At 64.1% G+C, this 57,671-nt stretch carries 47 protein-coding genes and 3 pseudogenes (2 of these 50 running past the window's edge); 19 read left to right on the plus strand and 31 right to left on the minus strand.

The features are described 5' to 3' along the window. Together J4G43_RS51060 and J4G43_RS51065 are read left to right on the plus strand one after the other, a co-directional pair. Positions 1–640: the 3' portion of an acetate--CoA ligase family protein gene (locus J4G43_RS51060; RefSeq protein ID WP_208083606.1), read on the plus strand. The gene continues 1,580 nt to the left of window position 1, outside the view; 640 of the gene's 2,220 nt are visible here — the last part of the coding sequence; its start codon lies beyond the left edge, outside the window; its stop codon occupies positions 638–640. A 144-nt stretch (positions 641–784) separates the two neighbouring features. Then, complete coding sequence (locus J4G43_RS51065) at positions 785–1,615, plus strand: MlaD family protein (protein ID WP_208083607.1); 831 nt, start codon at positions 785–787, stop codon at positions 1,613–1,615. 177 nt (positions 1,616–1,792) lie between these two features. Here the strand turns inward: J4G43_RS51065 and J4G43_RS51070 are convergent, their stop codons facing one another. The 9 genes from J4G43_RS51070 to urtA all read right to left on the minus strand — a co-directional run bounded on the left by J4G43_RS51070 (position 1,793) and on the right by urtA (position 12,995). Beyond that, positions 1,793–4,786 (minus strand): autotransporter outer membrane beta-barrel domain-containing protein, encoded by a 2,994-nt coding sequence (locus tag J4G43_RS51070; protein ID WP_208083608.1) that lies wholly within the window; start codon positions 4,784–4,786, stop codon positions 1,793–1,795. 393 nt (positions 4,787–5,179) lie between these two features. Then, positions 5,180–6,220 carry an aliphatic amidase gene (locus J4G43_RS51075; RefSeq protein ID WP_063979998.1) on the minus strand — a complete coding sequence of 347 codons (1,041 nt, stop codon included), beginning with the start codon at positions 6,218–6,220 and terminating at the stop codon, positions 5,180–5,182. Between the two features lie 45 nt (positions 6,221–6,265). Beyond that, entirely contained in the window at positions 6,266–6,643 is a 378-nt protein-coding gene (locus J4G43_RS51080; protein ID WP_208083609.1) for an FmdB family zinc ribbon protein, read from the minus strand. A 94-nt stretch (positions 6,644–6,737) separates the two neighbouring features. Next, a complete protein-coding gene (fmdA, locus tag J4G43_RS51085) occupies positions 6,738–7,967 on the minus strand; it encodes a formamidase (protein ID WP_028155258.1) in 1,230 nt (409 codons plus the stop codon). Between the two features lie 28 nt (positions 7,968–7,995). Then, positions 7,996–8,685: an urea ABC transporter ATP-binding subunit UrtE gene (urtE, locus tag J4G43_RS51090; RefSeq protein ID WP_071909047.1), complete on the minus strand. Its 690-nt coding sequence runs from the start codon at positions 8,683–8,685 to the stop codon at positions 7,996–7,998. Between the two features lie 12 nt (positions 8,686–8,697). Then, positions 8,698–9,453 (minus strand): urea ABC transporter ATP-binding protein UrtD, encoded by a 756-nt coding sequence (urtD, locus tag J4G43_RS51095; RefSeq protein WP_208083610.1) that lies wholly within the window; start codon positions 9,451–9,453, stop codon positions 8,698–8,700. A 64-nt stretch (positions 9,454–9,517) separates the two neighbouring features. Further along, positions 9,518–10,660, minus strand: a complete 1,143-nt coding sequence (gene urtC, locus J4G43_RS51100; protein ID WP_208083611.1) for an urea ABC transporter permease subunit UrtC — start codon at positions 10,658–10,660, stop codon at positions 9,518–9,520. A gap of 18 nt (positions 10,661–10,678) precedes the next feature. Continuing rightward, positions 10,679–11,605 (minus strand): urea ABC transporter permease subunit UrtB, encoded by a 927-nt coding sequence (gene urtB / locus J4G43_RS51105; RefSeq protein WP_085404025.1) that lies wholly within the window; start codon positions 11,603–11,605, stop codon positions 10,679–10,681. Between the two features lie 130 nt (positions 11,606–11,735). Continuing rightward, on the minus strand, positions 11,736–12,995 hold the full coding sequence (gene urtA, locus J4G43_RS51110) for an urea ABC transporter substrate-binding protein (RefSeq protein ID WP_028149118.1): 1,260 nt from the start codon (positions 12,993–12,995) through the stop codon (positions 11,736–11,738). 169 nt (positions 12,996–13,164) lie between these two features. Between urtA and J4G43_RS51115 the strand changes: the two genes are divergently transcribed. Both J4G43_RS51115 and J4G43_RS51120 read left to right on the plus strand, forming a co-directional pair. Next, positions 13,165–16,521, plus strand: a complete 3,357-nt coding sequence (locus J4G43_RS51115) for a hybrid sensor histidine kinase/response regulator (protein WP_208083612.1) — start codon at positions 13,165–13,167, stop codon at positions 16,519–16,521. Beyond that, positions 16,505–17,431, plus strand: coding sequence for a response regulator (locus tag J4G43_RS51120; RefSeq protein WP_014491159.1), 927 nt, complete (start codon positions 16,505–16,507; stop codon positions 17,429–17,431). Before J4G43_RS51115 ends, J4G43_RS51120 begins: the two co-directional genes overlap by 17 nt. Before the next feature lie 230 nt (positions 17,432–17,661). Here the strand turns inward: J4G43_RS51120 and J4G43_RS51125 are convergent. Continuing rightward, positions 17,662–19,158 (minus strand): annotated as a pseudogene (locus J4G43_RS51125) (flavin-containing monooxygenase). A gap of 125 nt (positions 19,159–19,283) precedes the next feature. Beyond that, on the minus strand, positions 19,284–20,042 hold the full coding sequence (locus J4G43_RS51130) for a S1 family peptidase (RefSeq protein WP_208083613.1): 759 nt from the start codon (positions 20,040–20,042) through the stop codon (positions 19,284–19,286). A 108-nt stretch (positions 20,043–20,150) separates the two neighbouring features. Here J4G43_RS51130 and J4G43_RS51135 point away from each other — a divergent pair, with 108 nt between their 5' ends. Beyond that, entirely contained in the window at positions 20,151–20,786 is a 636-nt protein-coding gene (locus tag J4G43_RS51135; protein ID WP_208083614.1) for an HAD-IA family hydrolase, read from the plus strand. 122 nt (positions 20,787–20,908) lie between these two features. On the opposite strand, the gene mtnA is transcribed toward J4G43_RS51135, so the two are convergent. The 3 genes from mtnA to J4G43_RS51150 all read right to left on the minus strand — a co-directional run bounded on the left by mtnA (position 20,909) and on the right by J4G43_RS51150 (position 23,463). Beyond that, entirely contained in the window at positions 20,909–22,018 is a 1,110-nt protein-coding gene (mtnA, locus tag J4G43_RS51140) for an S-methyl-5-thioribose-1-phosphate isomerase (protein WP_208083615.1), read from the minus strand. 18 nt (positions 22,019–22,036) lie between these two features. Continuing rightward, positions 22,037–22,912: an S-methyl-5'-thioadenosine phosphorylase gene (locus tag J4G43_RS51145; protein WP_208083616.1), complete on the minus strand. Its 876-nt coding sequence runs from the start codon at positions 22,910–22,912 to the stop codon at positions 22,037–22,039. A gap of 278 nt (positions 22,913–23,190) precedes the next feature. Then, a complete protein-coding gene (locus tag J4G43_RS51150) occupies positions 23,191–23,463 on the minus strand; it encodes a phosphopantetheine-binding protein (protein ID WP_208083617.1) in 273 nt (90 codons plus the stop codon). 358 nt (positions 23,464–23,821) lie between these two features. Here J4G43_RS51150 and J4G43_RS51155 point away from each other — a divergent pair, with 358 nt between their 5' ends. From J4G43_RS51155 to J4G43_RS51170, 4 genes are all read left to right on the plus strand, one after another. Then, positions 23,822–25,039, plus strand: coding sequence for an acyl-CoA dehydrogenase family protein (locus J4G43_RS51155; RefSeq protein ID WP_208083618.1), 1,218 nt, complete (start codon positions 23,822–23,824; stop codon positions 25,037–25,039). A 65-nt stretch (positions 25,040–25,104) separates the two neighbouring features. Next, entirely contained in the window at positions 25,105–26,085 is a 981-nt protein-coding gene (locus J4G43_RS51160; protein ID WP_208083619.1) for an amino acid--[acyl-carrier-protein] ligase, read from the plus strand. 95 nt (positions 26,086–26,180) lie between these two features. Next, positions 26,181–27,056 (plus strand): GNAT family N-acetyltransferase, encoded by an 876-nt coding sequence (locus J4G43_RS51165; protein WP_166347832.1) that lies wholly within the window; start codon positions 26,181–26,183, stop codon positions 27,054–27,056. 247 nt (positions 27,057–27,303) lie between these two features. Continuing rightward, positions 27,304–30,171, plus strand: a complete 2,868-nt coding sequence (locus tag J4G43_RS51170) for a PAS-domain containing protein (protein ID WP_208083620.1) — start codon at positions 27,304–27,306, stop codon at positions 30,169–30,171. 32 nt (positions 30,172–30,203) lie between these two features. On the opposite strand, the gene J4G43_RS51175 is transcribed toward J4G43_RS51170, so the two are convergent. Further along, a complete protein-coding gene (locus tag J4G43_RS51175) occupies positions 30,204–30,503 on the minus strand; it encodes a hypothetical protein (protein WP_208083621.1) in 300 nt (99 codons plus the stop codon). Between the two features lie 126 nt (positions 30,504–30,629). After that, entirely contained in the window at positions 30,630–31,100 is a 471-nt protein-coding gene (locus J4G43_RS51180) for a MarR family winged helix-turn-helix transcriptional regulator (RefSeq protein WP_208083622.1), read from the minus strand. Positions 31,101–31,197: 97 nt separating this feature from the next. Here J4G43_RS51180 and J4G43_RS51185 point away from each other — a divergent pair, with 97 nt between their 5' ends. Beyond that, the gene (locus J4G43_RS51185; RefSeq protein WP_208083623.1) at positions 31,198–31,566 is read left to right on the plus strand and encodes an antibiotic biosynthesis monooxygenase family protein; all 369 of its coding nucleotides are present in this window, start codon (positions 31,198–31,200) and stop codon (positions 31,564–31,566) included. 176 nt (positions 31,567–31,742) lie between these two features. Here J4G43_RS51185 and J4G43_RS51190 read toward each other — a convergent pair whose 3' ends face one another. Continuing rightward, positions 31,743–33,437 carry a bifunctional diguanylate cyclase/phosphodiesterase gene (locus J4G43_RS51190; protein ID WP_208083624.1) on the minus strand — a complete coding sequence of 565 codons (1,695 nt, stop codon included), beginning with the start codon at positions 33,435–33,437 and terminating at the stop codon, positions 31,743–31,745. 221 nt (positions 33,438–33,658) lie between these two features. Here J4G43_RS51190 and J4G43_RS51195 point away from each other — a divergent pair, with 221 nt between their 5' ends. Next, a complete protein-coding gene (locus J4G43_RS51195; protein ID WP_208083625.1) occupies positions 33,659–33,919 on the plus strand; it encodes a hypothetical protein in 261 nt (86 codons plus the stop codon). Positions 33,920–34,011: 92 nt separating this feature from the next. On the opposite strand, the gene J4G43_RS51200 is transcribed toward J4G43_RS51195, so the two are convergent. From J4G43_RS51200 to mtgA, 3 genes are all read right to left on the minus strand, one after another. Further along, positions 34,012–34,647 carry a hypothetical protein gene (locus J4G43_RS51200; protein ID WP_208083626.1) on the minus strand — a complete coding sequence of 212 codons (636 nt, stop codon included), beginning with the start codon at positions 34,645–34,647 and terminating at the stop codon, positions 34,012–34,014. A gap of 143 nt (positions 34,648–34,790) precedes the next feature. Continuing rightward, positions 34,791–34,973: a 50S ribosomal protein L32 gene (gene rpmF, locus J4G43_RS51205; protein WP_028149139.1), complete on the minus strand. Its 183-nt coding sequence runs from the start codon at positions 34,971–34,973 to the stop codon at positions 34,791–34,793. 169 nt (positions 34,974–35,142) lie between these two features. After that, complete coding sequence (mtgA, locus tag J4G43_RS51210) at positions 35,143–35,817, minus strand: monofunctional biosynthetic peptidoglycan transglycosylase (protein WP_208083627.1); 675 nt, start codon at positions 35,815–35,817, stop codon at positions 35,143–35,145. A gap of 161 nt (positions 35,818–35,978) precedes the next feature. Between mtgA and J4G43_RS51215 the strand changes: the two genes are divergently transcribed. Together J4G43_RS51215 and J4G43_RS51220 are read left to right on the plus strand one after the other, a co-directional pair. Then, positions 35,979–36,902, plus strand: a complete 924-nt coding sequence (locus J4G43_RS51215) for a polyprenyl synthetase family protein (protein WP_028149141.1) — start codon at positions 35,979–35,981, stop codon at positions 36,900–36,902. 214 nt (positions 36,903–37,116) lie between these two features. After that, positions 37,117–37,803 carry a DUF1345 domain-containing protein gene (locus tag J4G43_RS51220; protein WP_063980020.1) on the plus strand — a complete coding sequence of 229 codons (687 nt, stop codon included), beginning with the start codon at positions 37,117–37,119 and terminating at the stop codon, positions 37,801–37,803. 45 nt (positions 37,804–37,848) lie between these two features. On the opposite strand, the gene J4G43_RS51225 is transcribed toward J4G43_RS51220, so the two are convergent. Together J4G43_RS51225 and J4G43_RS51230 are read right to left on the minus strand one after the other, a co-directional pair. Further along, the gene (locus J4G43_RS51225; RefSeq protein WP_208083628.1) at positions 37,849–39,666 is read right to left on the minus strand and encodes a caspase family protein; all 1,818 of its coding nucleotides are present in this window, start codon (positions 39,664–39,666) and stop codon (positions 37,849–37,851) included. 172 nt (positions 39,667–39,838) lie between these two features. Next, positions 39,839–40,267, minus strand: coding sequence for a GFA family protein (locus J4G43_RS51230; RefSeq protein ID WP_208083629.1), 429 nt, complete (start codon positions 40,265–40,267; stop codon positions 39,839–39,841). 94 nt (positions 40,268–40,361) lie between these two features. Here J4G43_RS51230 and J4G43_RS51235 point away from each other — a divergent pair. The 3 genes and pseudogenes from J4G43_RS51235 (at position 40,362) to J4G43_RS51245 (ending at position 43,412) form a co-directional block, all read left to right on the plus strand. Then, a pseudogene (locus tag J4G43_RS51235) lies at positions 40,362–40,735 on the plus strand (nuclear transport factor 2 family protein). Positions 40,736–40,885: 150 nt separating this feature from the next. After that, the gene (gene bla / locus J4G43_RS51240) at positions 40,886–41,755 is read left to right on the plus strand and encodes a class A beta-lactamase (protein WP_208083630.1); all 870 of its coding nucleotides are present in this window, start codon (positions 40,886–40,888) and stop codon (positions 41,753–41,755) included. A 46-nt stretch (positions 41,756–41,801) separates the two neighbouring features. Next, positions 41,802–43,412 (plus strand): Na+/H+ antiporter, encoded by a 1,611-nt coding sequence (locus J4G43_RS51245; protein WP_210387287.1) that lies wholly within the window; start codon positions 41,802–41,804, stop codon positions 43,410–43,412. A gap of 96 nt (positions 43,413–43,508) precedes the next feature. Here the strand turns inward: J4G43_RS51245 and J4G43_RS51250 are convergent, their stop codons facing one another. The 8 genes and pseudogenes from J4G43_RS51250 to J4G43_RS51285 form a co-directional block, all read right to left on the minus strand. Further along, a complete protein-coding gene (locus J4G43_RS51250; protein ID WP_225005882.1) occupies positions 43,509–44,282 on the minus strand; it encodes an N-acetylmuramoyl-L-alanine amidase in 774 nt (257 codons plus the stop codon). Between the two features lie 173 nt (positions 44,283–44,455). Next, positions 44,456–45,724, minus strand: coding sequence for an IS256 family transposase (locus J4G43_RS51255; protein ID WP_208083632.1), 1,269 nt, complete (start codon positions 45,722–45,724; stop codon positions 44,456–44,458). Positions 45,725–46,035: 311 nt separating this feature from the next. Next, positions 46,036–46,467: a hypothetical protein gene (locus J4G43_RS51260; protein ID WP_208083633.1), complete on the minus strand. Its 432-nt coding sequence runs from the start codon at positions 46,465–46,467 to the stop codon at positions 46,036–46,038. Positions 46,468–46,548: 81 nt separating this feature from the next. After that, positions 46,549–49,179, minus strand: coding sequence for an SUMF1/EgtB/PvdO family nonheme iron enzyme (locus J4G43_RS51265; protein ID WP_208083634.1), 2,631 nt, complete (start codon positions 49,177–49,179; stop codon positions 46,549–46,551). A 137-nt stretch (positions 49,180–49,316) separates the two neighbouring features. After that, positions 49,317–50,213, minus strand: a pseudogene (locus tag J4G43_RS51270) (TauD/TfdA dioxygenase family protein). A 175-nt stretch (positions 50,214–50,388) separates the two neighbouring features. Beyond that, positions 50,389–51,672: a flavodoxin-dependent (E)-4-hydroxy-3-methylbut-2-enyl-diphosphate synthase gene (gene ispG / locus J4G43_RS51275; RefSeq protein ID WP_085404046.1), complete on the minus strand. Its 1,284-nt coding sequence runs from the start codon at positions 51,670–51,672 to the stop codon at positions 50,389–50,391. Between the two features lie 12 nt (positions 51,673–51,684). Beyond that, positions 51,685–52,638 carry a DMT family transporter gene (locus J4G43_RS51280; protein WP_208089211.1) on the minus strand — a complete coding sequence of 318 codons (954 nt, stop codon included), beginning with the start codon at positions 52,636–52,638 and terminating at the stop codon, positions 51,685–51,687. Positions 52,639–52,672: 34 nt separating this feature from the next. Continuing rightward, the gene (locus J4G43_RS51285) at positions 52,673–53,167 is read right to left on the minus strand and encodes a Fur family transcriptional regulator (protein WP_038943833.1); all 495 of its coding nucleotides are present in this window, start codon (positions 53,165–53,167) and stop codon (positions 52,673–52,675) included. 155 nt (positions 53,168–53,322) lie between these two features. Here J4G43_RS51285 and J4G43_RS51290 point away from each other — a divergent pair, with 155 nt between their 5' ends. The 3 genes from J4G43_RS51290 to J4G43_RS51300 are packed head-to-tail and all read left to right on the plus strand — an operon-like array spanning position 53,323 to position 56,522. Beyond that, positions 53,323–53,805 (plus strand): MarR family winged helix-turn-helix transcriptional regulator, encoded by a 483-nt coding sequence (locus J4G43_RS51290; protein WP_208083635.1) that lies wholly within the window; start codon positions 53,323–53,325, stop codon positions 53,803–53,805. After that, positions 53,798–54,961 carry an HlyD family secretion protein gene (locus J4G43_RS51295; RefSeq protein WP_208083636.1) on the plus strand — a complete coding sequence of 388 codons (1,164 nt, stop codon included), beginning with the start codon at positions 53,798–53,800 and terminating at the stop codon, positions 54,959–54,961. Before J4G43_RS51290 ends, J4G43_RS51295 begins: the two co-directional genes overlap by 8 nt. 4 nt (positions 54,962–54,965) lie before the next feature. Next, entirely contained in the window at positions 54,966–56,522 is a 1,557-nt protein-coding gene (locus J4G43_RS51300; RefSeq protein WP_208083637.1) for an MDR family MFS transporter, read from the plus strand. A gap of 132 nt (positions 56,523–56,654) precedes the next feature. On the opposite strand, the gene J4G43_RS51305 is transcribed toward J4G43_RS51300, so the two are convergent. Next, on the minus strand, positions 56,655–57,671 hold the 3' portion of the coding sequence (locus J4G43_RS51305; protein WP_208083638.1) for a phosphotransferase. The gene runs 72 nt beyond the window's last position; only the last 1,017 of its 1,089 coding nucleotides appear in the window; its start codon lies off the right edge, out of view; it ends in the stop codon at positions 56,655–56,657.

The raw sequence follows: 57,671 nt of genomic DNA on the forward strand, positions 1-57,671 counted from the left end.
CTATGGCATTCCGGCCTCGAAGGAGGCGATTGCGCAGACGGCGGCGGACGCCGCGAAGATCGCGAAGCAGATCGGTTTCCCGGTCGTGGCAAAAGTCGTCAGCGCCGAGATCCTGCACAAATCCGACATCGGCGGCGTGGTGCTGAATCTCAACAGCGCCGCCGAGGTGAAGAAAGCATTCACCGACATCACCGCGCGGGTGGCGAAGCTGAAGGGCAAGCCGAAGCTCGACGGCATCCTGATCGCGCAGCAGGTCAAGGCCGATCTCGAGCTCGTGGTCGGCGCCTCGCTCGATGCCGAGATGGGTCCGGTCGTGCTGTTCGGCACCGGCGGCATCGACATCGAGCTGATGAAGGACGTCGCGCTCGCCGGCGCACCGCTGGACGAGGCCGAGGCCCGGCTCCTGATCGGCCGCACCAAGGCCGGTATCAAGATGCGCGGCTATCGCGGCAAGCCGGCCTTGCACGAGGCCTCCGCGGTGAAAGCGCTCGTCGGCCTGTCCAATTTGATCGCAGATGCCGGCGACCGGATCGCCTCGATCGACGTCAACCCGTTCCTGATCAACACCAAGACGGGCGTCGCCGTCGACGCCCTGATCGTGCTGAACAATGCTGCGGCAAAACGCGCGGCCGGGCATTGATGTCGCGTAAGGCGGATTGGCGGGTTACGCTTCCGCCTTCGCTCTTCGAGCTACGGCGGACAAGTCGTTAACCCGCCCGCTCTAGTATTGCGGCCGCAGCATCGTCCTTCCAACCATCCCGCTTTGGCCGTAAAATCGCCCTGCATGGCACGCGCGAGCAACCTCGTAATCGGAACGGCGACGCTGGCGGTCATCGCCGTGGCGTTCGGCGGCGTGCTCGGCGTGCAGAAATGGCGCACCGCCCAGAGCCGGAGCCAGTTGCGCGTGGTGTTCGAGGGCGGCTCCGCTAGCGGCCTGCGCCGCGGCGGGCCGGTCAATTTCGACGGCGTTCCCGCGGGTCAGATCCTGTCGATCAAGCTGGATAATCCGCGCAAGATCGTGGCGCTGGTGATGCTCGACAACACCGCGCCGATCCGCAAGGACACGGTTGCGGGCATCGAGTTCCAGGGTCTCACCGGCGTTGCCGCGATCTCGTTGATCGGCGGCGCGCCCTCCGCGCCGCCGGTGCCGCTGGATACGGACGGCGTCCCCACGCTGATCGCCGATCTCAGCGACGCCGAATCCATCGTCGACACCCTGCACAGCGTCGATCGCACGATCGTCAGCAATGCCCCTGCGATCAAGGACGGCCTGCGCACGTTCGAGAACTACACCGCCGATCTCAGAAGCAAGGGCGGCGAAATCGACTCCGTCATGGCCAAGGTCGACAGCGCCTTCGCGGGCTTCGACAAGGTGGTCACCAAGATCGAAGGCGTGGTCCCCGGCTTCGCCGACGGCAAGGCGGACGAGCTGTTCGAGAAGATCAGGGGACTGCACGAGCTCGCTGATGCCATGAAGAAGAAGTCGGCTGCTTACGTCGAGGACATCCGCCGCTCGCTGCTCGACGTCAGCGAGGCCGCCAACAAGATGGCTGGCACGCCCCCGCCTGCCGCCGCCCCGCGCCCGCCGCGCAAGCCTCCGCAGAAGAAGCAGTGACGCCTTCTTATCCTCCCCTGGAGGGGGAGGATTCGGATCGCATGCAGCAAAGCGAAATGCGATCCGAGGTGGGGTGAAGGTGCTTCCCAACATGCAGTGTCCGAGTGGAGAGATCACCCCACCCCGCTCGCGCTTCGCGCGATCGACCCTCCCCCTCCAGGGGAGGGTGGCAGCGCCCTACCACGCGTAGCGCACGACGCCCTTGCCGGCGTAGGAGCGGGTGACGTTCGAGAACTCGCCCTCGAAGGTCGCCGACGCAGACCAGCCATTCATCCAGTTCATCTGCACCGCCGCCGTGGTCAGCGCGGAATCGCGCGCCAGCGCTGCACCGTTCACGACGAAGGCCGAGCCCGGCAGGGTCTGGAACACCGCGCCGACGGTGCGGTCCGGATTGTAATCATGCGCCCAGGCGACGCGGCCGCGCAGGGTCATCAGGCCACCGGCCGCGGCGAATGATTTGTCGGCGCGCAGGCCGAGCTCGGTACGGGTGCTGGTCACGTCCTTGGCGGCATAGTTGAGCGCGAAGGTGCTGTTGCCGACCACCGCGAACTCCGAATAGTTCGGAAGGCTGAACATGGTGGCCTGGGCCGCCGCATAGGACGTGAGGCCGATCCACTGCGTAGCGTAGCGGTAACCGCCCTCGACACGGCCCGAGAGCGCGTTGGCGTTGAACTGCGCCCGCAGCTGATCGACGCCGGCGGCCGTGACGATGCGGTTGGTCGTGACGTCCTGCCAGCCATAGGCCAGCGCAGCGGTGATGTAGGCAGGTCCTGCCGTGTGACGAACGAAGGCGCCGGCCTGGAACAGGTCGGAGCGGCCCCAGCCGAGCCCGTTGACGTTGAAGCCGGTCCCACCGCCGGCAAGCGCAAAGCCGGCGATCGTCGACGGCGAGAAGCGATAGTCGAGGCCGACGGCGGTGCCATAGACGCTGCTGGTGGTGTTGTTCGAACCGAGACCGACATTGCCGTCGGTGGTCTGCGAGCCGCCATAGCCGGCCGCCCACACATCCCAGCGCTGCTCGAAGGTTGCGGCCGGTGCTTTGCGGTAGATCGAGGCGAAGGCGTCGCGCGCGTTCTTGTCACGCCCGCCCTTGCCGGTTGCGGCATAGGCATTCGCGCCCGGCTCGTCGGCATAGGGCGTCGCACCTGATGTGCCGCTGCGTCCCGAGCCGAACACATCGGTCAAGAGGCCAAGGAACAGGTTCATCGCATTGAAGGTCGTCTGCTGCGAACCCGTTGCCGGTTCGCCGGAGGCCTGGGTGAGGCCGTTGGGGCCGAGGCCCGCGAATTCGGCTTGAAGGAAGCCATTGGCGTTGAAGAAATTCTGAAGCGTCGTGGCGACGTTCTGCTGGTTGATGTTGAGCGCGTATTTCGCGCCATAGTTCAGCGTGAAATCGAGGAGCACTTCGTTTGACCCGACCGTCGTGGTGCCGACTAGGCCACCCGGCGCGGCAACGCCGGCGAAATTACCGGTGGCGCTGCCGAAAAACTGCATGATCGAGTAGTGCTGCATTATCTTGCTGCCGGGATACAGCGCGACACCCACGGTCCCGTCCAGCGTGACGTTGCCGCTGACGAGCGCATGGCTCGTGCTGAATCCACTACCGGCCTGCACAACATAGACCGAGCCGGGCTGCAAGGTGAGATCGCCCTGGACCTGCATGCTTGAGCCCGGGCCGCCGTCGCCGGGCGCGTAGATACCGCCGTTGGCAATAAACGTGTTGCCGACGATGCCGGCGCCGAACAACGCACCACCCGCGTTCACGGTAGTCAGGCTCGATTGCAAGATATCACCATCGACGCGCAGGATGCCGCCATTGACGGTCGTCGTGCCGGTGTAGGTATTCGTTCCCGAAAGGACCAGTGTGCCGCTGCCGACCTTCTCCAGCGAGCCGGAACCGATTGCGCCGCAACCGCAGGGATCATAGTCGCCGATGACACCACTGACCTCCGTCGACAAATTGTTACCGCCGACGACGAGTGTGTTGCCGCCACCAATATAATAGGTGCCGCTGCCTTCGATCGAACCGGCGGTAATGCGGCCATCGCCGGCCGGGCCGGTACCGCCCCCGAAATCGACGATGCCTGTCCCTGTGGTGATGAAGCGTGCGTTGCCGCCAGTGGAATTGTCGGCGAACTTGGTCTCGCCGCCATCCTTGGTGATGATCGTGGCGTTGCCCGCGGTCGTGAACGAGCCGAAAGCGGTCTGGCCGTCGGCCTCGTTAATAATTGTTGCGTTTTCGGCGGTCGCGGTGCTTCCGCCAAACGCGCCAAACGTGGTGCCGCCAAAATCCTTGTTGACGATGGTCGCTGAGCCGGCCGAGGCTTGATCGATGAACGCGGTGATGCCGCCGTTCTGGTTGGTGATGGTGGCGGAGCCAGAATTGGTTCGGCCAAAGAAGCCGATCAAGCCCCCATCATTGGTGATGGTCGCCCGGCCGGCGGTGGCAGTGTCGGTCCCGCTCCCCAACGGATCACCGAACAGCAGCTGGCCGTTATTGGTGATCACCATAGAGCTGGCGGAGGTCGCGTTGAGGAACATCGTCGTACCGGAGACAGCGTTCAGGAGCGATGTAATTCCCGACGTATCGGCATTGACGATATTGAAGAGGCCCTCGTTGTTAACGGCGCCAATGATGCTCGCGGTGTGGGTGGCGTCACCGAGTTGCAGCGCTGCGCACGAACAGATGAAAGTGTCGCCGGTATAGGTGTTGGCGCCGAGCAGCGCCAGGATGCCGGGTCCCTGCACGGAGATGCCACCACTGCCGGTGATGCGCGAGGCGATGACGGCCGATGGGTCTGTCGTGCCGGTGACATCGTTGGTGAAGAACGTCGTCCCCCCGGAGGCTAGCCTGAGATCGCCGCCCTGAATGGTGTAGACAGAACCGTCGCCGGTGAGGTCGAAGCCCACGAGGCTGGTGAGCTGCACGCCGCCTGGCGTAACCGTCACCGTGCCACCGCTTGCCGGCGTCGAGACTCCCGAGTAGCCGAACACCGTGCCGACTGACGAGGGATCGTAAGCAGTGCTGGTCGAACCGAAGACGTCCGTCCAATTCGTGGTGGTGGTGTCCCAGACGCCGCCTCCGCCGTTGACGGCGCCGTTCGGCGTGGTCTGCGACCCGTTGAAGATTTGCTGCGCTGCTGCGGGGCTCGCCGCCGCCGCCGCGCTCAAGGCGAGGCCGATCCAGAATGCCGCGCGAACAGCGGTGGCACGACGCGAGCAACCCCGCCCGCTCGATGGCAACCAAGCCCCCACGCTCTTCCCCTCACCCGCGGCGCTCCCCAGCGGCGCCGCGAGGAACTTAGGCCATGAGGCTGGCCGGTAGAACTACGGTTCCTCGAGAATCAGCCAACGGGACCGCAACTTGAGCAGATTCAACAACTCATGTTGCAACCGAGCCACGGTTTTGCCGGGCTCAATTCCTACCCCGTGCATGCGCCCATGCGTCAGAATGTCCGTTCTATGTACAGCTGTTCACATCTTGGCTGATCATCCAGGGCCGCGCCCCGTGCCCCCATTCCTCGGTGCATTCGCATGAATGGCAAGCGCGCCGTCCGCAATAGCTCAGTAATTGCTCGCCGCCGACCCATTCGGGATGCCGTCGATCGGACATTCCTCCGTCCCCGGCGTCGAACGGGTCATCGCCTCGACCATGTCCCGCGTCCCTTCCGGGTCGGCGATCCAGTTCTTGTAGAAATCATAGGGGCAGGCCGCGACGCCGCGCGGGCTTTCGCCGGAATTGATCATGCCGGTGTAGCCGCGGTGGACCAGCTTGTAGAGATGGTTCTGCGACTGGCCGTTGCGGCGCGCATCGCGGATCAGATGTTTCGACAGCTGGGCATATTGGATGCCGTAGTCCTCCTCGCCGCACTCGCCGAGCGTGCGGCCGTCGAAGCCGATGATCGCGGAGTGACCGAAGTAGGAATAGACGCCGTCGAAGCCGGCGGCGTTGGCGACGGCGACATAGACGTTGTTGGCCCACGCCATCGCCTTGGAGATCATGACCTGCTGCTCCTTGGCAGGATACATGTAGCCCTGGCAGCGCACGATCAATTCGGCGCCCTTCATGGCACAGTCGCGCCAGATCTCCGGAAAGTTGCCGTCGTCGCAGATGATCAGGCTGACCTTCATCCCTTTCGGGCCGTCGGAGACATAGGTGCAATTGCCGGGATACCAGCCCTCGATCGGCACCCATGGCATGATCTTGCGGTACTTCTGGACGATCTCACCCTTGTCGTTCATCAGGATCAGGGTGTTGTAGGGCGCCTTGTGCGGATGCTCCTCGTGGCGTTCGCCGGTCAGCGAGAACACGCCCCAGACCTTCGCCTTGCGGCAGGCCTCCGCGAAGATGGCGGTCTCTTCACCTGGCACCGCCGAGGCCGTCTCGTACATCTCCTTGGAGTCGTACATGATGCCCTGGGTCGAGTATTCCGGGAAGATCACGAGATCCATGCCGGGCAGGCCCGCCTTCATGCCCACCAGCATGTCGGCGATCTTGCGGGCGTTATCGAGCACCTCGGCCTTGGTGTGCAGGCGGGGCATCTTGTAATTGACCACCGCGACGCCGACGGTGTCGTTGCTGCTGGAAATGTCACCGTGAAGCATTTGGGCCGCTCCTGTCTTTTGTTCGTTTGATGTTGGCGCGTGGCGTCAGTGGCTGATCATCCAGGGCCGCGCCGTCGGAAAGCCCTTGGCGCCGCTCTTGGTCTTGGTCATCAGTCGCGCGGGCTTTGTCTTGTCCGTCGAGCTCTTGTCCTTCACGGTCTTGCCCGACGAACAGCAACCGCAGCCGGGACCGTGCGAGGCCTTGTATTGCGCAAGCGTCTGCGGCGCATGCGTGCTGCGCTCGTTGACGGCGTGCGCCTTGCGCTTCTCCGCCGGCATGCAGAAGAAATTCGGCGCGGTCAGGATCACCCGCGGCGCCATGATCTCGCAGCGCGGACAGCTTTGCGGATCGTCGCATTCCGCCATCGGGCGCAGGTCCTTGAACGGCCCGCAATCGTCACAGAGATATTCGTAGACCGGCATCGCATCATCCCTACGCTGTTGCCTGTGAGAGAATTCCCGCGGCGGATGCGGGGCGGCAAAGTCGCGCCGTCCCGCACCCCGTCGCGCAGGGAGACTATTTGTCCGGCGAGATCGGCATCTGGATATCGCCGGTGATGTGCTTGATCGGTCCTGCCGCCGAGGGCATGACGTCAAAGTCAAAGATCTCCGTCGGCAACCACAGCGTGGCGCAGGCGTTGGGCACGTCGACCACGCCGGAGATGTGGCCCTGGCACGGCGCGGTGCCGAGGATCGAATAGGCCTGGGCGCCGGAGTAACCGAACTTCTTCAGATACTCGATCGCGTTGAGGCAGGCCTGGCGATAGGCGATGTGGACGTCGAGATAGTGCTGCTTGCCGGCCTCGTCGACCGAGATGCCCTCGAAGATCAGGTAGTCCTTGTAGTTCGGCGTGATCGGCGACGGCTTGAAGATCGGGTTCTTGATGCCGTATTTCGCCATGCCGTCCTTGATCACCTCGACCTTCAGATGCAGCCAGCCGGCCATCTCGATCGCGCCGCAGAACGTGATCTCGCCATCGCCCTGGCTGAAGTGCAGATCGCCCATCGAGAGACCGGCGCCGGGCACATAGACCGGGAAGTAGATCTTCGAGCCGCGCGAGAGATCCTTGATGTCGCAATTGCCGCCGTGCTCGCGCGGCGGAACGGTGCGCGCGCCTTCCGCGCCGATCTTGGCCTTGACGTCGCCCTTGGCGCGGCCGCCATGGGCGGTCGGCGCGAATGGCGGATTGGCGAGGCCGGGCACGCGGGTTGGGTTGGTCGAGATCAGCTCGGCCTCACGCTTGTTCCAGGTCTCCAGCATCTTCGGATCGGGTAGACAGCCGATCAGGCCGGGATGGATCAGGCCGGCGAAGTTGACGCCGGGCACGTGACGCGACGAGGTGTAGAGACCCTTGATGTCCCAGATCGACTTCTGCGCCAGCGGGAAATGGTCGGTCAGGAAGCCGCCGCCGTTCTGCTTGGAGAAGAAGCCGTTGAAGCCCCAAAGGCTTTCCTTCATCGGGCCGACATCGAGCAGGTCGACGACGAGGAGATCACCGGGCTCGGCGCCCTTGACGCCGATCGGACCGGACAGGAAGTGCACGATCGAGAGATCGATGTCGCGCACGTCGTCGGCGGAATCGTTGTTCTTGATGAAGCCGCCGGTCCAGTCATAGGTCTCGATGATGAAGTCGTCGCCGGGGTTGACCCAGGCCACGATCGGGATGTCGGGGTGCCAGCGGTTGTGCACCATGTCATTATCGTAAGCCGATTTGGTGAGATCGACCTTGATCAGTGTCTCTGGCATCGAGATGCTCCCCTTTTACTGCGGTTGGTTAGACGGATAGATATTTCGAGACCTGCGCGGCATCGACGGCGTCGCGCGGATCGTCGCGCACGATCTCGCCGTTCTCGATCACCAGCACGCGGTCGGCGATATCGAGCGCGAAGCTCAGGACCTGCTCCGACACCACGATCGAGAGCCCCTTTTCGTCGCGGATGCGCTTCAAGGTGCGCGCCATGTCCTTGATGATCGACGGCTGGATGCCTTCGGTCGGTTCGTCCAGCAGCAACACCTTCGGCTTGGTCGCGAGCGCGCGGGCGATGGCGAGCTGTTGCTGCTGTCCGCCGGAGAGATTGCCGCCGCGGCGGCCCTTCATTTCCAGCAGCACCGGAAACAATTCGTAGATGTCGGCCGGCACTTCGGTCCCGCCGGAGACGACGAGACCGGTCTCGATGTTCTCCTTCACCGTCATGGTCGAGAAGATCATGCGGCCCTGCGGCACATAAGCGAGGCCCTTGGCGACGCGCTCGTAGCTCGGCAGGCCGCCGAGCTCGGCACCGTCCATGGTCACCGAGCCGCTCTTGGCGGGGAGGATGCCCATCAGCGACTTCATCAGCGTGGTCTTGCCCATGCCGTTGCGGCCCATGATCGCAACGATCTCGTTGGGCGCGACCTTGACATTGAGCCCGTGCAGCACCTCGCTCTGGCCGTAGGCGACGTGAAGATCGGAAATAGCCAGCATCATCGCGTCTCCTTAATGGCCCAGATAGACTTCGACGACCTTGAGGTCGTTCTTCACCTTCTCCATGGTGCCCTCCGAGAGGATCTGGCCCTGGTGAAGCACGGTGACCTTGTGCGCGATGTCCTCGACGAACTTCATGTCGTGCTCGATCACCAGCACCGAACGGTTCTTGATGATGCGGTTGAGCAGCTCGGCTGTCTTGGCGCGCTCGGACACGCTCATGCCGGCGACGGGCTCGTCCAGCATCAGCAGATCCGGATCCTGGATCAGCAGCATGCCGATCTCGAGCCACTGCTTCTGGCCGTGGCTGAGCAGATCGGCGTTCACGTTGAGCCGATCCTTCAGGAAGATCATTTCGGCGACTTCGTGCACCCGGTCGCGCACGGCGGCGTCGCGGGTGAAGGTCAGTGCGCCGAATACCGAGCGGCCGCGCGGATAGGAGATCTCCAGATTCTCGAACACCGTGAGATCGTCGTAGATCGAGGGGTTCTGGAATTTGCGGCCGACGCCCGTCTTGACGATCTCGTTCTCCTTCATCCGGGTCAGCTCCTTGCCGCGGAACTGGATCGAGCCTGAGGTTGCTTTGGTCTTGCCGCAGATCAGGTCGAGCACGGTGGTCTTGCCGGCGCCGTTGGGACCGATGATGACGCGGATCTCGTTCTCGTCGACGTAGAACGAGAGATCGTTGACCGCCTTGAACCCGTCGAACGACACGGTCAGCGCTTCGACCGCGAGCAGGAATTCCTTGGGCTGATGACCGACGAGCATGATCTATCTCCTCACTGCCAGCGTGGCATCGGCATCGTGGTGACCTACGAGCATGATGATCTCCTCACTCCGCCGGGGCGCCGTCGGCGACCGAGCTGTCGGTCCACCCTTCAGGTTTCGGTTTGCGCGACGAGATCAGGCGATCGATGCGCGGCTGCACGTAGTCGCCCCAGATCCCGGCGAGACCGTTCGGGAAGGCCAGGACCACGGCGATGAACAACCCGCCGAGGCCGAACAGCCACAATTCGGGAAAAGTTTCCGACAGGCTGGTCTTGGCGAAGTTGACCAGCAGCGTGCCGTAGACCGCGCCGAGGATCGACAGCCGGCCGCCGACCGCGGTGTAGATCACCATTTCGATCGACGGCACGATGCCGACGAAGGACGGTGACATGAAGCCGACATTGAGCGCGAACATGGCGCCACCGATCGCGGCGAACACGGCGGCGATGCAGAAGGCGAAGATCTTGAAATTCGCGACGCTGTAGCCGGAGAAGCGGACCCGGTCCTCCTTCTCGCGCATCGCGACCAGGATGCGTCCGAGCTTGGAGTGCCGGACGAACTGCGCGATCATGATGCAGGCGAACAGCAGTCCGACTTCGAAGAAGTACAGCACGACCTTGGCGTGGTCGGGCCGGATGTCCCAGCCCTTCAATGTCCGCAGGTCGGTCATGCCGTTGATGCCGCCGGTGTAGCCCTGCTGTCCCACGATCAGGATGGTGAGGATGGCCGCGACCGCCTGGGTGATGATAGCGAAGTAGGTGCCGCCGACCCGGCGCTTGAACATCGCGGTGCCGATGATGAGAGCGAAGATGCCGGGCACGAGGATGATGGCGGCGATCGTGAAGGTGAGGCTGCTGAATGGCTTCCAGAACAGCGGCAGCGCGGTGATCTGATTCCAGTCCATGAAATCGGGGATACCGGGCGTGGATTGGATCTTGGTGTTCTCCACGCTCGATGCCTCGAGCTTGAGGAACATCGCCATGCAGTAGCCGCCGAGCCCGAAGAACACGCCCTGACCGAGGCTGAGAATGCCGCCATAACCCCAGCAGATCACCAGCCCAAGCGCGACGAAGGCATAGGTCAAATATTTCGCGACCAGATTGAGCCTGAAGACGTCGAGCGTGAGCGGCAGGACCACCACCAGGAAGACCGCGAGCACCAGAATTCCGATGAACTCCGATCGATTGAAGAAACGATTGTCGGTCATTGCATCAGCCCCAGTTTCTCACTTGCGGACCTTGAGGGCGAACAGCCCTTGCGGCCGCAGCATCAGGATTCCGACTACCGCGAGCAGCGTCAGCACTTTCGCCATCGAGCCCGACATGAAGAATTCGAGGGTGGATTGCGTCTGCGAGATCGAGAAGGCCGAGGCGATGGTGCCGATCAAACTGGCGGCGCCGCCGAACACGACCACCAGGAACGTGTCGACGATGTAGAGCTGTCCGGAGGTTGGCCCGGTCGAGCCAATCATCGTAAAGGCGCTGCCGGCGACACCGGCGATGCCGCAACCGAGACCGAAGGTGTAGCGATCGACCTTTTCGGTGTTGATGCCGACGGCTCCGGCCATGATGCGGTTCTGCACGACGGCGCGGACCTGGCGGCCCCAGCGCGACTTGTACATGACATAGGCGACGCCGATGGTGATCAGCAAAGTGAGGCACATCACGAAGACGCCGTTGATCGGCACCTCGATGCTGTCGGTGACGTGCAGCGAGCCGAGCATCCATTGCGGCAGCTCGACGCCGACCTCGCGCGCGCCGAACACGGAACGATAGGCCTGCTGCAGCATCAGGCTGAGGCCCCAGGTCGCCAGCAGCGTATCGAGCGGGCGCTTGTAGAGATGCCGTATCAGCACCCACTCCACCAGCATTCCCAGCGCACCGGATGCGACGAAGGCCAGGATCATCGCCAGGAAGAAATAGCCGCTGAACAGGCTTGGCAGATAGGCTTGGAAGAAATTCGAGGTCATCCAGGTGACGTAGGCCCCGAGGATCATGAACTCGCCGTGAGCCATGTTGATGACGCCCATCTGGCCGAAGATGATCGCAAGCCCAAGCGCCATCAGGACGTAGACTGAGAACAGGATCAGTCCTGCAAACCCCTGCATGACGAAGATGGAGCCAAGATCACCAAGCGAATAGTCGCCGAACATCGATGTCCTCCGTCGGGGATAAGGTCCCGCGTCGCGAGCAGGTTCGCGACGCGGGGGTCTTGGGCGTGGATTTGCGGTCCACGCCAGGGAGAGGCTTGGTGTTGAGGAAAGGCGCGAGCGACGTCGCGACTTACTGGTAACCCTTGGGGAACGGATCCGGCTCGACGAGATCGGCGGTCTCGTAGATCAGCTCGAACTGACCATCGAGCTTGGCGCGCCCCACCCGGGTCTTCGACCAGAGGTGATGGTTTTCGTGGATGCGCACATAGCCTTCCGGCGCACCCTTGAACTCGACGCCGGGCGATGCCGCCGCGATCTTGTCGACGTCGAAGGAGCCCGCCTTCTCCACCGTCAACTTCCACAGCCACGGGCCGAGATAGGCAGCCTGGGTGACGTCTCCGATCACGGTCTTCTCGCCCCACATCTTCTTGAACGCGGGCACGAACGTCTTGTTGTTGGGATTATCGAGCGACTGGAAGTACTTCATGCAGGCATAGGCGCCCGCGATGTTCTCGCCGCCGATGCCGTCGATCTCGTCTTCGGTCACCGAGATCGTCAGCAGCGCCTGCTTGGAGAGGTCGATGCCGGCGGCCTTGAGCTGCTTGTAGAACGCGACGTTCGAGCCGCCGACGACGTCGGTGAAGATCACGTCGGGCTTGGTCAGCTTGATCTTGTTGATGACCGAATTGAACTGGGTGTTACCGAGCGGATAATACTCCTCGCCGACGACCTTGCCCTTCAGCACGTTCTCGACGTGCTTGCGCGCGATCTTGTTCGAGGTGCGCGGCCAGATGTAGTCGGAGCCGATGAAGAAGAAGGACTTGGCGCCCTTTTCCTTGGCGATCCAGTTCAGGCCGGCGAGAATCTGCTGGGTCGCCTCCTGGCCAGTGTAGATCACGTTCTTGGACTGCTCGAGGCCTTCGTAGAAGGTCGGGTAGTAGAGCATGCCGTTGTACTGCTCCATAACCGGCAGCACGGCCTTGCGAGATGCGGAGGTCCAGCAACCCATGATCGCCGCGACCTTGTCGTTGACGAGCAGCTTCTTGGCCTTTTCCGCAAAGGTCGGCCAGTCGCTGGCGCCGTCTTCCTGGATGAACTTGATCTTGCGCCCGAGCACGCCGCCCATGGCGTTGATCTGCTCGATAGCGAGCTTTTCGGCCTCGATCGAGCCGGTCTCGGAGATGGCCATGGTGCCGGTCGCCGAGTGCAGGATGCCGACCGTGACCTCGGTATCGGTGACCGCGAGGCCCGTGGTGTTGACCGCCGAGGTCGCCGGAGCCTGCGCGAAAGACGCCCGCGGCAACATCGTGATGGCCGGCACGGCGGCCATTCCCATCAATAGTTTGCGCCGGAGCGGCGACAACAGGCCTTTGTTTGCTTCGTCTGACATGAGCACCCCACTTTTGTTCGAGGACACGCGATTGGTGCCGTGAGGATGGCTCGAATTTGTGCAGCGCAAGCATACGCAAGATCGCGTATACTGCACCGCAAAATACCGACGTAGGCTTCTGGTACGGAATTTGCGAGGGCTCTGGGACGTATCGGGAGTGGGGTAACGAGTGGCAGGGCGGCAGCGAATAGACCGCGTCAGGCGCCAGTACAACCAGTGGGTCGCCAACCAGACGCTGGAAGACTACGCGCTGCGCTTCACCGCCAAGAGCGCGCGCCGCTGGTCTGCCGCCCGTGTCGCCAACACTGCACTCGGCGCCATCTCCTTTCTGGCGCTGGAAGCGATCGGCGGCACCATCACGCTGAACTACGGCGTCACCAACGCCAGCGCCGCGATCCTCGTTGTCTCCACCATCATCTTCTTCTGCGGCGTGCCGATTGCCTATTACGCAGCCAAATGCGGCATCGACATTGACCTGCTCACCCGCGGCGCCGGCTTCGGCTATATCGGCTCGACCGTCACCTCGTTGATCTACGCCTCCTTCACCTTCATCTTCTTCGCCATCGAGGCGGTGATCCTGGCAACGGCGCTGGAGATGTGCTTCGGCATTCCGCGCCCGATCGGCTACCTCATCAGCGCAGTGGCGATCATTCCGCTCGTGACCTACGGCATCACGCTGATCAGCCGCTTCCAGCTCTGGACGCAGCCGATCTGGATCATCCTGCACATCCTGCCCTTCGCCGCGATCGCCTGGGCCAACCCTTACTCGTTTACGGAGTGGCGCAAGTTCGCCGGCGAGCATGGCGACCCGAGCGGGCATTTCGATCTGCTGCTGTTCGGTGTCGCATCCTCCGTGGTGTTCTCGCTGGTGGCGCAGGTCGGCGAGCAGGTCGACTTCCTCCGGTTTCTGCCGCGCGACCGCCGCACGTCGCGAACGTCGTGGTGGATCGCCCTGCTGATCGCGGGCCCGGGCTGGATCATCTTCGGCGCACTGAAATTGTTACTGGGCTCCTTTCTCGCCTTCTTCGCGCTGAGCCACGGCCTCTCGGGCGAGCTGGCGGCCGAGCCCGCGCACATGTATCTCGAAGCGTTTCGCTACGTGCTGTCGCAGCCGGACCTGGCGCTGGCGCTCACCGGCACGTTCGTGATCCTGTCGCAGCTCAAGATCAACGTCACCAACGCCTATGCCGGCTCGATCGCCTGGTCGAACTTCTTCTCGCGTTTGACGCACAGCCACCCCGGCCGGGTGGTCTGGCTGGTGTTCAACGTGATGGTGGCTCTGCTCTTGATGGAGATCGGCGTCTACAAGGCGCTGGAGCAGACGCTGGCGCTCTATTCCAACGTCGCGATTGCCTGGGTCGGCGCGCTCGTCGCCGATCTCGTCGTCAACAAGCCGCTTGGCCTGCGCCCGCCGCAGATGGAGTTCAAGCGCGCCCATCTCTACGACATCAATCCGGTCGGCGTCGGGGCGATGACGATCGCGACCATCGTCTCGATCGCGGCGTTCTACGGCCTGTTCGGCCCGACCATGAAGGCGCTCGCCGCCTTCGTCGCGCTGACGGTCGCCTTCGTCACCGCGCCGGTCATCGCCTGGCTCACCGACGGAAAGTACTACATCGCGCGCAAGCCGAAGCGGAGCTGGGCCAACATCGAGTCGATCCAGTGCTGTATCTGCGAGCACAGTTTCGAGCCGGAGGACATGACGTCCTGCCCCGCTTACGCCGGCCCGATCTGCTCGCTGTGCTGCTCGCTCGATGCACGCTGCCACGACCTCTGCAAGCCGCATGCGCGGGCGCAGGTGCAGTTCGCCGACGCGCTCGGCAAGATTCTTCCCGAACCGATCTACCGGCGGATCAACTCGCAGTTCGGCCACTATATCGGCGTGTTCGTGGTCTCCGCCGGCCTCGTCGCGCTGGTGCTGGGACTGATCTATCTTCAGACCTCGGCGAGCGTGCCCGGCGAGAATTTACTCGTCTCGAACGTGCTCTGGAAGGTGTTCTTCTCGCTCAGCATCATCATCGGCGTGGTGGCCTGGCTGTTCGTGCTGGCGCAGCAGAGCCGCCGCGCCGCCGAGGCCGAGACGCGGCGGCAGACGACGCTGCTGATCCAGGAGATCGACGCGCACAAGCGCACCGACGCCGAGCTCCAGCGCGCCAAGGAGGTCGCCGAATCCGCCAACCTCGCCAAGAGCCGCTACGTGGTCGGGCTGAGCCACGAGCTGCGCTCACCGCTGAACGCGATCAGCGGCTATGCCCAGCTCCTGGAGCAGGACGCGACGCTCAATACCAAGCCGCGCGACCAGGTCCGCGTGGTTCGCCGCAGCGCCGATCACCTAGGCATTCTGGATATCTCCAAGATCGAGGCGGGGCGGCTGTATCTGTCGCGCGACGAAGTGCGCCTGAGCGAATTCCTCGACCAGCTCGTCGGCATGTTCCGTCTCCAGGCGGCCGCCAAGGGCATCGACTTCGTGTTCAGGCGGCCCGCGCATTTGCCGGTCGTGGTCTACGCCGACGAAAAGCGGCTGCGCCAGGTGCTGATCAACCTGCTCTCCAACGCGATCAAGTTCACCCAGACCGGCAGCGTGCAGTTCGTCGTGCACTATCGCAGCCCCGTTGCCGAGTTCGAAGTGATCGACACCGGCCCCGGCATCCAGGGCGACGACCTCGAACGCATCTTTGCGCCCTTCGAGCGTGGCGCGCTCGGCGTCTCGCAGCCGCAGACCGGCACCGGGCTGGGCCTGACCATCAGCCGGCTGCTCGCCGGCGTCATGGGCGGCGACATCAAGGTCTTGAGCACGGTTGGCGCCGGGAGCACCTTCAAGGTCAAGCTCCTGCTGTCGGAAGTCGCCAATCCGCTGCGCATCGCGCCGGTGGAGGCGCCGGTCTCCGGCTATCGCGGCGCACGCAAGACCATCCTCATCACCGACGACGACCCCGTGCATCGCGACCTCCTGCGCGAGGTGCTGGCGCCGCTCGGCTTCATCCTGCTCAGCGCACCCGATGGGCCAGGATGCCTCGCGCTGGCGCAGCATTGCCGGCCCGACCTGTTCCTGCTCGACATCTCGATGCCTGCCATGGACGGTTGGGCCGTCGCGGAGGCCTTGCGCACGAGCGGCCATCACCAGGCGCGCATCCTGATGGTGTCGGCGAGCGCGCTTGAGGCTCACGGCACGCCGCTGGCGCAGCCCTTCCACGACGGCTATCTGATGAAGCCGATCGACATTCCCCGGCTGCTGGAGACGGTCCGCCAGCTCCTGAAGATCGAATGGCAGTACGGCGCGGACCAGATCGCGGTGCCGTTCTGGCGGCTCGAGAGCGGATCAAGGCCACCGGTGCGGCACATCGAGGCGCTGATGGGGCTCGGCCAGATCGGCTACGTCAAGGGCATCCAGTTGAAGCTGGACGAGATCGGCAGCGAGCACCCCGAGCATGCCGACTTCGTCGCGGAAATGCGGTCGCTGGTCGACCGCTTCGATCTCGACCGGTACATGGCCACATTGAAGACGTTGCATGCGCATGAGCATTGAGTCGAGGAAGCGCGATGTCGCGCTCGTTGTCGATGACTCCCCGGAGACGCTGCGGCTGCTCACCGACGCGCTCGACGGCGCCGGGATGACGGTGATGGTGGCGCTCGACGGCGCGGCCGCGATGCGCATCGTCGACCAGATCACGCCCGACATCGTGCTGCTGGACGCCGTGATGCCCGGCATGGACGGATTCGAGACCTGCCGCCGCCTCAAGCGCGACGCGGGCGTTGCCAACGTGCCCGTGATCTTCATGACGGGCCTCGCGGAGACCGAGCACATCGTGCGCGGGCTGGAGGCCGGCGGCGTCGACTACGTGACAAAACCGATTGTGATCGAAGAGATGCTGGCGCGCATCCGTGTCCATCTCGGCAATGCCCGCCTGACCCAGAGCGCGCGCGCCGCGCTCGACGTCTCCGGCCGCTTCCTGTTCGCAGTCAACCGCCAGGGTCATGTGCTCTGGGCGACCCCGCAAGCCCAGAAGCTGCTGGCCGATCATCATGGCGCGCAGGCCGACGACTTCGTCCTGCCGCCATCACTCCTGCAATGGCTGGAGCAGGCGAAGGACAAGGGCAGCTCGAAGTCGCAGGCGGCTCCCCTGCCCGACAATCCGCAACTGCGGCTCTACTACATGGGCGAAACCGCGCCGAACGAATTCCTGCTGCGGCTGTCCAAGGAGTCCGGCACTGCGCTGCCGCCCGAATTCACCAGCGAGCTCGGCCTCACCACCCGCGAGGGCGAGGTGCTGGCCTGGCTCAGCAAGGGCAAGACCAACCGCGACATCGCGCAAATCCTGGGCTTGAGCCCGCGCACCGTCGACAAGCACCTGGAGCAGATCTACGCCAAGCTCGGCGTGGAGAACCGGACCGCGGCGGCGGCGATTGCAACGAATGCGACGAGAAGGAATTCGTAGCGACACTGCAAATGAGTTGAGACGCAGTTCGCCCGACAAACAGTGTCGTCCCGGACAAGCGAAGCGCAGATCCGGGATCCATAACCACAGGGAGAAGTTTGGCGAAGAGTCGGAGTGAGCGGTTCGCCCTATAACCACTGCCTGGGAGTATGGGTCCCGGGCTCGCTTCGCGCCCCGGGACGACAGCCGTGTGCGTGGCAATCGCTACCGCCCCTCACACGAACAATCACTCACCCGTAAACAAACGCCCCGTCATCCAGATCCGTCTTCGGGATCTCGTCCTTCTCGGTCCAGTAATCCTGGATGTGCTGCCATTCCGGCTTGTCGCCGCGCTTGGGGAGCAGGTCCATGTTGCGCATGATTTAGCCGGGATTGAAGTTTTCCGGATCGATCCAGGGCAGGATCGGCATGTTGTGGTCCTCAGGCCGCAGCCTGACTTCGACCTTCTTCGTGCCCTTGGCCTTCATGTGGCCGAGCAGCCGGCAGACGAAATCGGCGACGACGTCGACGCGCAGCGTCCAGCTCGCACGGAAATAGCCGAACACCCAGACCATGTTCGGCACGCCCGTGAACATCATGCCGCGATAGGTCACGGTGTCGCCGAAGGCGAGCGGCTTGCCGTCGATCTCGAAGGCGATGTCACCGAGCGCCGCAAGATTGAAGCCGGTTGCGGTGACGACGACGTCGGCTTCCAGCAGCTTGCCGGACTTGAGCTGGATGCCGTTCTCGACGAAACATTCGATCTCATCGGTGACGACGGAGGCCTTGCCGCTGGCTATGCCCTTGAACAGATCGGCATCGGGCACAAAGGCGATACGCTGCCGCCACGGCCGGTAGGTTGGCGTGAAGTGCGTCTCGACGTCGTAGTCCGGACCGAGAACCGCGCGGATCTGGTCGATCAGATCCTTCTGCTCCGGCTTGGCAATGCAGAGCTTTGTGAAAGCATCCTGCTCGAACAATATTTTGCGGCGGACGATCTCATGGATCCATTCCTCCTCGACCTGAAGCCTGCGCAGCTCCTCCGCGATTTCGATGGCGTTGCGGCCGAGACGGAAATAGGTCGGCGAGCGCTGCAGCATGGTGACATGCGCGCAGGCGTCGGCGATGTTCGGCACCAGTGTCGCCGCGGTCGCGCCCGAGCCGATCACGACGACCTTCTTGTTCGCGAGGTCGATATCGTCTGGCCAGCTCTGCGGATGGACGATGCGGCCCTTGAAGCGGTCCATGCCCTTCCATTCCGGCGTGTAGCCTTCCGAATGGCGATAGTAACCCTGGCACATCCAGAGGAAGTTGGCGGTGAACGTTTTCGCCTCGCCGGTGTCGGTCGTCGTCGCCTCGATGGTCCAGAGATTTTGCTCGCTCGACCAGCTCGCGGAATTGATCTGGTGCTTGTAGCGGATGTGCCGGGCGATATCGTTGTCGTCGATCACCTCGTTCATGTAGGCGAGGATTTCCTCGGCGGTTGCGATCGGCGGGCCGACCCAGGGCTTGAAGCTATAACCGAAGGTATGGAGATCGCTGTCCGAGCGAATGCCGGGATAGCGATGCGTGCTCCAGGTGCCGCCGAACGTCGCCTGCGTTTCCAGGATGACGTAGCTCGTGCCGGGAAGCTGCTTTTCGATGTGATAGGCGCTGCCGATGCCGGAGATGCCGGCACCGACGATCAGCACGTCGAAATGTTCAGAGGCCTGCTTGGTTGTGGCGTGACTGCGGACAGCGACATTCATTGTTGCTTCTGTGCCTTGCTTGTTTTTGTGGCCGCCCTTGACCGGACGGCGCGTTTCCTCCGCGACGGGCATGGTCGCCCACCGCGCTTCCACTTCAAAATGACACAGATCAATTCGCGGTCAAACTATAACGCCGCACCCCAGCTCCGCGCGGTCTGCAAAATCCAGTCGCGATAGAGGGTGAGCGGCGTGACGCCGGTCAATCCGCCGCAGCCGGCGGCGCCGTTCGGCCCCGTGGACCAGCTGATGACGCCGACAAGCACCGGACCGTTCGGCTTGTCCTCGAACACCGGACCGCCGGAATCGCCGGTGCAGGCGCCAATTCCGTCGCGAACACCGTTGGTTACGGGATCGACCAGCCGGATCTGGAACGTGCCGGGCTGGCCCGTGGCCACGAGCCCGGCAACGCGCGTCGCGCCGCCGCTCTTGCCGTCGCCACGCACGGTGACGCCGATACCGGCGATGACGAAGCGGCTGCCAACCTGGATTGGAATAGTCGGCGCACCGACCGACACCGTCGATTTTCCCTTGAGTGGAATTTCCAGTTGCAACAATGCCACGTCCGCGGTGGCGCGGTGCGCCTGCATTGCCTGCATGTTGAAGTTGGGATGGATCGCGACGGTGCGCACGTTCAGCAATTGCGGCGCACCGTCAGCGCCGCGATCGACGATCTTGTAGTCCGCGCCGGGCTGCACACAGTGAGCAACCGTCAGCACGACCTTCGGAGCGATCAGGCTGCCGGTGCAGAAATTGCCACGCGAGCCGACGATGGTGACGACCGCGCGCGCGACACCATCGGCCTGCGGCGTGCCGCCGCCGACGATGGCGTGTGCGGGCTTAGCGAGCAGCAGAGCGGCTGCGATGAGGGTTGCAAGCTTCTTCATGGGAACACGCTTTGGCGTCGGCATCGGTGACGGCGGGATTGCTTCGGACTGGCCCTTGCCGATAGCGCATGCTAGCGCTCTTGGAAAGGAATTGACGAGGGCGGGATCTTGACGATCGAGGCTGTGATCTTTGATTTTGGCGGCGTGCTGACGAGCTCGCCGTTCGAGGCGTTCGCGCGGTACGAGACCGAGCGCGGTCTGCCCGTCGACATCATCCGGCGCACCAACGCCGCCAATCATCTGGAAAACGCCTGGGCCAAGTTCGAGCGAGCCGAGGTCGATATCGACACCTTCGACAAGCTCTTCGCCGAGGAATCGCGCGCGCTCGGCGCGGAGGTGCGCGGCCGCGACGTGCTGCCGCTGCTTCAGGGCGATCTGCGTCCCGAGATGGTCGAGGCCCTCAAGCGCGTCAAGGCGCAATTCAAGACCGGCTGCATCACCAACAACCTGCCCGCCAACGCGATCGGCAGCATGACCGGGCGCTCACTCTACATCGCCGAGGTGATGGTTCTGTTCGACCACGTCATCGAATCCGCCAAGATCGGCCTGCGCAAGCCCGACCCGCGCATCTACCAGCTGATGGTGGAGACACTGAAGGTCGACCCGAAGAAGTGCGTCTATCTCGACGATCTCGGCGTTAACCTGAAACCAGCGCGCGAGATGGGCATGACCACGATCAAGGTGGCCAGCGGGGCCCAGGCCATCGGCGAGCTAGAGGCGGCGACAGGGCTGAAGCTGAGCTAGTTTAGCCTGTCATTGCGAGGAGCTAAGCGACGAAGCAATCCAGAGTCTTTCCGCGCAGGGATTCTGGATTGCTTCGCTGCGCTCGCAATGACGGCGTAGAGCCATCTCACCTGGCAGACTGACTACTCCGCCGCAGCGGCGATCCGCTCGGGAAAGGCGTCCGCCAACGAAGCGCGATCCGGCTTCAGCACACCGCGCTCGGTGATGAGGCCGGTGACGAGACGCGCCGGCGTCACGTCGAACGCGTAATTCGCGACCGGCGAGCCCTCCGGCACGATGCGCACCGTCTCCAGCCGGCCGTCCGCGGTGCGGCCGGTCATGTCGGTCACCTCCGTGCCGCTGCGCTGCTCGATCGGAATGTCGCGGATGCCGTCATCGACGGCGAAATCGATCGTCGGCGACGGCAGCGCGACATAGAACGGCACGCCGTTGTCGTGCGCGGCAAGCGCCTTCAGATATGTGCCGATCTTGTTGCAGACGTCGCCATTGGCGGCCACGCGGTCGGTGCCGACGATGGCGAGGTCGACCATGCCGTGCTGCATCAGGTGTCCGCCGGTGTTGTCGGGGATGACCGTGTGCGGCACGCCGTGATGGCCGAGCTCCCAGGCCGTGAGCGAGGCGCCCTGGTTGCGCGGACGGGTCTCGTCGACCCAGACATGGACCTTGATGCCACGCTCATGCGCGAGATAGATCGGCGCCGTTGCGGTGCCCCAGTCGACGGTGGCGAGCCAGCCGGCATTGCAATGGGTCAGCACGTTGACCGTCTCGCCCGGCTTCTTCTTTGCGACGATCGCCTCGATCAGCTTCAGGCCGTTGCCGGCGATGCCGCGGTTGATCTCGACGTCCTGCTCGACGATCTCGTCGGCGCGCGCATAGGCCGCCTCCGCCCGTTCAACCGGATCGACGGGCGCGAGCGCCGTGCGCATCTCGTCCAGCGCCCATTTCAGATTGATCGCGGTCGGCCGCGCCACGACCAGCGTGTCATAGGCGCGCTTCAGGCCGGCGTCGGATGAGTCCTCGCGCATGGCCAGCGCCATGCCATAAGCCGCGGTTGCACCGATCAGCGGCGCGCCGCGCACCAGCATGTCGCGGATGGCGACCGCTGCGTCTTCGCATGAGGCCAGCTTCGCAACGACGAACTCATGCGGCAGCCGGCGCTGGTCGATCGCGCCGACCGACCAGCCATCGCGCTCGCGCCAGATGCTGCGGAAATGCTTGCCGTCAACCTTCATGGCATTCTGCCTTTCGTATCACGCCCGCAGGATGCGCCCGGCCACCGCATCGAGCTTTTTCAAGAGCTCGGGATCGCGTGCCTCGGGCGCCGTGATCAGCGCGGTGTCGAGTGCGCGGTCCGAACCGATCGGGCACGGTTCGTGCTCGCGCGGAAAATCCGTCGCGAGCCGCGCCACGAGCGCCTTCGCCTTGTCGGCGTTCGAGGTCAGCACGCGGATGATGTCCTGGACGGTGACGGCGTCGTGGTCGGGATGCCAGCAGTCGAAATCCGTCACCATCGCGACCGTGGCGTAGCAGATCTCGGCCTCACGCGCGAGCTTTGCCTCGGGCATGTTGGTCATGCCGATCACGGAATAGCCCGATGTCTTGTAGGTCATGCTCTCCGCGTAGGTGGAGAATTGCGGCCCCTCCATGCAGACATACGTGCCGCCGCGCGCAAACGCGATGCCCTCGGCTTCAGCTGCCGCCGCAAGATGGATGCGCAGGCGCGGCGAGACCGGATGCGCCATCGACACATGCGCGACACAGCCCCTGCCGAAGAACGAACTCTCGCGCTTGTGGGTGCGATCGACGAACTGGTCGACGAGAACGAAGGTGCCTGGTGGCAGCTCCTCCCTGAACGAGCCGCAGGCCGACAGCGAGATCAGGTCGGTAACGCCGGCCCGCTTCAGAACATCGATGTTGGCGCGATAGTTGATGTCGGAGGGCGACAGCCGGTGACCCTTGTCGTGCCGCGGCAGGAACACGATCGGCAGGCCGGCAATCGAGCCGCGCCGCAGAGAGGCCGACGGCTCGCCCCAGGGGCTCTTGATCACTTCTTCGCGCGCACCCTCGAGACCCGGCAGATCGTAGATGCCGGAGCCACCAATGATGCCCAATACCGCCTGCGTCATGCCTGCTCCACCCGTTCGCCATGTGCGACATGGTTAAGCTATGCCAGTTTTGCGGCGGTTTTGGAACGGGGGCGGTGGGGCGATGCCGGTGCTGTGAGGAGCCTGGAGTGCTCGCCTCACTCTCAGTGTCGTCCCCGCGAAAGCGGGGACCCATATCCACAGGGCGCAGTTTGGCGAGGATTCGTCGTTCTGTACCGCGACCTTCAACGATCGATAGATTCCGCGGTATAGGTCCCTGCGTTCGCAGGGACGACCCGGGGAGAGATAGGTACGTCTAATTAAGCCGCAGTCGCCAGCTGCAGCTGGGTCGCGACCATCCGCTCCAGCGTCTCGACCGACTGGAAGTTCTCGGGTGTAATCTCGGACTGCGGGATGGTGAAGTCGAACTCGGCTTCGACGCCGAGCATCAGATTGACCATGTCCATCGAGGTCAAGCCCGCATCGACGAGCTCCGCCTGTGGCGTGATGTCCGCGGTGAGCGCGTTCTGCTCGAGGATGCCCTTCACCAGCTTGATGATGCGATCGCGCACGTCGGTATCGAAGGCCTGCATCGGTAAATTCCCATCTGTCTATTCAACGGTCGGACCGGTTGCCGGTTACGATGGGCGCGACGGGCCGATCCCACAATGGGCGCCACCATTACTTCGCCTTTCTTAGTAAACGATGACTCAGATTGTCTGGAATTCCGAGTTCTTCCAGATCCCTAACGCGATCGCCGAATTGTCGGCGATGCGAACAACCCGAACTTAACTGTTCGTTGGGAATTGCGGTTTGTTTACCCTCTATTTCATCGACGAATTTGAATTAAATCCGTAGCCTCGTCTCACAAGCAAAATGGTCGGAGGATCGTTTGCACGGCATCGCGAATGATGCCGGCGATCCTGAACGGCAAACCGGAGGCGGACGAGTATGAACGTGCGTGAAGCAGTCCTCACTGTCGACGAAACGCAAACGAGCTTTCTCGAACACGGCCCCTCCCTCATCGAACGCGCTACCCGGACGGCCGCTGCGGCGGCTGCCGATGCGGACGAGATCGATCGCGGCGCCCGCTTCCCCCACAAGGCTTTCGAGGTCGCGCGTGAGCAGAAACTGCTCGGCGTCATGATCCCGGTCGAGTTCGGCGGCTTCGGTGCCTCGATCTACGACGTCACCGATATCTGCTACACGCTCGGGCGCGCCTGCGCCTCGACCGCGATGATCTATGCGATGCACACGACCAAGGTCGCCTGTGTCATCAGGCATGGCCACGGCATCCCCTGGATGGAAACGATGATGCGCCGGGTCGCCCGCGACCAGTGGCTGCTCGCCTCCTCCACCACCGAAGGCCAGAACGGCGGCAACATTCGCGCCAGCGCCGCGGCAGTCGACCACGCCGGCGACGCAGTCTCGCTGGTGCGCGACGCCACCGTGATCTCCTACGGTGCGGAGGCCGATGGCCTCGTCACCATCGCCCGCCGCGCCACCGAGGCCGCCGCCTCAGACCAGGTTCTGCTGGCGCTCGCCAAGGACGATTATTCGCTGAAGCAGACGCAGGGCTGGGAGACGCTCGGCATGCGCGGCACCTGCTCGACCGGTTTCGAGCTGAAGGTCGATTGCCCGGCCGACCGCATCTTCCCGGAATCCTATGACAAGATCCATGCCCAGACCATGACGCCGTTCGCGCATCTGTGCTGGTCCTCGGCCTGGGCCGGCATCGCTGCTGCGGCGGTGACCCGTGCGCAGGCTTTCGTTCGCAAGGCGGCCCGCACCTCGGGCGGCCAGATGCCGCCGGCCGCGGCGCATTTCACGGCCGCGAAGATGTCGCTGGCCAAGCTGCGCGCGCTGATCGCAGCCAATGTCGACACCTTTGCCCGCGCCGAGCATGACGAGCGCGCGCTGAGCTCGCTCGATTTCCAGTCCTCGATCACGCTGTTGAAGGTGCAGGCCTCCGAGCTCGCGGTCGAGACCGTGATGCATGCGATGCGCACCGCGGGCCTCTCCGGCTACCGCAACGACGGCGAGTTCACCATGGGCCGCCACCTGCGCGACGTGCTGTCCTCACCGATCATGATCAACAACGACCGCATTCTCGCCAACGCCGCCACGTCGACGCTGATGAGCGGCATTCCGGCAAGCCTTCGGGACTAGAAAGCCTTCGCGACTGACGTGCCTTTCGGCCAAAAAGAACAATTTCAGATAGCAGGAAGTCGAACATGAACATTGCTGTTCTCCCCAGCTCGCCCGAGACCGCGCCGCAAATCGCAGATCCGCTCGATCATCTCGCCGACAAGCTATTCCACCCCATGGGCTCGGACGGCGTTTACGCCCGCACCGCGCTCTATGAGGGCGTCGTCGAGCGGCTGGCCGCGCTGATCACGAACCATCGCGAGACCGGCACCGAGGTCATGCGCTTTCCGCCGGTGATGAGCCGGGCCCAGCTCGAGAAATCCGGCTATCTCAAGAGCTTTCCGAACCTGCTCGGCTGCGTCTGCGGCCTGCACGGCACCGAACGCGAGATCAACGCGGCGGTGAGCCGCTTCGATGCCGGCGGCGACTGGACTTCATCGCTCTCGCCGGCCGACCTCGTGCTGTCGCCCGCGGCCTGCTACCCGGTCTATCCGATCGCAGCGAGCCGCGGAGCTTTGCCGAAGGGCGGCCTGCGCTTCGACGTCGCCGCCGACTGCTTCCGCCGCGAGCCGTCGAAACATCTCGACCGGCTGCAATCGTTCCGGATGCGCGAATATGTCTGCATCGGTAGCCCCGACGACGTCGCCGATTTCCGCGAGCGCTGGATGGTGCGCGCGCAGGCGATCGCCCGCGACCTCGGCCTGACCTTCCGCGTCGACTATGCCAGCGACCCCTTCTTCGGCCGCGTCGGCCAGATCAAGGCGGTGAGCCAGAAGCAGCAGCAGCTCAAGTTCGAGCTCCTGATCCCGCTCCGCTCGGAGGATCAGCCGACCGCCTGCATGAGCTTCAACTATCACCGCGAGCATTTTGGCACGACCTGGGGCATCCAGGACGCCAATGGCGAACCGGCCCACACCGGCTGCGTCGCCTTCGGCATGGACCGCCTGGCCGTCGCCATGTTCCACACCCACGGCACGGATCTCGCCGCCTGGCCCGCCAAGGTGCGGGAGATCATGGGCATGCAGCCGTTAGCCACGGCCGATGCCCATGGTGAAGGCTGGCGCTAGAGCATGATCCGGAAAAGTGCGGGGCGGTTTTCCGAAAAGATCGTGCTGAAACGATAGAGCGAACGAGGCCTCCCATTTCCACGGGTAAAACGAGCGTGATCCACACCAAGGTCCGATGCCGCGAGATCACCGAGGCCGACGTCGATGCGGTCGCGGACCTGCTGACGCGCGGCTTCGTCGGCCGCTCGCGCAATTACTGGATTCAGGGTCTACGCCGGCAGGCCTTCCGGCCCGTGCCGGAGGGCTATCCGCGCTTCGGCTACATGCTCGACAATGACGGCGCGCCCGTCGGCGTGCTGCTGCTGATCTACACGGCGCGAAAGCACGGCGAAGAGACCGGCATCCAGTGCAATTTGTCGAGCTGGTATGTCGATCCGGCCTACCGCAACTACGCCCCGCTGCTGACCAAGATCGCGCAGCGGCACAAGGATGTCACCTATCTCAACATCAGCCCGGCACCGTGGACCTGGCCCATCATCGAGACGCAGGGCTTTCGTGCCTATTGCCACGGCATCTTCTTCTCCGTTCCTGCACTCGCGCGCCCTCCGCGCTGGAGCAAGATCGAGGTCATCTCGCAGCACGCCAAGGCGATCGAAGGGCTGACCGACGACGAGACGCAGCTCCTCACGCGGCATGCCCGCTACAATTGCCTCAGCTTGGTCTGCCGCACGCCGAAGGGGACGTTCCCCTTCATCCTGCAGCCGGTGCGCATCCGCCGCGGCTTCATCGCACCGCCCGCGATGAAGCTGATCTATTGCCGCAGCGCCGCCGAATACGCCGCCTGCGCAGGCCGCATCGGCCGGCTGCTGCTGCGACTCGGCAAGATCTCGGTGGCGATCGATTCCAATGGCCCGATTCCCGGCCTCGCCGGCATCTACACCGAGCGGCGCGGGCGCAAGTATTTCAAGGGTCCGCACCGGCCGCAGCTCGGCGACCTCACGGATACGGAGCTCGTGCTGTACGGGCCGTAGGGGACACTCGACCCAAACATCCGCTGTCGTCCCTGCGAACGCAGGGACGACACCTGATTTGTTGCAGGCTCTCGGCCAACTCTGGCTTGCAGGCACTTCCGCATTCGCGCGCCGACACACACTCTACGCATCCCCGGTCACCCTCCGTAAACTACTGCGCTTAAGGGAATTTTCCCGCCTCTTCGCTACGCTCAGTGGCTGAATTACGTTGCGTTAGGTCCATTGCCCGCCGAGACCCGTCGATCCCATGACGCCGATCCGCGATAACGAGCTTGGTGCACGCCACGCAGAGGGCCCGCAGGCCCTCGTCGGGCTGAGCCAGCTTGCGCTCAATCACATGGAGCAGGGCGTCTGCGTCTACGACGCCGACAACCGGATCGTGCTGGTCAACCAGAGCTATCTGTCGCTGTTCGACATGTCGGCCGACATCGTGCATGTCGGCACGAGCTACCGCGAGGTGCTCGCACACAGCGCGGCGCGCGGCAACTTTCCGCAACACGAGATCGACGCGCTGTATACGAAGCGAATCGCGCAGATCGCAGGCGGGAAGCCGTTCCGCACCGAACAGACACTCGCGAGCGGACTCGTCATGGCGCTCGAGCTGAAGCCGCTTCCCGGCGGCGGCTGGATGACGATCTGCGATGACGTCAGCCGCCTCGCCCGGCTCGAGGCGGAATTACGCGTGCAGACGGAGCGCAGCCAGCACGCGCTCGCCAACATGTCGCACGGCCTCATCATGTACGATGGCGACAGCCGTGTCGTCGTCTGCAATGAGCGGTTCCTGAACCTCTACAATCTCGACCCCGACATCGTGAAGCCGGGCGTCTCGCATTGCTCAGTGATCGAACACTGGATGTCGCGCGGCAACCAGCCGGGCATGTCGGCCGACGAGTTCCATGACGCCAGGCTGGAGGATGTGCGCAGCAGAAAGGCGAAGACCCTGCTGGTGATGCGCTATGACGGACGGATGGTGCAGGCGGTGTGCCGCTTCCTGCCCGACGGCGGCTGGGTGACGGTGCATGAGGACGTCACCGAGCGGCTGCAGTACGAAGAAGCGCTGCGGCAACAGAACTTCATCCTCGATGCGGCGCTGGAGAACATGGCGCACGGGCTCGCCTTCTACGACAGCGACATGCGCCTGCGCGTCTGCAACACCACCTACCGCAAGATCTATCGGCTGTCGCCGGAGGAAACCAGGCCTGGCACGCATCTCGGCGAGCTGATCGAGCGGTCGATGGTGAACGGGGCGTTCACTTCCGAATACAGTCCGCAACAGCTGCTGGAAGCCGCCAGCGCGAGGATCGCGAACCACGATTCCTCGCCGATGCGCCGGCGCATGTCGAACGACACCGTGATCTCGGTCCGCTACTGCGCGCTGCCCGAGGGCGGCTTCGTCGCCACCTACGAGGACATCACCGACCGCGAGCGCGCGATCGAAGAGCTGAGCGAGCAATACCGCCGCTTCGACGCGGCGCTGAACAACATGAGCCAGGGCCTGTGCATGCTCGATGCGAGCCTGCGCGTCATCGTCTGCAATCGCCGCTACATCGAGATGTATGGGCTGTCGCCCGATGTCGTGAAGCCCGGCGTCTCGATGCGCGAGATCATGGAGCATAGCTGCGACCTCGGCATCCATCCGAACACGACCGCCGCGAGGATCTATGCCGACTATGTCGAAAGGCTGCGCGAGGGCGAACACACGCTGCACCGTCACCTGAACGACGGCCGCATCATCAAGCTCAATCACAAGCGGATGGAGCACGGCGGCTGGGTTGTCACCTATGAGGACGTCACCGAGCGCCACAAGGCCCAGGCCCGCGTGGCGCACATGGCGCAGCACGATTCACTCACCGACCTGCCCAACCGCACGCTGTTCCGCGAGAAAATGGGCGAGGGACTGAACCAGGTCGCGATCGCCGGCGGAGCGATGGCCGTGCTGTGCTTCGACCTCGATAATTTCAAGACGGTCAACGACCGCCTCGGCCACGCCGCCGGCGATCGGCTTCTGCGCTGGGTCGCGTCACGGCTGAAGGAGAATGTCGGCGAGCATGACACTGTCGCCCGCCTCGGCGGCGACGAGTTCGCCGTTCTCCAGCGCGGACCGCAGCCGCAATCGGCGGAACGGCTCGCCCGCCGCCTGGTCGAGATCATCGGCCACCCGCCGCCGCTGGAAAGCCAGTCGATCCATGTCGGCGTTTCCGTCGGCATCGCGATCGCGCCCGATCACGGGCTCGATGCCGACGAGCTGATGAAATGCGCCGATCTCGCGCTCTACCAGGCCAAGGCCAAGGGCCGCGGCGCCTACCAGCTGTTCGAGCCCGAGATGGAGGAACAGGCGCGCGGCCGGCACGCGCTGGAGCACGATCTGCGTAGCGCGCTTGAAGCACGCGAATTTCACCTCGTGTTCCAGCCGCAGGTGCGGCTCGACACCACCGAGCTCACCGGTTTCGAGGCGCTGCTGCGCTGGAAACACCCCTCGCGCGGCTTGGTCTCGCCGGCCGAATTCATTCCGCTCGCGGAAGAGAACGGGCTGATCGTCCCGATCGGCGAATGGGTGCTGCGCACGGCCTGCGCGACCGCGGCGTCCTGGCCCGATGTCACTGTCGCGGTCAATTTGTCGCCGGTGCAGTTCCGCTCGCGCGGACTGGTCGTGATGGTCACGAGCGCGCTTGCGGAAGCCGGCCTGCCGCCGGAGCGGCTCGAGCTCGAGGTCACCGAGACAGCGCTGCTCGACGACAGCGAGGCGACGATCGAGATCCTGCACCAGCTCCGCGCTCTTGGCGTGCGCGTCAGCCTCGACGATTTCGGCGTCGGCTATTCCTCGCTGAGCTATTTGCGCAAGTTTCCGTTCGACCGCATCAAGATCGACCGTTCCTTTGTCGGCACGCTCGGCGAAAGCCCGGAGAGCGTCGCCATCGTCCGCACCATCGCCAGCCTCGGCTCCGTGCTCGGCGTCGAGACCACAGCGGAAGGTGTCGAGACCATCGAGCAGCTCGACTTCGTCCGCGAATGCGGCTGCACCGCAGTCCAGGGCTATTATTTCGGCAGGCCGTGCCCGGCAGCCGAGGTCGGACGCACGATCGAGCGACTGAACGCGGTCAGGCGCGTGGCGTGACGCTCCGCTTCACCTCGCCGCTCTCTCTATCGTTACGCCCGACACGACCTCAGGCGATTGAGCGTGGCACGATCGGCCGATGCGAGCGCATTGCTCCACTCCCGTTCGGAGAGGTCTCCGACCAGGCTGGAAAGGCTGATGGCAAGCGCACGAAGCCGCGCATTCTCCTCAAGAAGCAAAAGAACGTCGTTCGACGGGGATTCATCGTCCGAAAAGCTAGCGCCTTCGCAGAGCTGCTGCGACAAGAGTTCGAAAGACTCATCACGCACGATATCTTCGGCAGTGGAAATCAGCTTCTGTCTCTTATGACGCATTAAATCTTCATCACTCATGGCAAATTCCCCAACTCAGGACATGCCTCCAACCGCATTTGGATACATCGATTGAGTCGGCGGCGGATTTGAGTCCGAAATGGGCTCACACGATGTACGCCTCGTGTCCCCCGGCGCCTCGCTTGCTTACTCGTTCGCTTCACCGGCGTCTTTCAGACCGGCTCGCAGTGCGGTCACGACGCGATGGGCCACGTCGATATCCCTGACCGACAATCCATCCGCAAGGCCGTTGACCCACGGGACCTGCAACCGGCCGGCGGCATCGTAGATCTGCCTGCCCTTGTCGGTGAGCACCACAAGCTGCGCCCGGCGGTGATGCGGGTTTGTCTCGAACACGACAAGACCATCCCGCTCGAGGTCGTTGACGATACGCTGCACGTTCTGGCGATTGGCGCCGAGATTGCGGGCGAGCCAGGCGACCGGCTCCGGGCGCTCGGCGTCGGCGATCGCTCCCAGGATCTGCCAGCGCGCACTGGTGAGGCCGAGCGATGTCACCAGCCGATCGCCAGCGGTCAGAAGCAGGCTGTTGGCGCGGAACAGGTCGAGGATGAGGCCGGTCAGGGCTTCGCCCGCCGGGGTCCGCTTCGTCTTGGTCATTTGGTACCATTGATCCGTGTTGACATCATGATGTCAATTGTCTATATCCGGGACTGTCGAATTGACATTATGATACCAAATTGACCGGAGCAATATCATGCCCCGCATGCGTCCCCTCGACCCTGCCTTCCCGATCGACCGTCAGATCGCGCTCGAAACCGGCCCCGTGGTGCTCGTCAACGTGTTCACGCTCGACGCCGAGGATGAGCAAGGCTTCCTCAAGACGTGGCAGGACGACGCCGCCTTCATGAAGCGCCAGCCCGGTTTCATCTCCACCCACCTTCACCGCGCCGTCGGCGACAGCCCGACCTATCTGAATTACGCGGTGTGGGAATCCAACGCGCATTTCCGCGCCGCTTTCACCCACCCGGAATTCCGCGCAAAGATTGCCGCCTACCCCACATCCGCAGTCGCGAGCCCGCATCTGTTCCAGAAGGTCGCGGTACCCGGTATTTGCGTCGCGTAGCTGCCTCATCGTCATTGCGAGCGCAGCGAAGCAATCCAGACTGCCGCCGCGGAAAGATTCTGGATTGCTTCGCTGCGCTCGCAATGACGGAGGAATGTGGCACGAGGGGTGGGCGCGCTTCCGCCTTCGCCCTTCGAGCTACGGCGGACAAGCCGCTTCGTCCACCCTACGATGTCTCAGCTCGCAGCAGGCAGTGCGCTGTCCGGCGGCGTGCCCCATGGGCGGTCGGCTGAGGCGAGCCCGATCAGGCGGCCCTGGATGTAGTCGCAGCCCCAGTCGCGCAGCATGGCGGCGGCCTCTTCGTCCTGCACCCACTCGGCGACCGTCTTGATGTCGAGGCGGCGGGCGAGGTCGATCAGGGTCTGCACAAAGGCGCGGTCGTCGGCGGAACGGGTGATGTTCTGCACGAAGGCGCCGTCGATCTTGACGATGTCGACGCCGAGCTTGCGCAGGTTCCGGAACGAGGTGTAGCCGGCGCCGAAATCGTCGATGGCGATGCGGCTGCCGAAATTCTTCAGCCGCGTGACGAAGCCGCGCACGTCATCGATGTCCTGGATCGCGACCGTCTCGGTGATCTCGACGATCAGCCGCTCGGCGACGCCGGGGTGGGCCAGCATCAGCGACTCAATTCCAGCCCACCAGTCCGGATCCATCGTCGTATCGGGCGAGATGTTGAGGCTGAGGCAGATGTCGGGCGCGGCCGCGAGCTCGGCGACCACGAGCTCGAGCACGCGGTGATCGACCAGGCGGATCAGGCCGAGCCGTTCGGCGACTGGCACGATGTCGGGCGCGAGCAGCACCTGTCCGTCGCCCTGGTCCATCCGCACCAGGCATTCGTGGAACGCGCAGTCGCGCGAGGCGGCCGAGACCACCGGCTCATAGGCGAGCTTGATGCGGCGCTCGTTCAGCGCGGTGACGATCTCGTCGGTGACACGGATGTTGACGCGGCGCTGTGCGTCGCGCGCGGCATCCGGGCGCCACGCCGCGAACGAACCGACGCGGCGTTGTTTTGCCGCGTCCAGCGTCTCATGGGCGCGATTGACGGCCTCGTCGGTGCTGCGGGCATAGCGCGGCACGCTGACCGCGCCGATCGACGCCGTGACCGAGACCGGGCCGGATTTGGTGGGCACCACCTCGTCGCGGATGCCGGCAAGGAAGCGCTCGGCGGCGACGTTCATGTCATCGACGGTGCAGTTCTTCAGGATCAGGCCGAACTTGTTGCCGGAGAAACGGCCGAGCACGTCGCCGCCGCGCAGGCGGGCGCGGATGCGCTTGGCCACGTCGAGGATCACGGCGTCCGCGACATCGAAGCCGAAAGCGTCGTTGACGCGGGCGAGATGATCGATGCCGACCAGCATGAAGGCTGCGGTCGAGCGGAAGCGGGTCGTCTCCTCGATCGCCTCGGCCAGCGCCGCGATCAGGTGGGAACGATTGAGCTCGCCGGTCAGCGGATCGAGCTGAGCCAGCTTGGTCAGCTCCTCGTCCCGGGCGTGACGCTCATTGTTGATGCGGATGGAGCCGATCGCGCGCACCGGGCGGCCATCGGGGCCGGCGAACCAGCGGCCGGTCTCCTCGATCCAGACCACGGGATCGGCGGCGCTCATGCGCACGCCATATTCGACCCGGTAGGGCGTGCCGTCGGCGCCGTGCACCGGCGAGGTCTGCGCCAGCGCGGCGGTCCGCAGCGTCTGCGCGGGCTCGATCAGCTTGGCGAATTCGGCGCCAGTCGCGAGCCGCTCGGGCGGGATGCCGGGAAAGACGCTGGCGACCTGCTCACCCCACACGATGGAATCGCTGGCGATGTCCCAGGCGAAAACGGCCTGACCAAGAGCGGCCAGGATGTCGGAGGCTTGCGGCAATGTAGGGGTCAAATTCGCCTCGTTTCGGGACAGCAGGGAGTCCTGAGTCGGCACAGAATACGGCCAGATTCGACTCCGACTCTAGGCAAAGTTCATAAACAATTTGGAAACCATGTTTCGCAGGCCCGCGGAACCAAACCGGCCCGGCCGGCATAGGCCTTGCGAGTACATGACACGCACCGGCGCCAGCGTCTCGAAACGCGACAGGCCTCGCCGGATCAACGGTGATTGCGATGTTAAGTACTGATGGATCGGACTGCACGGACAACGGCACGGGCACGGCCCTGGTGCCGCTGCTGCCGACGTTGCAGTGGGTCCACAAGGCGCCGCTGCCCCGTCCCGATCCGAGCTTCGTCACCCAACTCATCGCCAATGCGGAGCACCTGCCCCAGGCCAGCCGGCTCCGCCGCGCCTCTTCCGAAGATGCGCAGACGGCCTATGGCGGCAAGCGCCCGCTCGGAAGCGTCACCGCGCGCACGCGGCAGGTGGCTTAAGCACGACGAATTTGCTGAGAGAGGTGGTGCCCTTCACCTCGCCCCGCTTGCGGGGAGAGGGAGCGCACCGCCATTGCGGCGGCGACTCACGATCAGCGCGGCGCGTCGGGAGACGGCGGCGTGCCGTTGCCCGGTTGCAAATCCGGCGAGGGAATTTCCGGCGAGGGCGGGGTCACCGGCTTCGGCGCGGGATGATCCTTCAGCACGGATTCGGCGACCGACTGCGCTGAAGGCGCGGGTGGCACCGCCGGCGCAAACACCGGCTCGAACTTGGGTTCGGGCGCCGCGTCGTCCGCTGCCGCTTCGGCCTGGCGCTTGGCCTTGCGCGGCGCCGGCACTGTCGTCTCCGCGACATAGGTGACGCGGCGGCGCGTGCGCTGGGCGATACCGCCGAGGAAATCGGCCATCGCGAGCAGCACCAGCAGGAAATAGGTGGAGTTGCCGAATTTGGGCCACATCACGAATTCGGCCGCGGCAGCACCGAACACGATCAGCGACAGCAGATGATCCATCAGGAATTTCGAGCCGGGCCGCGCGCCTTTGACCACCTCTAACAGCAGCAACACGATACCGAGCGCGAGCATCACGTCGGCAAGCGTGACCGGCCAGGTCTCGCCCGTGATCATCGGCACCTTGAACAGCACGTCCGTAAAGGACACGGACGGCATCAGGAAGGCGATGATGTTGTAGACCGCGAGCGGGATCAGGAGCAGCGGGAAACCGACCATCGGCGAAATGCCTTCTCGATCAAGATATCCGGACAGGACAATGCGGCCGCGAAGCATTAGCTCCGCCGCCGTCATTGTCATATCTCATTGGGTGGCCGAAATCAGGCAGGCGAAATGATCCTGCCCGGAGAAAGGTCCTAAACTCAGGACTCTTTCTTCTTCAGGACCTGACGGCCCTTGTACATGCCGGTCTTGAGGTCGAGATGGTGCGGACGACGGAGCTCGCCGGAGTCCTTGTCTTCCGCATAGGTCGGCTTCTTGATGGCGTCTGCCGAGCGGCGCATGCCACGACGCGACGGCGAGGTTTTTCTTCTCGGAACGGCCATTTCAATATCCTCTAGGGATTGGTGTTGTCAGGGCATCGTCCGCGAGGGGACGGCTCAGCACCCGCAAACCGAGGCGAGCTGAATGCCGATCAAGGCCGGGCTTATAGAGGAAGGCTGGCCGTAAATCTAGGCTTTTGGACCGGAAAATACGTCCGAAAAGGGCCCAAAATCAGCGAATTTCCCGCCAGCAGGTCAAAAGCGAGTTCGCCTGCGCCCTCGCCACATAGGTCCCCGCCAGCCGCCGGATGCCAGGCCCGGGGGTCCGGGCGCTCCGTTTGACCGGATTGGGCAGGATCGAGGCCAGAAGTGCCGCCTCCCGGGGCGAGAGGTTGGCCGCCGATTTGCCGAAGGCATAGGCGCTGGCCGTCTCGACCCCGAACTGGCCCTGGGGACCGAGCTCGGCGATGTTGAGGTAAATCTCGAGGATTCGCGCCTTGGGCAGGACGAGATCGATCCACAGCGCCAGCGGGAATTCCAGCGCCTTGCGGACGAAATCCCGCCCCTGCCAGAGGAACAGGTTTTTTGCCACCTGCTGGGTGATGGTGGAGGCGCCCCGGAATGGCGTGCCGTCCTCCTTCGCATCGTCGATCGCCTCGCGCAGCGCGCCCCAGTCGATGCCATGATGCTTGCAGAAATGGGCGTCCTCGGCCGCCACCACCGATCGCAGCAGTGAGGGCGACATCGCGGCCAGATCAATCCACTCCCGATGCATCGGCGCACCCCGGAGCGACCGCCAGGCCATCAGCGTCGAAACGGGATGGCCGGTGCGGTAGAACGGCGCGATCACGTAGGGCGCGAGAGCCACGACCACGAGCGCTACCAGCAGGATCTTGACGATGCGCAAATCGACCTTTCCGGCGCAAAATGAAACGCGGCCACGGATCCCGCCATTAAGTCTGTGATAATTCGGGCCTTTTCCAGCACTTTTTAGGCCTTCCAAACGATTGACTGGGGCGGGCGCATAAAGGATTGTCCCGCCGAATTTTAGTTCTGGAGCCCTTCTTGATGACCGGCACGTCCCCGTCCGATTTCGCCAAACGCCTGGACAAGACCGCTGATGACACCGAAGCCCTGCTTGGACGCCTGCTGGCGGACGACATCCTGCACGATGAGATCGCCCGTCCCAAGCGACTGATGGACGCAATGCGCTATTCGAGCCTCAACGGCGGCAAGCGTCTGCGGCCGTTCCTGGTGGTCGAGAGCGCGGCCGTATTCGGCGTTCCCCGCGAGGCCGCCTTGCTCGCCGGCGCCGCGCTCGAATGCATCCACTGCTATTCGCTGATCCATGACGACCTGCCGGCGATGGACAATTCGGACCTGCGCCGCGGCCGTCCCACCCTGCACAAGAAGACCGATGACGCGACCGCGATCCTCGCCGGCGACGGCCTGTTGACGCTCGCCTTCGACATCATCACCCGCGATGAGATCCACCGCGACGCCAATGTGCGCCTCCTGCTGACGCGCGCGCTGGCGCGCTGCGCCGGCATCGGCGGCATGGTCGGCGGCCAGATTCTCGATCTCGCCGGCGAAGGCCGTTTTGGCGGCAACGAGCCGATCGATGTCGCCCGCATTCAGCAGATGAAGACCGGTGCGCTGCTGCGCTACGGCTGCATCGCGGGCGCGATCCTCGGCCAGGCCTCGCAAAAGGAATATCAGGCACTCGACGATTACGGCCGCGCGCTCGGCGAGGCCTTCCAGATCGCCGACGATCTGCTGGACGTCGAAGGCGATGCGGCGGCCCTCGGCAAGCCGGCCGGCGCCGATGCCGCGCTCGGTAAGACCACCTTCGTCACCCAGCTCGGCATCGAAGGCGCCAAGCAGCGCGTGCGCGACCTGCTCGCGCGGGCCGACGGCGCCGTGTCGATCTTCGGCGACCGCGCCGCCGTTCTGCAGGCCGCCGCGCGCTTCGTCGCCGAGCGGAAGAACTGATGTAGTGCACGATCTTCACCTCGCCCCGCTTGCGGGGAGAGGTCGATATTCAAGCGCGGCTTGAATATCGGATGAGAGGGAGCCTCCGCGAATCCAGCTCTCACCGTCCTTGCGGAGGCGCCCCTTAACCCCAACCCTCTCGCCGCAAGCGGGGCGCGGGAACAGGCCGCCGCTGCGGCGACAACGAGAGTTGAGCGAGAGGGCTGGAGCCATCATGGCCACCGACAAAGACGATCCCGTCCTCGTCCGCTTCCGCAAGATGTCGCGGCCGATGCGGCTGATCTATGCGCGGCCGCGCACCTTTATCGCGCTCGCTGCCGGCATCCTGGTCTGCTTACTGCTGCCGGGATCGCACCGGTTGGTGACGCGGCTGCTGTTCGGCTGGGATGCGTTGATCGCGGTTTATCTCGTGCTGGTCTACGCGATGATGCTGTGCAACGACCAGCAGCACATCCGCCGCAGTGCCGCAATGCAGGACGACGGCCGCTTCGTGATCCTGCTGGTGACGGCGATCGGCGCCTTCGCCAGCATCGCAGCGATCATGTCTGAGCTCGGCACGCCGCATCGCGGGGCGTGGGAGTTGACCATCGCGATCGCCACCATCGCGCTGTCATGGGCCGCCGTGCACACGACCTTCGCGCTGCATTACGCCCATGATTATTACCGGCACCCGCCGGGCGGATTGCAGTTTCCGAGCGGCGATAAGGAAGATCACGCCGATTATTGGGACTTCGTCTATTTCTCGTTCGTGATCGGCATGACCGCGCAGGTCTCCGACGTCGGCATCACCGACAAGACCATCCGCCGCACCGCGACCGCGCATGGCATCGTGTCGTTCATCTACAACACGGCGTTGCTGGCGCTGACAGTGAACATCGCGGCAAGCGCGATCTCGAACTGACGTCATCCCGGCAAGTGCCGAGACGACGGCGTCGATGGCGCGGTCCTAGTTGCACACCTCGGCATTGGCGTCGTTGCCGGGGCCGCCGCCGCCGCGATATTCGAGATGACAGCCACGGTTGACCGGGCGGCAGCTGCCGCCATTGCAGAAAATCTGCCCGCCACCCGAGGCGCGGCCGGCGCTCGCGGCAGCCGCAATGCCCGCGGCGGCACCATCGCCGCCCGCCGCGCCACCGGCCTGACGGCGCTGCCGTGCGGGACGCTCATCGCCGTCGTCGCGCTTGGCAGTCGCGGGCTTGGCCGTCGCAGGTTTGGCGACGCGCTGCTTCTCGCACGCATTGTCGTCGTTGATCGCATAGCCCTCACGGCAAACGATCTTCGTGCACTTGTCGCCGTCGGCCTTGAAGCCGTGCTCGCAGACCAGCGGGCAGACGCGCGACGGCTTTGACTTGACGGTATCGAGCGCATCGGTGCTCGCCACTTTCACGTCGAGCCTGGTGCCGGCGTAACGGTTGAACTGCGACAGCGAGCGCCGCGAAGTCGTATTCCAGTTGCCATCGGCCTGCCCGGAGAAGCAGCCGACGCGGCCGAGCTCGGTCTGCACCAAGCGGCTGAGGTCGACCGGCGTGGTCGTCGGCGTCAGCGAAGCGACGCTGGCGCCGGCGGGGCTCGCCGTGCTGGCGGGTGCAGCACCTGGCGCCGCTGCGGCGAGGTTGACGCGCTGCTGCTCGGCCGCGGCCGCCTGTTGCTGCACCTGCTCCTTGGCCTTCTGCGCGGCGAGCTGCGCCTGCTCGGCGGCCTTCGCATCAGCCGCGGCCTTGGCCTGCGCATCCTTCTGCGCACCGAGGGCGGCAAGACGATCGCGTTCGGCCTCGGCCTGCTTCGCCTTCTCGGTGGCCGCCGCATGGGCCTGCTCGGCACCGATTTTTTCGACCTGAAGCTTGGCGAGATTCGCATAGAAGCCGTCAGGATGCTGGGCCAGGAATGCCTCCCAGGCCGGCCTGTTGCCAACCTGGAGCGCGAGCTCGTAGTCGCGGCGGATATCGGCCGCCTGCGGGTTCACCACCGGCGCCACCGGAGCGGCCGCGACCACCTTGACCGGCACCAGCGGCACGTCCTCGCCGCCGAGCGAGCCGTACACGAACGGCTCCTGCTTGTTGCCGGTCGATTTGAGCACGTCGTCGCGCACGAAGCCGAAGGCGCGGCGGACGTCGAGGCCCGGCGTCGTCAGATGCTTCGACAGCGCGACCGTAAACGGGCTGTTGGCGCCGTCGCCGTCCTGCGCCGTGAAGCCGGCCTTGGCCGAGTAGGCGATCAGCGTGTTGGGGCTGTTCGGCTCGACCTGGGCCAGGCCGCGGCCGATGCCGCGCGAGACAACCGTGCGCTTCATGGTCTTGCCGAACGGATTATCGCGGCAGGCGTCGAGGATCACCAGGCGAAGCTGCTTGGCGGGCTCGACCGTGACCAGGACGCGGTCGAGCGACAGCCCCTGGTCGTAGACATCGGTGTCGCGTTCGAGCTTGGCGTCAACAGGGATCAGATAGTTCGAGCCTTCGACCTCGATACCGTGGCCGGCATAGTAGATCACGGCGATGTCGGCATCGCGCGTCACATCGGCAAAATCGCGCAGCACGCGCCGCGTCTCCAACGCGGACAGATCATGCCGGGACTCCACAATTTCGAAGCCGGCGTCCTTCAGCGTCTCGGCCATCACTGCACCGTCATTGACGGGGTTCGCGAGCGACGGCGCGTACTGATACGACGAGTTGGCAAGGACCAGCGCCACGCGCTTTCCGGCGAGAGCGGGCGCAGCGCCGAACAAGAGAGCCAGAAAAAGCGGACAAAGTCCGAGCAGGCTACGCATGACAGAACTTCCAGAGATCGGGAGCAATTCGGTCGCCCTTTGGGGATTGCCTTAGCAGAATCCGCCATCGCATTTGTGATGGAGATCACGAAGACGACGCCTGCAAACTGCCAAGGAACTCTTTAGTCTCGCCAGAGCGATAGCGGTTCGCTGGCGCAGGCCAAGTATGCGCTCAGTCACCCCCGATGTGTCCCCGGTATTGCGGCAGCTCGTCCGTGATCACATGCCAGGGCGCCTTCGAGCCCACGAAAATGTGGGCGCTCGGCCGGATCGAGGGGGCGTCAACCAGGGTTCCCATGGCGACATGGACCCATTTTCCCTCGCGCACCCGGGAATAAAGGAGCGAGCCGCAGCGGGCGCAGTGCGCGTCGTGGGTTGTGTCGTCGCCATAGATGAGGCGCTGGTCCTCGCCACGGACGATGCGCAGCTTGTCCTGCACGATCCCGGCGAATGGCTTGAAGGCGGAGCCGGTGGTGCGGCGGCAGTTCGAACAGTGGCAGTTCAGCGCGTAAGAGAACGCGTCCGCGACCTCGTAGCGCACGGCACGGCAATAGCATTCGCCGGTGAGGATCCGAGCGTTCGAATTTTCTGATCCGGTCATTCCAGCGTCCTCGCGCAATTGGCGCAGACACCCATAGCGCATTTTGATGTGTACGACTAAGTTCGCCCCGAGCCATCATTCAAAGGGGTGACCCATGAGCCAGAACCGTTCGAGCGTCGAAGCCGTCGTGCAATCCTATTTCGACGGACTTTACGAGGGCGATGCCGAAAAACTCGGCGCCATCTTCCATCCCTCCGCCGATTTGCGCTGGGTCGAGAAGGGTGAGCTTCAGGTGCTGACCGTGCCCGACTGGCTCGATCGCGTCCGCAAGCGCCCTTCCGGCAAGGCCGAAGGCAAGCCGCGCGAGGATTTCATCGTCACCATCGACCGCTCGGACGACAGACCGCCTTCATCAAGGTCAGGTGCCAGCTGCCGCCGCGCTTTTTCACGGATTATCTGGTGGCGATGAAGCTGGCTGACGGCTGGCAGATCGTGTCGAAATCGTACCGATATGATCTGACGGAGTGAGCGGGGACGACCCTTCCGCTGCCCGAATTCTGACGAACTCGCCTTTGATTTTCCGTCATTGCGAGCGCAGCGAAGCAATCCAGTCTGTCTCCGCGGAGAGATTCTGGATTGCTTCGCTGCGCTCGCAATGACGATGTCTGAAAGTCCCCTATGCCTCTCGACCGCCGTACCCTGCTTGCCTCGCTGTGCTGGATGGCCGCCTCCCCCGCGCTCGCCGTAGACGCACCGCCGGAGCTCGAATCCTACGAGCGCGAGAGCGGCGGGCGGATCGGGGTCTATGCCGAGAACCTCACGACTGGCGCGAAGCTCGCATGGCGCGCCGACGAGCGCTTCGTCATGTGTTCGACGTTCAAGGCTTCGCTCGCGGCCTGCGTGCTGGCGCGGGCCGATCGCGGCGAGGAGCAGCTTGCGGCCATGATCCCCTACGGCAAGGCCGACCTGCTCGACTACGCGCCGGTCGCCAAACAAAATCTCACCGCCGGCGCGATGTCGGTCACCGACATGTGCAAGGCCATCGTCGAGCTCAGCGACAACACCTGCGCCAACCTGCTCTTGGCGCGGATCGGCGGCCCCGCCGCGCTCACGGCCTTCTGGCGATCGCTCGGCGACACCACCTCGCGGCTCGACCACAACGAGCCCGAGCTCAACCGCTCACCGCCCGGCGATCCCCGGGACACCACGACGCCGGCGGCGATGGCCGGCAATCTGAAGCGGCTGGTGGTAGGCGAAGCACTGTCGCCGGCCTCGCGGACCCAGCTCACCGAATGGATGGTGGACTGCAAGACCGGCGCCAACCGGCTGCGCGGCGGCCTGCCGGCAGGCTGGAAGATCGGCGACAAGACCGGCAACAACGGCAAGGATGCGTCGGGCGATATCGCGGTCGTCTGGCCCAAGCTCGACAACAAGGCGGATGTACCAATCCTGATCGCGGCCTATACCCAGGGCGGGAGGCCCAACGCCGCGCAGATCGAAGCCGCGTTCGCGCGCGTCGGACGCATGGTGGCCGAACGGCTGGCGTGAGCCGCGACGCATTGACCTTTTGGCCGCTTCCGGGCCAAGACAGGCCATGATCGCAGCGAAATTTCAGACCTTTCTCATCCTGCTCACGGTGCTGGCCGGCACCGCGCTGGTCGCCCGCCGCTTCAACATCGCGCCCGCCATTCTCCTGATGCTGTCCGGCGTCGGCCTCGCCTTCGTGCCGGGCATGCCGCCGGTGGAACTGCCGCCGGAACTGGTGCTGCTGATGGTGCTGCCGCCGCTGATCTACTCGGCGAGCGTCGCGATGAGCTGGCGCGAGTTCAGGAACAATCTGCGGCCGATCGTGCTGCTCGCGATCGGCGCGGTGATCTTCACCGCAGCGCTGGTGGCGAGTGCCACGCATTATGTGATCGGCCTGCCCTGGACCATCGGATTCCTGCTGGGCGCCATCGTCGCTCCGCCCGACGTGGTGGCGCCGCTCGCGATCGCGCGCCGTCTGAGCATACCGCGCCGGCTCCTGGTCGTCCTCGAGGGCGAAGGGCTCGCGAACGACGCGACCGCCCTGATCCTCTACCGCTTCGCGCTTGCGGCCATCATGGTCGGCCATTTCTCGCTGCCGCTGGCGGCCGGCGAGTTTATCCTCATCGTCGCCAGCGAGATCGCCTTTGGCATCGGCATTGGCTGGCTCTCCCTTCGCTTCCGCAAATGGTCCAGGGATCCGCAGGTCGAGCTGACGCTGTCGCTGATCACGCCCTACGTGTCCTACTGGCTGCCCGAGCATATCGGCGGCTCCGGCGTGATCGCGACCGTGGCCTGCGGCCTCTATGTGAGCTGGAACGGGCCGCTGCTGATCTCGGCGTCGACCCGCCTGCAAGGCATCTTCTTCTGGGATCTCATCATCTACCTGATCGAGGGCCTGCTATTCCTGCTCACCGGCTTCCAGATGCGGGCACTCTACGAGAAGTCGAAGGCGTTTCCGCTCGACGATATCATGATCGCGACCGCGGTGGTCCTGGCGGTCATCGTCATCGCACGCTTCGTCTGGCTGTATCCTGCGATCTATCTGCCGCGGATATTGAGCAAGAGCCTGCGCAAGCGTGACCCATCGCCGCCATGGCAATGGCCGTTCGTGCTCGCCTTCACCGGCGTGCGCGGCGCGGTGTCGCTGGCGGCCGCGCTGGCGCTGCCGTTCACGTTGCCTGATGGCAATGCCTTCCCGTATCGCGACCTGATCTTGTTCGTCGCCTTCGGAGTCATCTTCGTGACGCTGATCGGCGTCGGCCTGACGCTTCCGCCGGTGGTGCGCTGGCTCGGTGTCGCCGAGGCCGGCCGCAACGAGCATGTCGCCGAGCACGAGGCCGAGATCTCGGCACGCCGCCAGGCGCTCGAGGCGGCGCTGAAGTCGCTCGACGCAATGACCGAGGAAAAGGATGTGTCGGACGAGGTGATGCGGCTCCTGCGCGCGCGTCACGAGATTCGTGTCAACCAGCTTCCGGATTCACTCGACCCCAACCATCACGACGTCTCCGCCGCCGGCACCGCCCTGACCCGCGACCTGATCGTCGCCGAGCGAAAGTTCATCCACGACCTCCTGCGCGACGGCAAGATCACCGACGAGACACGGCGCCGGATCGAGCGCGACCTGGACCTGGAAGAGGCAAGCCTGGCGAACAGGGAGTATCGCGGGGTGCCGCTGTAGCTTTTTCGTCATTGCGAGCGAAGCGAAGCAATCCGGACTGCTGCCGTGGAACGACTCTGGATTGCTTCGCTTCGCTCGCAATGAAGGCAGCGCCAACTATCGCCTCTCGCAGAATTCCCCGACCCCCGCCGCAACGGCGCCCGCAATCAACTCCTGCCGCTCCGACGAGTTCATCTCCATCTCCTCGTCGCGGTTGATGATCGAGCCGGCTTCGAGCAGCACTGCCGCGCTTCGCGTTCGCGACAGCACGACGAGCCCGTCATAGCGGTAGACGCCGACATCCTTGTCGAGCAGCTGGCGCCGGTAGCGGCCCATCACCGGCAGGGTGTATTGGCTGGCGTAGTGCAGCCCCTGCTCCTTCAACTGTCTGCCGATCATCCGGGCCAGCTTCAGGCTGCTGGTGAAGTGCGGATTGCGCTCGGACACGAACAGCGAGTGGCCCGAGAAGCGGTCGCTGAAATAGCTCTTTGCGCCGTTGAATTCCCAGGTCTCGAGCAGCTTGTCCGGCACTGAGTCGTGATGGATCGACAGCACGAGATCGGCCCGGCCGTCATTCGCGGCACTGACGCGCTTGAACAGGCTCGGCCGCGCCTTGCCGTCGGTGACGAGCAACCGGGTTGCGGCAAAGCCTTCGGCTTTGAGTTTTGCCGTGATCAGCCTTGCGAGCCGGAAGTTGAAGCCGAACTCCGGATCATTGCGCGCGCTGAGAGCGCCGTAGGAGTCCGGGGTATGCCCGACGTCGACGACGATCCGGAATTTCGGCATCTCACATTTGGCTGGTGCGGGCGCAGGCCTAGGTCTGGCTTTCGCAACCTTCCGGGCGGAAGCAGCACGGCCCGCGTCGACCGACGGAAGCAACAGCGCGACCATCGACACGAGGAGAATTGTGACGATGCCCCGTCCTAACGACAAGTCCTACTCCGCGGCCGCGATCCTCGGCCTGCCGACGAAGTCCGCGACGTCGCCGAAGCGCTGCACGACGATCGCAACGACTCGCCCATTCCCGTCCCGAGCTATGGCTGATTTTGGGTGACGCGGCCTGATCAGGCGGCGTGGCTTTCAGTGTTCGGAATGACTTCGATTCCGTCGATGAACTTTACACCGGCGATGACTTTCGGCAACTGGTTCGTGCTCTTCAATCGCCGCCAGGTCTTCGATGCGGCGTCGATGAGCTTGAACACCATCAGCTTCGCAGTTTGTTGCGACAGCGATCCCTTGGTCCGCACCGTTCGGTGGCGCACCGTGGCGAAGACGCTCTCGATCGGGTTCGAGCTGCGTAGGTGGATCCAGTGCTCAGCAGGGAAGTCGAAGAAGGCGAGCAGCGCATGGCGATCCTTGATCAGGCACTCCACCGCACGTCCGTATTTGACGTGGTATTTCTCGACGAAGACGTCGATCGCGGTTTCAGCTTCGGCCCGGTGTGGGGCCAGATAGATGTTCCGCAGGTCGTTCTTCATGGGGCCCTGCACGGATTTGGCGACCTTGTCGAGTACGTTGCTCACTTTATGGCACCAGCATCGTTGGTGCCGCGTGCCGGGAAAGGCCTCGTCCAGTGCCTTCCAGAAGCCGAGGGCGCCGTCGCCGATGGCGAGTTGCGGGGCAATCCGTAACCCGCGTTGCCGCAGGTCGATCAGGAGTTCGCGCCAGCTCTGCGCGCTCTCGCGCACGCCGACCTGGAAGCCGATCAGCTCCTTCTTGCCTTCCGGCGTGGTGCCAATCAGCACCAGCATGCATTCGCTGTGATCTTCCATGCGGGCCTGCAGGTACACGCCATCGGCCCAGATGTAGACATAGCGACGCGCCGACAGATCGCGTCTCTGCCAGCGTTCGTACTCGACCTGCCAATCGGCCTTCAGGCCGGCGATCACCGAAGGCGACAGGTTCGGCGCATCCTTGCCGAGCAGCGCCGAGAGCGCCTCCTGGAAGTCGCCGGTCGAGATGCCGCGCAAATAGAGGACCGGGATCAAGGCATCCAGGCTCTTCGTCCGCCGCGCCCATAGCGGCAGGATTGCCGAACTGAAGCGGAGGCGGTCGCCTGGCCCGCTCGCTCCGCGGTCGCGGACCTTGGGACGAGCGACCTCCACCGGACCGATGCCGGTCGCAATCTCGCGCACCGGACCGTGCCCATGTCGGACCAGGCGCGCTCGACCGTCGGGCAGCGTCAGATTGGCCTTGCTGGCCAGAAACGCGCCAACCTCGATCTCGATCGCCCTGGCAAGCAGGTCCCGCGCGCCGGCTCGAACGATATCGGTCAGTGGATCATCAACCGCGGACGGCTGACGGAAAGCAAGAACATTGGTAGTCTCGGTCATGGCGTATCGCTCTCCTCGAGAGGTTCTGGCAGGCTCGTCACCCGCCTCGATACGCCGCCTTCCTCACACCGTCATCACCCAGATTCCGCCATAGCTCTCCCGTCCCCGAGCCGGACTCGGTCAGGAACTTGTTGTCCTCGGCGCGGAGCATGGCGGATCCTCCCGATTTGATTTTCGGGAAGATTGGCGCGGACGCGGGAAGACGTCAACGCAAGCACGGCTTCGTGAAGTGGGTTGGCGCAGCGTAATCGCCGCCTTTATCGCAGGCCGAAGGGGGCAGATCTTAGGGCTCCTATCCGCCCCCATCGCAATTACCTGACGGTGACGGCGACTGTGTATACCTTGCCATTATCCGGGTCGGCAGGGTCCGCCGTCACGCGCCGATACGTGAAGGAGTCTTCACCGACATACCCCTTCTTGGATTGGTACACCACGCTGGTGAGCCGCACGGTCTTGGCCTCTCCGCTTCTCAATTTGCGTTGCCCGGTGCTCGCTCGCGTCGTCACGGCACCGCTCTTCGGCGGAGTCACGACTTCAATGCTGACGGGCCAGACCTTGCCACTGCTGTCGACGCGCCAGTGTCCGCCGCATTTGCAGATTTCCTTTGCCTCGCCCGATTTCACGACGAGCGACGTGTTCCCCCCGCCCGCATGTGCGCCACAGAGGATTCCGAAGAACAGGACGAGCCCCGCGGTGATTTTGATCAAGAGGGCCGACGGTAGGCGTACCGGGTAGGTTGTCATTTCATAAGTCTTCAATGAAAAAATCTTAGAGTTATTGTATGGGATTGTTCCGGCTGGCGAGGCCGATGCACTCGTGCCCGGCTATCTCAAGGTTCTCGCGACTCGAAATCCAACGTTGCTCACGCGTCCTTCGGACTGCACGCCGTAACGGCTCCCCGCTTCGACTGCATCCGCCTTGCTGACCCAGGAGCCTCCCCTGAGGACACGCTGCTCGCATCGGCCTTTCAGCCAAGGACTCCCGTCCACAGGCGCGCCCTCATAAGTGTCGTTGACGCAATCCTCGACCCATTCCCAGATATTGCCGTGCACCTGATAGAGGCCCCACGGATTCGGCTGGAAGGAATCGACAGGAGCCGTCTTTTGCCCGGAGGCACCCTTTGCATTCTTGTCCTGGCTGGCCCTGTCATCGTAGTTGGCCTGGCCCCGAGACACGGAGACTCCCCACCAGAACGATGACGTCGTTCCCGCGCGCGTCACATATTCCCGCTCGGCTTCGCTCAGGAGGCGGTACGTCTTGCCGGTGCGGGCCGACAACCAGGCTGCATAGCTCTTGGCATCCGACCAGGAAATGTTGATCGCCGGTCGTCTCCCGCGGCCCCAACCGTTGTCCCAGGGCTTGTACCCATTGCATCCCCCATCGACGACGCAGGCGTCCCATTCCGCAAACGTGACAGCGTAACGGCCAACCGCGAATGAATGGGCGAACGTCACCTTGTGGCGAGACGATTCCGCGGTGCGTTTCGATGCACTCTCCGACGTCCCCATCATGAACGCGCCCGGCGGGACCACAACCATCTCCGGACACTTTTCACATTCCTTGAAGCTGGCCTTCTGCTTCAGAGCCGCCTCTTCCGAATCGGACAACACCTTGATGCCGAGCGCCGTCAATCCTTCGCGCTGCTGGGTCGTGTCAGGAGCCGGAAGCGTGGCGTTGGTGGAGGCCACCTGCACCGCCTGTAACGCCTTGAGCCGTTCGCGAACCTCTGCCGACCGCGAGCTTTCGGGAAATTTGCTCAGAAATTCTTCGAACATTGCCGGCGACCGGCCGTCCTTTATCGCGTTCCAGACGATCTCGTCGGTTGCGAGCGGGGGCGGAGGAGGTGCCGCTGCCGCCGCGCGTTCCTTCTTCAGCTCGTCACGACGCGACAGCGCGGCGGAGACGTGCGAACTGTTCGAATATTTGGCGGAATATTCCTCGAAGATCGCGGGGTCGTGCGACTCCTTGATCGCGTTCCAGACGATCTCATCTGCAGGCGGAGGTGGCGGCGCTTGAGCAGCAGCGATCTCCTTCCTCAGGTCATCCCCGCGCTGTCGTGCGGCCGCGATGTGCGGGCTCGCCGCATATTTACTCACGAACTCATCGAAGATCGCGGGATCGCGCGATCCCTTGATCGCGGCCCAGACGATGTCCTCGGCGGCGGGAGGTGGCGGAGCTTGCGTGGCGGCAATCTGTTTTTTCAGCTCGTCCCTGCGCGCCTTGGCGTCCGCCAGATGCGGGCTTGCCGGAAATTTGCTGGCGAAATCATCGAAGATTGCCGGATACGTCGAGCCTTTGATGGCATCCCAGACGACCTCGTCGGCGGTCGGAGGCGGTGGAACGCGGGCGGCAGCGGCAGCGATCTGCTTTTGCAGCTCGTCGGCGCGCGATTGCGCCTCGCCTCGATGCTTGCTGGCTGGAAACTTGCTGAGGAAATCATCGAAGATCGCGGGATAGTTCGAATCCCTGATCGCCGCCCAGACGATTTCGTCGGCGGTCGGCGGCGGGGGTATGCGCGCGGCAGCCACAGCTTGCGCCTGCTTGAGCTCATCACGCCGTGATTCCGCCGCCTTCAGATGTGGCGTCGTCGGAAACTTTGCGATGAACTCCTCGAACACGGCCGGATAGGTCGAATCCTTCACGGCGTTCCAGACGATGTCATCCGTCGTTGGCGGTGGCGGCAGTTTCGGTGCATCGACGATCGAGATGACAGAGCCGCCCAGTGATCCATAGACGAACGGCTCCTGGTGACGATTGGTGACCTTCAGCACTTCGTCGCGAACTCGGCCGAATGCAATCCTCAAGTCCAAGCCGGGAGCGGCGATGTTGTGCAGCAGCGCGGCCGTGAAGGGACTGTTTTTGGCATCGCCGTCCAACGCAACCGATCCGGCCTTGGCCGCGAAGGCAATCAGCGTATCGGATATCGCCGGCTCGACCTTCGCCAACCCGCGACCGATCGATCGGGACGCTATGGTTCGCTTCATGGTCTTCAAGAACGGGTTGTCCCGGCACGCATCCAGGATGACGAGGCGAAGCCGCTTGGTGGGCTCGATCGATTTCAGAATGCGATCGAGGGAAATGGCTTCGTCCTCAATGTCGAAATCGCGGGACAACTTCGCGTCGACGGGGATGACGTAGTTTGCACCATCGACCTCGATGCCATGGCCGGCGAAATAGACGACGGCCACGTCGGCATCGCTTGCCATCTCGGCGAAATCGCTGATCGCGCGCCGCATGTCTGAAATCCCAAGATCACGGCGGGCATCGACCGCGGAAAATCCTGCAGATCTGAACAGGGAGGCAATCTCGGCGGCGTCATTCCGGGGATTCGGAAGGCTCGGGACATTCCGGTACGACGAATTGCCAATCACCAGAGCGACGCGCTTCTCGGCCAGCGCCTGACCCGCGAACCCGTAAAAAACGAGCGCAAGAATGGTAGCCGCCACCCAGCGCATAATTCTCCCCAAATCGCCCTTTGCGAGTATATCGCTGGTTGTAGCCCCTGCAAGCAGCACCACGAGCCCACATCATTCGACGGGGGCAATACCAAGTCCGTGATTCAGGTCACTGAGCGATTGGCGACGGTGGCGACTTAAACCGGCCGCTCCCCCTTCACCGTCACGCGCGTGCCCGAGCGCGTGTGCGGCCAGTAGTCCCACATCGCGCGGTGCTGGGTGCAGCGGTTGTCCCAGAACGCGATGGCGTTCTCGGTCCAGCGGAAGCGGCATTGAAACAGCGGGTTCTCGGCGTGCTGGTAGAGATAGGCGAGCATCGCATCGCTCTCGTCGCGCGGGATGCCGTTGATGTGCCGGGTGAAGCCGCGGTTGACGTAGAGCGCCTTCCTGCCCGTGACCGGATGCGTGCGCACCACCGGATGCTCGGCGCTCGGATAGGACGGACGATCGGCGACGCCGTAATTGGCGTAAAGCCCGCGATAGATCGGCTCGCCGTCATGCAGCGCGGTCAGCCCGTCGAGATACGCCTTCATCCGGTCCGACAGCGCCTCATAGGCCGCGTACATGTTGGCGAACAGCGTGTCGCCGCCGCGCGGCGGGCACTGCTTGATGTAGAGGATCGAGCCCATCGGCGGCTCGAGATCGCAGGACACGTCGGAGTGCCAGCCCTCGCCATTGGCGCGCGGCGAGTTCTTGTCGGCGTAGATCTTCATCAGCGCCAGGTCTTCGTCCTCGTGAGGTGCTGCGGGATGGAAATGCAGCTCGCCGAACTAGCGGCCGAACGCGAGATGCTGTTTTGGCGTGATGTCTTGATCGCGGAAGAAGATGACGAGGTTTTCGGCAAGCGCGCGGTGGATCTCGTCCATCTGCCGGTTGGAGCGGGCATCGCCATCGACGAGGCTGCCGATATCGACGCCGGATATTTCCGCGCCGATGATGGGGGTGAGCTTTTCGACCGCAATGGTCTCGTAGGGCGCGCCGTCCTCGGCCGTGTGGCGGTAGCGCGGACCTTGCTTGCCGGATAGCGAGCTCATGGGTGTTGCTCCCAATCATTGTTGATTGGGGCCATCGTAGCCCGGACGCAGCGAAGCGCAATCCGGCAACGGTCGTTCCGCGGTGGGCAGCGCCCCGGATTTCACGTTCGCGCAAAAAATAAGGCGGGTTACGCTTGCGCTAACCCGCCCTACAATTTCAATGTTGAGTGGGCGCCTACTCCGCCGCGGTCACCGGCACCTTGGCGCCCTGGCCGTAGCGCTGGTCGATGTAGTCGATCACCAGCGCCTTGAAGTCGGCGGAGATGGTGGGGCCGCGCAGCGTGCGGAACTTCTTGCCGTCGACGAACACGGGCGCGGCCGGCGCTTCGCCGGTGCCCGGCAGCGAGATGCCGATATTGGCGTGCTTGGATTCGCCGGGGCCGTTGACGATGCAGCCCATCACCGCGACGTTGAGCTCTTCGACGCCCGGATATTTCGTCTTCCAGCCCGGCATCTCGTCGCGGATGAACGCCTGGATCGAGCTCGCCAGCTCCTGGAACGTGGTCGATGTGGTGCGGCCGCAGCCGGGGCACGCCGCAACCAGCGGCACGAAGGTGCGGAAGCCCATGGTCTGCAGCAATTCCTGGCCGACCTGCACTTCGCGGGTGCGGTCGCCGCCGGGCTCCGGCGTCAGCGAGATGCGGATGGTGTCGCCGATGCCCTGCTGAAGCAGGATGCCGAGCGCGGCCGACGAGGCCACGATGCCCTTGGTGCCCATGCCGGCCTCGGTGAGACCGAGATGGATGGCGTAATCGGAACGCGCCGCGAGATCCTGATAGACCGCGATCAGATCCTGCACGGCCGAAACCTTGGCCGACAGGATGATGCGGTTCTTGGGCATGCCGAGCTCTTCGGCGCGCGCGGCCGAGAGCAGCGCCGACTGCACCATGGCCTCGCGCGTCACCGCGCGCACGTCGCGCGGATTGGCGGACGCGGCGTTCTCGTCCATCAGCTTGGTCAGCAGCTCCTGGTCGAGCGAGCCCCAATTGGCGCCGATGCGGACCGGCTTGCCGTTCTTGTTCGCGATCTCGATGATGTCGGCGAACTGGGTGTCGCGCTTGTCCTTGAAGCCGACATTGCCGGGATTGATGCGGTATTTGGCGAGCGCCTCGGCGCAGGCCGGATAGGCCGCGAGCAGCTTGTGGCCGATATAGTGGAAGTCGCCGATCAGCGGCGTGGTGATGCCGCGCTTGGCGAGGCCGTCGCGGATATGCGGAACGGCGGCGGCGGCCTCCTCGCGGTCCACGGTGATGCGGACCATTTCGGAGCCGGCGCGCGCAAGCGCTGCGACCTGGGCGATGGTGCCGTCGATATCGGCGGTGTCGGTGTTGGTCATCGACTGCACGACGATCGGCGCACCGCCGCCGACGGCGACGTCGCCGACCTTGACCTGGGTGGTCCGGTGCCGGGGCGCCGGGCCCGCGATGTCGGAATCGATGGGGTTTTCGAGCTTGTTCATGGGGTCCAAATATCAGGTTTTGGTGACGTTGAGCAATGCATCGCGCGGCGCCGCAGCCGTTGAGCTGGGACGGTTAACCAGAAAAAGCCCAGCAATTACAAGGATCGCAGCGGCCCCGAATGTCAGGCTCAAGGTGTCGTGCATGATGAAATAGCTACCCACCACGCCAAACAAAGGGGTGATGAAGGTAAAAGCCGACAATTTGCTGGCCGAATAGGACTTCACCAGCGCGAACCAAAGCGTGAACGTGGTTCCAACCACCCAGATCGCCTGGAAGGCCATCAGGCCGAGCGACAGCGGCGACGGGGTCTGGGTGATGGTCTCGCCAAACAGCCAGGCGGCCGTGCCCAGGATCGGGATCGAGGTCGCGACCTGATAGCCGAGTGCCTTTTCCGGCGCCGCGAAGCGCAGCCGGGTGCCCTTGGCGACCAGTGTGGTCGCCGCCCAAAGCCCTGCGCCGGCCACGATCAGGAGATCGCCGAGCAGGATGTGCGAATCCACATTGGGCTGCGGCACGCCGATCGCGAGCGCAACTCCGGCAAAGCTCACGGCCAGCCCCAGCCATTGGGTGCCGCCGAGCCGCTCGCCGAGCACCTGGTAGGACCCGAGCGCGACGAAGAACGGCGCCGTGTAGAGGAACACCACCGCGCGCGAGGCCGAGGTCAGGCGCAGGCCCTGGAAGATCAGCACGAACTCGACGCCGAACATCAGCCCGGCGACGAGGCCGGCCTTCCACGTGCCGTCGCGCTCGAAGAATTTGACGCCGCGCAAGCTGCCGATAATGAACAGCACGGGCAACGCACCCATCGAGCGGATCATCGCCTGGAGCATCGGCGGCACCTCCGGCAGCACCAGCTTCACTGCGATCTGATTGAAACCCCAGGTCAGGCACAGCATGAGCATCAGGGCGATGGCGCCGGCACTGAGGGGGCGACCGGCGGACGGTATGGCTTGTGGTGCGGACATTTCTTCCCGAATACCGGCTTGCGCCGTTGTTGCTTTATGCAGCTTTCTGACAATGGGCGCAGACGCCCGTAATCTCCACCACGGACAGTTTTGGTGCGAAGCCTGAGCTGCGCGCGGCGGCATTGAGGTCCTTGGCGAAGGATGCCGACGGGATCTCGCCGACCAGGCCGCAGCGCTCGCAGATCAGGAACGCCACCGCCGAGGTCGCGTCGTGGTCGTGGGCGGCGCAGGCGAGATAGGCGTTGCGGCTTTCGATGCGGTGCACGAGGCCGTTGGCCATCAGGAAATCGAGCGCACGGTAGACCGTGATCGGCGCCGGCCGCGGCATCGACTTTGCCAATTCGTCGATGATCTCATAGGCGCCGAGCGGCCGGTGGCTGGACAGCAGCGCCCCCAGCACCTGGCGGCGGATCGGCGTGAATTTCTGCGCGCGAGCCTCGCAAACCGTCTCGGCGTGCGCCAGCGCGTCCGCGGTGCAGCGGCCGTGATCGTGGTCAGGCGTCGGAAATGCCGGCTTTGCGAGGGTCATGTGGCCTGCCTTCTAGCATTTCGGCCGTGGAACCCAAAGCGCGACCGGGAATGCGCCTGTCAGCCATGCTCTTGCTGCGGGACAGCGTCCCGCTAATCCGCCACGAAATAATCATAAGCTTGCTTATTATAGTCAAGCTCATTGGAGATAACGTTATGACCCGCGGGTCCGTCGACCAGAACTTCCTGTTTACGCTCGGTGAACTCTACCGCCTCTTGCGGGTCTATGCCGACAAGGAGGCATCGCGCTTCGGCATCACCCGCGCGCAATGGGCGGTCCTGGCCAAGGTCGAGCGCAGCGAGGGCATGAAGCAGTCGGAACTCGCCGAGTTGCTGGAGATGCAGCCGATCACGCTGACGCGCCTGATCGACAAGCTCTGCGACAGCGACTGGATCGAGCGCCGCAGCGACGCCTCGGACCGCCGCGTCAAGCGCCTCTATCTCAAGAAGGCCGGCCGTGCGCTGCTCGGCAAGATGGGCGGCCTGAAATCGGAACTCACGGCGAACGCACTCGACGGCATCAGCCCGGCGGACGCCCACCGTCTCCTCACCCAACTCGAATCCATCAAGGAAAACGTGCGTAACGCGATCCAGACATCCGGCGCGGAACAAGCGCGTAAGGAGCAGCGCTATGGCTGATCAGGTCCTCAAGTTCCAGCCCGAGCAGAAGAGCGACAGCGGCAAGCCCACCAAGAAAGCCGGCACCGATCCGCGCCGCCGCCTGGTGGCGGGCCTGCGCCGCTACCGCCGCTTCCTGCTCCTGGTCGTGCTGCCGCTCGTCGTCGCCGTCGGCGGCCTCACCTTCTATCTGAACGGCGGCCGCTATGTCGGCACTGACGATGCCTTTGTCGGCGCGCAGAAGGTCCTGGTGACGCCCGACATCTCCGGCAAGATCCAGAAGGTCGTCGTGAGGGAAGGCCAGATCGTCAAGCAGGGCGACGAGCTGTTCGAGATCGATCCCGTGCCGTTCCGCCTCGCGGTGGACGAGGCCAGGGCGCAGCTGATGCAGGCGCAGTCGACCTATGACAACCTCCGCGCCAACATCAAGATCTACGGCGACATGCTCAACCTCGCGCAACAGGGCGTCGACCTGAAGCAGCGCGACGTCGAGCGCAAGCAGGCGCTGGTGAAGAACAGCTACGGCTCGCAGCTCGACCTCGACAACTCCGCGAACGCGCTGGTCACATCAGGTTCGATCGCGCAATACGTCAAGCAGCAGATCTCGACGGCCAAGACGCAGCTGCTCGGCGACACCGACCTGCCGCTGGAGAAATTCCCGCCTTACGCGCAGGCCAAGTCCAAGCTCGACAATGCCGAGCGCAATCTCGACCACGCCGTGGTACGGGCATCGATGAGCGGCGTTGCGACGCAGGTCGAGCAGATTCAGCTCGGCCGCTACGTCACCGCCGGCACGCCGGTGTTCTCCATCATCGACGTCGCCCACCCCTGGGTCGACGCCAATCCGAAGGAGAGCGACCTCACCTACGTCACCGAGGGACAGCCTGTGACGCTCGAGGTCGACGCATTCCCGAACCACCTCTTCAAGGGCAAGATCGGCTCGCTTTCGCCCGGCACCGGCGCGCAATTCGCGATCCTGCCGCCGCAGAACGCCACCGGCAACTTCGTCAAGGTGGTGCAGCGCGTGCCGATCAGGATCTATTTCGACGAGACCGACAAATACGTGCGGAAGCTGAAGGCCGGCATGAGCGTCTACGCCACCATCGACACCGGCCACAAGCGCTCGCTCGCCGGCCTGTTCGGATTGTCGGCGACGGCGAACCAGGACAAGGACTGATCCGATGTCCGGCCCCAATGCCAGCCTGATGGTCCCCGGCCTGCGCCGGAACATGGTGACGATCTGCGCCATGACCGCGACCATCATGCAGGCGCTGGACACCACCATCGCCAACGTCGCCTTGCCCTACATGCAGGGCTCACTGTCGGCCTCGCAGGACCAGATCAACTGGGTCTTGACCTCCTACATCGTCGCCGCCGCGATCATGACGGCGCCGGTCGGCTGGATCGCCAACCGCTTCGGCCGCAAGCGCATCTTCATCATCTGCGCCGCCGGCTTCACCTTCGCATCCGTGCTGTGCGGCTTGGCGCAGGACATCAACCAGATGGTGCTGTTCCGTCTGCTGCAAGGCGTGTTCGGCGCGGCCCTGGTGCCGCTGTCGCAATCGGTCATGCTCGATTATTACACGCTCCAGGAACGCGCCAAGGCGATGTCGATCTGGGGCATGGGCGTGATGATGGGCCCGATCATGGGCCCCTCGCTCGGCGCCTGGCTGACCGAGACCTATTCCTGGCACTGGGTGTTCTTCGTCAATTTGCCGTTCGGCGCCATCACCGTGCTCGGCCTGATCGTCTTCATGGACGAGACCCGGAAGGATATCAGCCTCAAATTCGACTGGTTCGGCTTTGCCGCGCTGGCGGTCGCGATCGGCTCGCTTCAACTCGCGCTGGACAGGGGCGAGCAATTGGGCTGGCTCGAATCCAATGAGATCATCGCAGAGTTCATCGTCTCGGCCGTCGCCTTCTACTTCTTCCTCGCGCACTCCTTCACGACGTCGACGCCGTTCATCCGCTTCGCGCTGTTCAAGGATCGCAACTTCGTCACCGGCTGCATGTTCATGGTCGTGATGGGGCTCGTGCTGTTCTCGACCATGGCGCTGGCCTCGCCCTACATGCAGAACGTGATCGGCTATCCCATCATCACCGCCGGCCTGCTGCTGGCGAGCCGCGGCTTCGGCACCTTCTTCGCCATGATGCTGGTCGGCCGCATGATGCGTTATTTCGAGGCGCGCACGCTGATCATCACCGGCCTGACGCTGACCGCGGGCTCGCTGTTCCAGATGACCGGGTGGACCGACCTGACCCAGGTGCCGGAGATCGTCACCGTCAGTGTCGTCCAGGGCTTTGGCTTCGGCCTCGTCTTCGTGCCGCTCTCGACGGTGGCGTTCCTGACATTGTCGAACGAGCTGCGTACCGACGGCACCGCGATGCTGACCCTGATGCGCAACGTGGCGAGCTCGGTCGGCATCTCCGTCGTCATCGCCGAGCTGACGCAGGGAACGCGGCGGACCTACGCGATCCTGTCCGAGTATATCAATCCGTTCAACCACGCGCTCCAGATGCCCAGCGTCAGCGGCATGATCAATCTCTCCACCGACGCCGGCCGCGCCATGGCCGACAGGATGGTCAGCGTGCAGGCCCAGATCATCGCGTTTGCGCACGACTATATGCTGGTGATGATCTTCATCCTCTGCACCATCCCGCTCGCCTTGCTGATCGGCTCGACCAAGGCCACGCTGCGCAAGCAGGCCGCGGGGCCGGAACATGCGGTGATGGAGTAACCACAGGTGTCATGCCCCGGCTTGACCGGGGCATCCAGTACGCCGCAGCTTCTCCGAATCCCACAACCGTCTCTGGAATACTGGGTCGCCCGGTCAAGCCGGGCAACGACAGCGAACAGGTGGCACGAGCTTCTACAACAACTCCTCGCAGCCCAAATCGTCCACCGCCATCATCACCCGCTCCAGATTATTCCACCAGATCAACGGCGGGATGTTGATGCTCCACTGCCAGACCGGCTTGGTGATGTGCCAGAGCACGGACCAACGGTAGTCGCGATCGAGCGCACCTCGCGTGTAGCCCGTGATGCCGCTTTCGATCAGCGTGTCATGATAGAAATTGAGCAGCCAGCGTTCGAGCGCCTGCCGTCGCTCCGGGTACCATTGCATCGCCATCATGTAGGCGAGATCGTTGGTCGGGACGTCGATGCCCCACAGGTCGAAGTCGAAGATGCGCGCGGTATCGGCGACACCGGTGCGGGGCAGCAGGAAATTCCAGCTATGGGCATCACCATGGGTGATGCTGAGATGACGGCGCGAATGATAGCGCTCGGATAGCCGGGCCGACTGATTGATGAGGCGACGGTAGATGAGACGTCGCTCCTCGCTGAGACGGTCACCGAGCAAATCGGCAAAGCGGTCGTAATGACCTGCAAACGCCTCCATGTGCTGCGTGCTGTCTTCGGTGCTCGCCCAGCTGCCGAGGGTCTCGCCGAGATCGGGATGGTCCCACCAGGCCGCATGCCAGCGCGCCAGCGTCGTGACGATCGCGATCGCCTGCTCGCGTGACGGCGGCAGCGGCCATTGCGTTGCGACCTCGTGGCTGTCAGTGAGATCCTCGAGCAGCAGGTGCCAGGCGAGGCTCTCCTCGTCGAAATGCGCGTCGAAGCAGCGCGGCACCAGTCCCAGCGGCATCTTCGGCGCAGGCTGCGTGTAGTACGCCACCTCGTGCCGGCCGGCATTGGCGAGTGTCTGCGCAAACGCGGAATTGGCGGTCTTCAGGATCAGCGATTGCGGCGCACCGGCGGATTCCCCGACATAACGCAGGCCGAGGCGGACGATGTGTGACACGACGGTGTCACGCTGATGCAGCACCTTCACCTCGCGCACCGCGCCAGCGTCCAGCACGCCACCCCTGCGCAGCGCAGCCGT

Source organism: Bradyrhizobium barranii subsp. barranii (assembly GCF_017565645.3).
In the GTDB taxonomy this organism is placed as follows: domain Bacteria; phylum Pseudomonadota; class Alphaproteobacteria; order Rhizobiales; family Xanthobacteraceae; genus Bradyrhizobium; species Bradyrhizobium barranii.

Excerpts from the sequence above, each read along its gene's own strand:
- mtnA (WP_208083615.1), bottom strand. The coding sequence starts at position 22,018 with ATGAAGGTTGACGGCAAGCATTTCCGCAGCATCTGGCGCGAGCGCGAT.
- J4G43_RS51295 (WP_208083636.1), top strand. The coding sequence starts at position 53,798 with ATGGCTGATCAGGTCCTCAAGTTCCAGCCCGAGCAGAAGAGCGACAGC.
- J4G43_RS51175 (WP_208083621.1), bottom strand. The coding sequence starts at position 30,503 with ATGAGTGATGAAGATTTAATGCGTCATAAGAGACAGAAGCTGATTTCC.
- J4G43_RS51200 (WP_208083626.1), bottom strand. The coding sequence starts at position 34,647 with ATGGTCGGTTTCCCGCTGCTCCTGATCCCGCTCGCGGTCTACAACATC.
- J4G43_RS51215 (WP_028149141.1), top strand. The coding sequence starts at position 35,979 with ATGACCGGCACGTCCCCGTCCGATTTCGCCAAACGCCTGGACAAGACC.
- J4G43_RS51220 (WP_063980020.1), top strand. The coding sequence starts at position 37,117 with ATGGCCACCGACAAAGACGATCCCGTCCTCGTCCGCTTCCGCAAGATG.
- J4G43_RS51080 (WP_208083609.1), bottom strand. The coding sequence starts at position 6,643 with ATGCCGGTCTACGAATATCTCTGTGACGATTGCGGGCCGTTCAAGGAC.
- urtA (WP_028149118.1), bottom strand. The coding sequence starts at position 12,995 with ATGTCAGACGAAGCAAACAAAGGCCTGTTGTCGCCGCTCCGGCGCAAA.
- J4G43_RS51065 (WP_208083607.1), top strand. The coding sequence starts at position 785 with ATGGCACGCGCGAGCAACCTCGTAATCGGAACGGCGACGCTGGCGGTC.
- rpmF (WP_028149139.1), bottom strand. The coding sequence starts at position 34,973 with ATGGCCGTTCCGAGAAGAAAAACCTCGCCGTCGCGTCGTGGCATGCGC.
- urtE (WP_071909047.1), bottom strand. The coding sequence starts at position 8,685 with ATGCTGGCTATTTCCGATCTTCACGTCGCCTACGGCCAGAGCGAGGTG.
- ispG (WP_085404046.1), bottom strand. The coding sequence starts at position 51,672 with ATGAACAAGCTCGAAAACCCCATCGATTCCGACATCGCGGGCCCGGCG.
- J4G43_RS51245 (WP_210387287.1), top strand. The coding sequence starts at position 41,802 with ATGATCGCAGCGAAATTTCAGACCTTTCTCATCCTGCTCACGGTGCTG.
- J4G43_RS51280 (WP_208089211.1), bottom strand. The coding sequence starts at position 52,638 with ATGTCCGCACCACAAGCCATACCGTCCGCCGGTCGCCCCCTCAGTGCC.
- J4G43_RS51250 (WP_225005882.1), bottom strand. The coding sequence starts at position 44,282 with ATGGTCGCGCTGTTGCTTCCGTCGGTCGACGCGGGCCGTGCTGCTTCC.
- urtC (WP_208083611.1), bottom strand. The coding sequence starts at position 10,660 with ATGACCGACAATCGTTTCTTCAATCGATCGGAGTTCATCGGAATTCTG.
- J4G43_RS51160 (WP_208083619.1), top strand. The coding sequence starts at position 25,105 with ATGAACATTGCTGTTCTCCCCAGCTCGCCCGAGACCGCGCCGCAAATC.
- J4G43_RS51120 (WP_014491159.1), top strand. The coding sequence starts at position 16,505 with ATGCGCATGAGCATTGAGTCGAGGAAGCGCGATGTCGCGCTCGTTGTC.
- J4G43_RS51170 (WP_208083620.1), top strand. The coding sequence starts at position 27,304 with ATGACGCCGATCCGCGATAACGAGCTTGGTGCACGCCACGCAGAGGGC.
- J4G43_RS51300 (WP_208083637.1), top strand. The coding sequence starts at position 54,966 with ATGTCCGGCCCCAATGCCAGCCTGATGGTCCCCGGCCTGCGCCGGAAC.
- J4G43_RS51075 (WP_063979998.1), bottom strand. The coding sequence starts at position 6,220 with ATGCTTCACGGTGACATTTCCAGCAGCAACGACACCGTCGGCGTCGCG.
- fmdA (WP_028155258.1), bottom strand. The coding sequence starts at position 7,967 with ATGCCAGAGACACTGATCAAGGTCGATCTCACCAAATCGGCTTACGAT.
- J4G43_RS51185 (WP_208083623.1), top strand. The coding sequence starts at position 31,198 with ATGCCCCGCATGCGTCCCCTCGACCCTGCCTTCCCGATCGACCGTCAG.
- bla (WP_208083630.1), top strand. The coding sequence starts at position 40,886 with ATGCCTCTCGACCGCCGTACCCTGCTTGCCTCGCTGTGCTGGATGGCC.
- J4G43_RS51290 (WP_208083635.1), top strand. The coding sequence starts at position 53,323 with ATGACCCGCGGGTCCGTCGACCAGAACTTCCTGTTTACGCTCGGTGAA.
- J4G43_RS51180 (WP_208083622.1), bottom strand. The coding sequence starts at position 31,100 with ATGACCAAGACGAAGCGGACCCCGGCGGGCGAAGCCCTGACCGGCCTC.
- J4G43_RS51145 (WP_208083616.1), bottom strand. The coding sequence starts at position 22,912 with ATGACGCAGGCGGTATTGGGCATCATTGGTGGCTCCGGCATCTACGAT.
- J4G43_RS51155 (WP_208083618.1), top strand. The coding sequence starts at position 23,822 with ATGAACGTGCGTGAAGCAGTCCTCACTGTCGACGAAACGCAAACGAGC.
- J4G43_RS51230 (WP_208083629.1), bottom strand. The coding sequence starts at position 40,267 with ATGACCGGATCAGAAAATTCGAACGCTCGGATCCTCACCGGCGAATGC.
- J4G43_RS51255 (WP_208083632.1), bottom strand. The coding sequence starts at position 45,724 with ATGACCGAGACTACCAATGTTCTTGCTTTCCGTCAGCCGTCCGCGGTT.
- urtB (WP_085404025.1), bottom strand. The coding sequence starts at position 11,605 with ATGTTCGGCGACTATTCGCTTGGTGATCTTGGCTCCATCTTCGTCATG.
- J4G43_RS51260 (WP_208083633.1), bottom strand. The coding sequence starts at position 46,467 with ATGACAACCTACCCGGTACGCCTACCGTCGGCCCTCTTGATCAAAATC.
- J4G43_RS51285 (WP_038943833.1), bottom strand. The coding sequence starts at position 53,167 with ATGACCCTCGCAAAGCCGGCATTTCCGACGCCTGACCACGATCACGGC.
- J4G43_RS51150 (WP_208083617.1), bottom strand. The coding sequence starts at position 23,463 with ATGCAGGCCTTCGATACCGACGTGCGCGATCGCATCATCAAGCTGGTG.
- urtD (WP_208083610.1), bottom strand. The coding sequence starts at position 9,453 with ATGCTCGTCGGTCATCAGCCCAAGGAATTCCTGCTCGCGGTCGAAGCG.
- J4G43_RS51195 (WP_208083625.1), top strand. The coding sequence starts at position 33,659 with ATGTTAAGTACTGATGGATCGGACTGCACGGACAACGGCACGGGCACG.
- J4G43_RS51265 (WP_208083634.1), bottom strand. The coding sequence starts at position 49,179 with ATGCGCTGGGTGGCGGCTACCATTCTTGCGCTCGTTTTTTACGGGTTC.
- J4G43_RS51130 (WP_208083613.1), bottom strand. The coding sequence starts at position 20,042 with ATGAAGAAGCTTGCAACCCTCATCGCAGCCGCTCTGCTGCTCGCTAAG.
- J4G43_RS51225 (WP_208083628.1), bottom strand. The coding sequence starts at position 39,666 with ATGCGTAGCCTGCTCGGACTTTGTCCGCTTTTTCTGGCTCTCTTGTTC.